This window comes from Marivita lacus (assembly GCF_014637725.1).
In the GTDB taxonomy this organism is placed as follows: Bacteria; Pseudomonadota; Alphaproteobacteria; order Rhodobacterales; family Rhodobacteraceae; genus Marivita; species Marivita lacus.
Genome location: NZ_BMFC01000007.1, coordinates 56203 through 113873 on the forward strand (window position 1 = coordinate 56203; position 57671 = coordinate 113873).

General features: G+C 59.9%; 52 protein-coding genes (2 of these 52 only partly in view). 36 read left to right on the top strand and 16 right to left on the bottom strand.

All coding sequences use genetic code 11. The features are described 5' to 3' along the window. Window positions 1-161, bottom strand: partial view of a cytochrome b gene (locus IEV82_RS13865; RefSeq protein ID WP_188482634.1) — the 5' end (the start) only. Its footprint begins 391 nt before the window's first position; only the first 161 of its 552 coding nucleotides appear in the window; the start codon lies at window positions 159-161; its stop codon lies beyond the left edge, outside the window. A 152-nt stretch (window positions 162-313) separates the two neighbouring features. Between IEV82_RS13865 and IEV82_RS13870 the strand changes: the two genes are divergently transcribed. The 5 genes from IEV82_RS13870 to IEV82_RS13890 all read left to right on the top strand — a co-directional run bounded on the left by IEV82_RS13870 (window position 314) and on the right by IEV82_RS13890 (window position 5498). Then, a complete protein-coding gene (locus tag IEV82_RS13870; protein WP_188482635.1) occupies window positions 314-1006 on the top strand; it encodes a CDP-alcohol phosphatidyltransferase family protein in 693 nt (230 codons plus the stop codon). Beyond that, on the top strand, window positions 1003-2634 hold the full coding sequence (locus tag IEV82_RS13875) for a sulfatase-like hydrolase/transferase (RefSeq protein WP_188482636.1): 1632 nt from the start codon (window positions 1003-1005) through the stop codon (window positions 2632-2634). The genes IEV82_RS13870 and IEV82_RS13875 overlap by 4 nt, the downstream gene beginning before the upstream one ends. Before the next feature lie 3 nt (window positions 2635-2637). After that, window positions 2638-3570 carry a lysylphosphatidylglycerol synthase transmembrane domain-containing protein gene (locus IEV82_RS13880; RefSeq protein ID WP_188482637.1) on the top strand — a complete coding sequence of 311 codons (933 nt, stop codon included), beginning with the start codon at window positions 2638-2640 and terminating at the stop codon, window positions 3568-3570. A gap of 253 nt (window positions 3571-3823) precedes the next feature. Beyond that, window positions 3824-4729: a glycosyltransferase family 4 protein gene (locus IEV82_RS13885; protein WP_308420439.1), complete on the top strand. Its 906-nt coding sequence runs from the start codon at window positions 3824-3826 to the stop codon at window positions 4727-4729. Next, the gene (locus IEV82_RS13890; protein ID WP_188482639.1) at window positions 4719-5498 is read left to right on the top strand and encodes an inositol monophosphatase family protein; all 780 of its coding nucleotides are present in this window, start codon (window positions 4719-4721) and stop codon (window positions 5496-5498) included. Before IEV82_RS13885 ends, IEV82_RS13890 begins: the two co-directional genes overlap by 11 nt. Here the strand turns inward: IEV82_RS13890 and IEV82_RS13895 are convergent. Further along, complete coding sequence (locus IEV82_RS13895) at window positions 5495-6220, bottom strand: FkbM family methyltransferase (protein WP_188482640.1); 726 nt, start codon at window positions 6218-6220, stop codon at window positions 5495-5497. The two genes, IEV82_RS13890 and IEV82_RS13895, sit on opposite strands and share 4 nt — an antisense overlap. 298 nt (window positions 6221-6518) lie before the next feature. On the opposite strand from IEV82_RS13895, the gene ribA reads away from it, so the two are divergent. The 8 genes from ribA (at window position 6519) to IEV82_RS13935 (ending at window position 16369) form a co-directional block, all read left to right on the top strand. After that, on the top strand, window positions 6519-7511 hold the full coding sequence (gene ribA, locus IEV82_RS13900; protein WP_229747803.1) for a GTP cyclohydrolase II: 993 nt from the start codon (window positions 6519-6521) through the stop codon (window positions 7509-7511). Then, window positions 7508-8464: a zinc-dependent alcohol dehydrogenase gene (locus tag IEV82_RS13905; protein WP_188482641.1), complete on the top strand. Its 957-nt coding sequence runs from the start codon at window positions 7508-7510 to the stop codon at window positions 8462-8464. Before ribA ends, IEV82_RS13905 begins: the two co-directional genes overlap by 4 nt. A gap of 39 nt (window positions 8465-8503) precedes the next feature. Next, entirely contained in the window at window positions 8504-8869 is a 366-nt protein-coding gene (locus IEV82_RS13910) for a 6-pyruvoyl trahydropterin synthase family protein (protein WP_373285230.1), read from the top strand. A gap of 3 nt (window positions 8870-8872) precedes the next feature. Further along, window positions 8873-9661, top strand: a complete 789-nt coding sequence (locus IEV82_RS13915; protein WP_188482643.1) for a class I SAM-dependent methyltransferase — start codon at window positions 8873-8875, stop codon at window positions 9659-9661. Then, window positions 9648-10472 (top strand): RibD family protein, encoded by an 825-nt coding sequence (locus IEV82_RS13920; RefSeq protein WP_188482644.1) that lies wholly within the window; start codon window positions 9648-9650, stop codon window positions 10470-10472. Before IEV82_RS13915 ends, IEV82_RS13920 begins: the two co-directional genes overlap by 14 nt. A 325-nt stretch (window positions 10473-10797) precedes the next feature. Continuing rightward, a complete protein-coding gene (locus IEV82_RS13925) occupies window positions 10798-11967 on the top strand; it encodes an efflux RND transporter periplasmic adaptor subunit (protein WP_188482645.1) in 1170 nt (389 codons plus the stop codon). An 8-nt stretch (window positions 11968-11975) separates the two neighbouring features. Then, a complete protein-coding gene (locus tag IEV82_RS13930; RefSeq protein WP_188482646.1) occupies window positions 11976-15095 on the top strand; it encodes an efflux RND transporter permease subunit in 3120 nt (1039 codons plus the stop codon). 263 nt (window positions 15096-15358) lie between these two features. Continuing rightward, window positions 15359-16369 (top strand): IS30 family transposase, encoded by a 1011-nt coding sequence (locus tag IEV82_RS13935; RefSeq protein ID WP_188482647.1) that lies wholly within the window; start codon window positions 15359-15361, stop codon window positions 16367-16369. 143 nt (window positions 16370-16512) lie between these two features. Here the strand turns inward: IEV82_RS13935 and IEV82_RS13940 are convergent, their stop codons facing one another. Beyond that, window positions 16513-17556: a succinylglutamate desuccinylase/aspartoacylase family protein gene (locus IEV82_RS13940; RefSeq protein ID WP_188482648.1), complete on the bottom strand. Its 1044-nt coding sequence runs from the start codon at window positions 17554-17556 to the stop codon at window positions 16513-16515. Between the two features lie 328 nt (window positions 17557-17884). Further along, a protein-coding gene (locus tag IEV82_RS13945) for an IS3 family transposase (protein ID WP_188482649.1) occupies window positions 17885-19014 on the bottom strand; the annotation gives its coding sequence in 2 pieces (ribosomal slippage) (window positions 17885-18753 and window positions 18753-19014; 1131 coding nt in all). 144 nt (window positions 19015-19158) lie between these two features. On the opposite strand from IEV82_RS13945, the gene IEV82_RS13950 reads away from it, so the two are divergent. Continuing rightward, window positions 19159-20199: a sodium:calcium antiporter gene (locus tag IEV82_RS13950; RefSeq protein WP_188482650.1), complete on the top strand. Its 1041-nt coding sequence runs from the start codon at window positions 19159-19161 to the stop codon at window positions 20197-20199. 48 nt (window positions 20200-20247) lie between these two features. Here IEV82_RS13950 and IEV82_RS13955 read toward each other — a convergent pair whose 3' ends face one another. Then, the gene (locus IEV82_RS13955) at window positions 20248-21495 is read right to left on the bottom strand and encodes an ATP-grasp domain-containing protein (RefSeq protein WP_229747804.1); all 1248 of its coding nucleotides are present in this window, start codon (window positions 21493-21495) and stop codon (window positions 20248-20250) included. A 190-nt stretch (window positions 21496-21685) separates the two neighbouring features. Beyond that, a complete protein-coding gene (locus IEV82_RS13960; RefSeq protein ID WP_188482651.1) occupies window positions 21686-22096 on the bottom strand; it encodes a hypothetical protein in 411 nt (136 codons plus the stop codon). Between the two features lie 252 nt (window positions 22097-22348). Between IEV82_RS13960 and IEV82_RS13965 the strand changes: the two genes are divergently transcribed. From IEV82_RS13965 to IEV82_RS14005, 9 genes are all read left to right on the top strand, one after another. After that, window positions 22349-23119 (top strand): putative zinc-binding metallopeptidase, encoded by a 771-nt coding sequence (locus IEV82_RS13965; protein ID WP_229747805.1) that lies wholly within the window; start codon window positions 22349-22351, stop codon window positions 23117-23119. Window positions 23120-23565: 446 nt separating this feature from the next. Next, a complete protein-coding gene (locus tag IEV82_RS13970) occupies window positions 23566-25140 on the top strand; it encodes an ABC transporter substrate-binding protein (RefSeq protein ID WP_188482653.1) in 1575 nt (524 codons plus the stop codon). Window positions 25141-25159: 19 nt separating this feature from the next. Beyond that, the gene (locus tag IEV82_RS13975) at window positions 25160-26134 is read left to right on the top strand and encodes an ABC transporter permease (protein WP_188482654.1); all 975 of its coding nucleotides are present in this window, start codon (window positions 25160-25162) and stop codon (window positions 26132-26134) included. Next, entirely contained in the window at window positions 26134-27039 is a 906-nt protein-coding gene (locus tag IEV82_RS13980; RefSeq protein WP_188482760.1) for an ABC transporter permease, read from the top strand. The genes IEV82_RS13975 and IEV82_RS13980 overlap by 1 nt, the downstream gene beginning before the upstream one ends. Window positions 27040-27062: 23 nt before the next feature. Next, on the top strand, window positions 27063-28778 hold the full coding sequence (locus IEV82_RS13985; protein WP_229747806.1) for a dipeptide ABC transporter ATP-binding protein: 1716 nt from the start codon (window positions 27063-27065) through the stop codon (window positions 28776-28778). A gap of 52 nt (window positions 28779-28830) precedes the next feature. Beyond that, a complete protein-coding gene (locus IEV82_RS13990; RefSeq protein WP_188482656.1) occupies window positions 28831-29385 on the top strand; it encodes a TetR/AcrR family transcriptional regulator in 555 nt (184 codons plus the stop codon). A gap of 519 nt (window positions 29386-29904) precedes the next feature. Next, window positions 29905-33402 carry a S8 family serine peptidase gene (locus IEV82_RS13995; RefSeq protein WP_188482657.1) on the top strand — a complete coding sequence of 1166 codons (3498 nt, stop codon included), beginning with the start codon at window positions 29905-29907 and terminating at the stop codon, window positions 33400-33402. Between the two features lie 107 nt (window positions 33403-33509). Continuing rightward, entirely contained in the window at window positions 33510-33857 is a 348-nt protein-coding gene (locus IEV82_RS14000; protein WP_188482658.1) for a hypothetical protein, read from the top strand. A 234-nt stretch (window positions 33858-34091) separates the two neighbouring features. Further along, window positions 34092-35099 (top strand): LLM class flavin-dependent oxidoreductase, encoded by a 1008-nt coding sequence (locus tag IEV82_RS14005; protein WP_188482659.1) that lies wholly within the window; start codon window positions 34092-34094, stop codon window positions 35097-35099. Between the two features lie 160 nt (window positions 35100-35259). Here IEV82_RS14005 and IEV82_RS14010 read toward each other — a convergent pair whose 3' ends face one another. Continuing rightward, the gene (locus IEV82_RS14010) at window positions 35260-35973 is read right to left on the bottom strand and encodes a FadR/GntR family transcriptional regulator (protein WP_188482660.1); all 714 of its coding nucleotides are present in this window, start codon (window positions 35971-35973) and stop codon (window positions 35260-35262) included. Between the two features lie 205 nt (window positions 35974-36178). On the opposite strand from IEV82_RS14010, the gene IEV82_RS14015 reads away from it, so the two are divergent. Genes IEV82_RS14015 through IEV82_RS14035 form a run of 5 tightly spaced genes read left to right on the top strand, consistent with a single transcriptional unit; the run spans window position 36179 to window position 40821 of the window. After that, window positions 36179-37000 carry a fumarylacetoacetate hydrolase family protein gene (locus tag IEV82_RS14015; RefSeq protein WP_229747807.1) on the top strand — a complete coding sequence of 274 codons (822 nt, stop codon included), beginning with the start codon at window positions 36179-36181 and terminating at the stop codon, window positions 36998-37000. A 60-nt stretch (window positions 37001-37060) separates the two neighbouring features. Continuing rightward, the gene (locus tag IEV82_RS14020; RefSeq protein WP_188482662.1) at window positions 37061-38089 is read left to right on the top strand and encodes an ABC transporter substrate-binding protein; all 1029 of its coding nucleotides are present in this window, start codon (window positions 37061-37063) and stop codon (window positions 38087-38089) included. Then, window positions 38086-38895 (top strand): ABC transporter ATP-binding protein, encoded by an 810-nt coding sequence (locus IEV82_RS14025; protein ID WP_188482663.1) that lies wholly within the window; start codon window positions 38086-38088, stop codon window positions 38893-38895. The genes IEV82_RS14020 and IEV82_RS14025 overlap by 4 nt, the downstream gene beginning before the upstream one ends. Next, complete coding sequence (locus tag IEV82_RS14030; RefSeq protein WP_188482664.1) at window positions 38892-39758, top strand: ABC transporter permease; 867 nt, start codon at window positions 38892-38894, stop codon at window positions 39756-39758. Before IEV82_RS14025 ends, IEV82_RS14030 begins: the two co-directional genes overlap by 4 nt. Further along, the gene (locus IEV82_RS14035) at window positions 39751-40821 is read left to right on the top strand and encodes an Ldh family oxidoreductase (protein WP_188482665.1); all 1071 of its coding nucleotides are present in this window, start codon (window positions 39751-39753) and stop codon (window positions 40819-40821) included. The genes IEV82_RS14030 and IEV82_RS14035 overlap by 8 nt, the downstream gene beginning before the upstream one ends. A gap of 85 nt (window positions 40822-40906) precedes the next feature. Here the strand turns inward: IEV82_RS14035 and IEV82_RS14040 are convergent, their stop codons facing one another. From IEV82_RS14040 to IEV82_RS14070, 7 genes are all read right to left on the bottom strand, one after another. Further along, window positions 40907-41899: a M14 family metallopeptidase gene (locus IEV82_RS14040; RefSeq protein ID WP_188482666.1), complete on the bottom strand. Its 993-nt coding sequence runs from the start codon at window positions 41897-41899 to the stop codon at window positions 40907-40909. Further along, entirely contained in the window at window positions 41896-42774 is an 879-nt protein-coding gene (locus IEV82_RS14045) for an N-formylglutamate amidohydrolase (RefSeq protein ID WP_188482667.1), read from the bottom strand. Before IEV82_RS14045 ends, IEV82_RS14040 begins: the two co-directional genes overlap by 4 nt. Further along, window positions 42771-43769 carry an ABC transporter ATP-binding protein gene (locus IEV82_RS14050; RefSeq protein ID WP_188482668.1) on the bottom strand — a complete coding sequence of 333 codons (999 nt, stop codon included), beginning with the start codon at window positions 43767-43769 and terminating at the stop codon, window positions 42771-42773. Before IEV82_RS14050 ends, IEV82_RS14045 begins: the two co-directional genes overlap by 4 nt. Next, a complete protein-coding gene (locus IEV82_RS14055; protein WP_188482669.1) occupies window positions 43766-44746 on the bottom strand; it encodes an ABC transporter ATP-binding protein in 981 nt (326 codons plus the stop codon). Before IEV82_RS14055 ends, IEV82_RS14050 begins: the two co-directional genes overlap by 4 nt. Continuing rightward, window positions 44743-45789 (bottom strand): ABC transporter permease, encoded by a 1047-nt coding sequence (locus IEV82_RS14060; protein ID WP_229747808.1) that lies wholly within the window; start codon window positions 45787-45789, stop codon window positions 44743-44745. Before IEV82_RS14060 ends, IEV82_RS14055 begins: the two co-directional genes overlap by 4 nt. Next, window positions 45786-46763: an ABC transporter permease gene (locus IEV82_RS14065; RefSeq protein WP_188482670.1), complete on the bottom strand. Its 978-nt coding sequence runs from the start codon at window positions 46761-46763 to the stop codon at window positions 45786-45788. Before IEV82_RS14065 ends, IEV82_RS14060 begins: the two co-directional genes overlap by 4 nt. A 71-nt stretch (window positions 46764-46834) precedes the next feature. Then, window positions 46835-48454, bottom strand: a complete 1620-nt coding sequence (locus IEV82_RS14070) for an ABC transporter substrate-binding protein (protein ID WP_188482671.1) — start codon at window positions 48452-48454, stop codon at window positions 46835-46837. Between the two features lie 185 nt (window positions 48455-48639). Here IEV82_RS14070 and IEV82_RS14075 point away from each other — a divergent pair, with 185 nt between their 5' ends. Then, complete coding sequence (locus IEV82_RS14075; protein ID WP_188482672.1) at window positions 48640-49563, top strand: LysR substrate-binding domain-containing protein; 924 nt, start codon at window positions 48640-48642, stop codon at window positions 49561-49563. 395 nt (window positions 49564-49958) lie between these two features. Further along, window positions 49959-51062: a S1C family serine protease gene (locus IEV82_RS14080; protein ID WP_188482673.1), complete on the top strand. Its 1104-nt coding sequence runs from the start codon at window positions 49959-49961 to the stop codon at window positions 51060-51062. A gap of 67 nt (window positions 51063-51129) precedes the next feature. Here IEV82_RS14080 and IEV82_RS14085 read toward each other — a convergent pair whose 3' ends face one another. Then, a complete protein-coding gene (locus IEV82_RS14085) occupies window positions 51130-51750 on the bottom strand; it encodes an exopolysaccharide biosynthesis protein (protein WP_188482674.1) in 621 nt (206 codons plus the stop codon). Between the two features lie 257 nt (window positions 51751-52007). On the opposite strand from IEV82_RS14085, the gene IEV82_RS14090 reads away from it, so the two are divergent. Further along, window positions 52008-52505, top strand: a complete 498-nt coding sequence (locus IEV82_RS14090; protein WP_188482675.1) for a GAF domain-containing protein — start codon at window positions 52008-52010, stop codon at window positions 52503-52505. A 129-nt stretch (window positions 52506-52634) separates the two neighbouring features. Here IEV82_RS14090 and IEV82_RS14095 read toward each other — a convergent pair whose 3' ends face one another. Then, complete coding sequence (locus IEV82_RS14095; protein WP_188482676.1) at window positions 52635-53861, bottom strand: PAS domain-containing protein; 1227 nt, start codon at window positions 53859-53861, stop codon at window positions 52635-52637. A 277-nt stretch (window positions 53862-54138) separates the two neighbouring features. Here IEV82_RS14095 and IEV82_RS14100 point away from each other — a divergent pair, with 277 nt between their 5' ends. The 5 genes in view from IEV82_RS14100 to IEV82_RS14120 are tightly spaced (at most 14 nt apart) and all read left to right on the top strand, a layout consistent with a single transcriptional unit that may run on beyond the window. Next, a complete protein-coding gene (locus IEV82_RS14100) occupies window positions 54139-54498 on the top strand; it encodes an STAS domain-containing protein (RefSeq protein ID WP_188482677.1) in 360 nt (119 codons plus the stop codon). Beyond that, window positions 54495-54866 (top strand): response regulator, encoded by a 372-nt coding sequence (locus IEV82_RS14105; RefSeq protein WP_188482678.1) that lies wholly within the window; start codon window positions 54495-54497, stop codon window positions 54864-54866. Before IEV82_RS14100 ends, IEV82_RS14105 begins: the two co-directional genes overlap by 4 nt. A 1-nt stretch (window position 54867) precedes the next feature. After that, on the top strand, window positions 54868-56997 hold the full coding sequence (locus IEV82_RS14110) for a chemotaxis protein CheA (protein WP_188482679.1): 2130 nt from the start codon (window positions 54868-54870) through the stop codon (window positions 56995-56997). Window positions 56998-57011: 14 nt separating this feature from the next. Beyond that, window positions 57012-57473, top strand: a complete 462-nt coding sequence (locus IEV82_RS14115) for a chemotaxis protein CheW (protein WP_188482680.1) — start codon at window positions 57012-57014, stop codon at window positions 57471-57473. Further along, window positions 57470-57671, top strand: partial view of a CheR family methyltransferase gene (locus tag IEV82_RS14120; RefSeq protein ID WP_188482681.1) — the 5' portion only. It continues 722 nt past the right edge of the window; the window shows 202 of its 924 coding nt (coding positions 1-202); it begins with the start codon at window positions 57470-57472; the stop codon falls past the right edge of the window. Before IEV82_RS14115 ends, IEV82_RS14120 begins: the two co-directional genes overlap by 4 nt.

Below are 57671 nucleotides of genomic sequence, written 5' to 3' on the forward strand. Positions count from 1 at the left end.
AGAACGCCAACATTCTTGTGGTAGATGAACAGCCAATTCTGAAAGCTGCGATCAAGGCCGGGCTGCACCATGATCAACCCAGCCGGGATGGTGAGAAGGATCAGCACAGCCATCAGCCAATGCAATCCACGCGCCGGTCCCGTATATCTTGACTGCGTCATCCCATCCGCCTTTGCTTCCTTAAAGCGAACTAGGTCCAGACCTTTGCACTTCAAGAAGGTCCTCAATGGCTTGACTGGCGCTATTGCACGCTACAATCATCCGAATGCGCAAGATGCAGCCCAGCAGTTTCACTTCAGATCACGCCCCGCTCATGTCGTGGACACGAGGGGCCGTTGGTCAATTCGTGCTTGCTGCGGTGTGTTTGGGTCTTCTGACAGGCGCGCTGACAGGGGCATTGTTCGGCCCGGTATATGCCGCGATCGCTCTGGCTGCGATGAGCGTGGGCGGTGCACTGGCCACCGCACTCATGCGACGCGGCTATCCGCATTATGATCTCGGTCCCTGCAATCTCGTTACGCTTATCAGATTGGCCCTTACATCCACTCTTGTGGCAGCGCTCGTCGTGCCGATTTCCGGATGGATTGTGCTTGGCATAGCGCTGTGTGCCTTGGCTCTGGATGGAATAGACGGATGGTTGGCACGTCTTGGCGGCCATGTTTCGGATTTTGGCGCACGCTTCGACATGGAAGTCGATGCAGCGCTGGGATTGGTCCTCGCACTGCTGGCATGGGCGTCTGAAGCTGTGGGTGCGGTTGTGCTGCTGCTCGGTCTGCCTCGGTATGTCTTCGTGGCTGCCTCTGCAATCTGGCCATGGCTTGCAAATCCACTGCCCGAAAGGTTGGGACGCAAGATTGTGTGCGTGATCCAGATCATGGCCTTGGTGATCCTGCAGGCCCCGGTTGTCGATGGTCCGTTGGCATCCGCGATCCTCATGACCGCGTCGGTCGCGCTTGTCTGGTCGTTTGGGCGGGATGTACGCTGGCTGTGGCGGGCGCGTCCATGACCGGCCTGATCTGGCGGCCCCTCGTTGCGGCCGCAATCCTTTATCTTGTGTTGATCCAGCCAAATCACCCAGACGCGATGACCTGGGGCGCCTTGCTTGCCTTCCCTTTGGAGTGGCCTGCAATTCTACTGGGTCTGATGGCATTCGGAGCAAGCCGCGCGGGGCAAGTGGTGCGCGGTGTACTGGTTACGGTCTTGGTTCTGATCGCTGTGCTCAAGGCTGCCGATTTCGCGATGTTCTCGGCCTTGTCCCGGGGATTCAACCCGGTGTCAGACCTCGCGCTGGTTGAGGCCGGTGCACGGCTGTTGACGGGTACGGTCGGACCGGTCCTCGCTGTTGTTGCACTGGTTGCTGCGGTGGTGGTGATCTGCGCTGTCTCTGCATTGCTTTGGTGGTCAACGGGTGTTTGGGCCGCCATGGGATCAAGAAAACTGCTCTTCAAAGGCCTGACCGGTAGTGCTGCGCTGCTGTCAGCTGGCGTTGCGGCCGCTGAAATTGGAGACACGCTCGGACGGTGGAGCCTGCCTGCCGATATTCCCGGCTCTGCGTTTTCCGCGCGGGTCGGCATCGAACGCATTGAGATGGTACGCTCGACGCTGATCGACCTGAGGGAATTTTCAAAGGCCGCTGCAAATGATCCGTTTGTCGGGATCGATGGCATGCTGAATGCAATTGACCGGGACGTCATCGTCGTTTTCGTCGAGAGCTATGGCCGCACAAGTCTCGACACGCCTCTCTTTTCAGACCTTCATCGCGAAACGCTCGAACGTGGCCAGGAGGATCTTGCTTCGCGTGGGCTTTCCATGGCGTCGGGGTTTCTGGCCTCGCCAACCAGAGGCGGGCAAAGCTGGCTGGCACATGCGACCCTTGCCAACGGCCTCTGGGTCAACGACCAGTCCCGCTATGGCGCAGTGCTGGCGTCAAACCGCAAGACGCTGTTCCACTTTGCGGCGGACGCGGGCTTTCACACGGCTGCGGTGATGCCTCAAATCACGCTCGATTGGCCCGAGAGCGTGGTCATGGGCTTTAAGACCATTCTTGCAGCTTCGGACCTCGGATATGGAGGGCTGAGTTTCAATTGGGTGACAATGCCCGACCAGTTCACGTTTGCCGCCATGGATCGCCTTTTGCGCACCGAACGTGTTGATGACAGGCCGTTCTTCATACAGGTGGCCACCGGATCGTCGCATGCCCCTTGGGTGCCCGTGCCGGACCTTGTTGCGTGGGACGACATTGGCGAAGGCAGTATTTTTGATCCAATGGCATTGGCGGGAGAGCCGCCGGACGTCGTGTGGCGTGATCGGGACCGGGTGCGGGCGCAGTACCGCCTGGCCATCGACTATGCCTTGCGCGTCGTTCTGTCCTACGCTGCGCTCCATGCTGAAAATCCTCCCTTGCTGATCGTGATGGGTGATCATCAGGCCGCCGGGTTTGTTGCCCTCGACGAACGGTCGGATGTGCCGATCCATGTCATCGGCCCCGACGATCTGGTCAACCGAGCAGCCAAGGATTGGGGGCTGACCAAAGGTCTTATTCCGTCAACCAATGCACCTGTGGTTCCCATGAACCAGATGCGGGATCGTATTCTGCAGAGTTTCACCGATCCTGCGCAGGACGGGAGAGGCTAGCGCATGGTACGGGTCCTGAGAGTTGGCCTTCAGTTCGCTGTCGCCATTGGGCTGCTGGTCCTGCTTTGGCGTGTGGCGGATGGACAAAGCGCGGTTGACCATCTTGTCACTGCAGAGCTCGCTTGGCTTTTGGCGGCTTTGGTTGCGTTGACTGGACAGCTCGTGCTGTCCGCGCTTCGCTGGCAATTGACCGCAGCGCAACTGGGCCTCGTTCTGACCAGACAGCAGGCTGTCCGGGAATATTATCTCTCTCAGGTCGTGAACCAGCTTCTCCCCGGAGGTGTGCTCGGCGATGTTGGCAGGGCAGTTCGCGCACGCGCGCAGGCGGGATTGGTCATTTCCGGCCAAGCCGTGCTTTTCGAGCGACTGGTCGGGCAGGTTGCACTTGTCCTGCTCTTTGGTGCCGCGGTTCTTGGCACATGGGCCGTTCCTGGGGGATTCGACTTGCCAGCTTCGATCCAATTTCCGGTTTTTGTGACTCTGGCGGCGGCGATCCTGACCGGAATTGGCGCAGCAACCGCGAGTCCAAGCCTGCCAACGAAGACAAGCACAGCGCTTGCAGCATTCATGGCGAACTTCCGGCGGGCAGTGTGGGCCCGTGAAGTCCGGCACCGACAGGTCTTGCTCAGCATTGGCACCGTGGTTCTCAACATCGCGGCTTTTGCCTGTTGTGCGGCAGCCGTCGGCGTGATGCTCGCGCCGGCCACGGCCATGGTTTTGGTTCCGCTGATCCTGTTTACGATGCTGATCCCGATCACGGTCAGTGGCTGGGGCCTGCGTGAAGGCGCGACAGCAGTCCTTCTGCCACTTGCAGGTGCCACGGCGGCCGAGGGTTTCGCGGCAAGCGTTGCGTTTGGCCTTGTCGTTCTCTTGTCGGCGCTTCCGGGTGTTGTTGTTGCCGGTCTTGCGACCGTCGCCAAACCAGTGAGCCCTTAGCGTCAAGCGCCCTTGCTGCTGGACGCGGTGTAAACACAGCCCATATCCTTGATCGACGTAGATTTTTTCCAGACCATGGAGCACGAAGACCATGCCCCTCCGAACTGCCGCATTTGCTGTTCCAGGTGACCTGCAGACTTTGACAGGGGGATATATCTACGATTTGCGCTTGCTGACTGGGCTTCGCGGTCTTGGGTGGGACATCACACATATTCCGCTGGGCGCAAGCTTTCCCGACCCATCGAAGAAAGACATGCACCACGCAGCTCAACAGCTTGCCATGGTTCCGTCGACAGCACCGGTCATCATCGACGGGCTGGCCATGGGGGCGATGGACCATGACGTGTTGACTGGCATGACCGCGCCCATAATTGCCCTTGTCCATCATCCGCTGGCGCATGAAAGTGGTCTGCCTCGGGACAAGCGTGACAAACTGTTCCGAACAGAGCGCGACAATCTCGCACTTGCCTCTCATGTTCTGGTTCCAAGCCCGCACACGGCGGCTTTGCTTGGCTCGGATTACGATGTTCCCTCCGATCGTATCACGGTTGCACGTCCCGGCACGGATCGCCCGATTGGTCGCCTTGCCAAGACCCAACCACCGCTGATCTTGTCGGTGGGGATTCAAGTCCCGCGCAAGGGCCATGACGTGCTCTTGCGCGCATTGGCTCAAGTGGTCGACAGGCCGTGGCAGGCAGTGATTGCAGGATCTGCTCTGGATGCCGATCACGCGTCGCTTCTCGCGCGTCTGGTGGACGAGCTGGGCTTGTCGAACAGGGTCCGTCTTGCGGGCCGTGTTTCGGGCGAGGAATTGGCGCGACTCTATGGGCAGGCCAGCGTATTTGCCCTTGCCACGCGCTACGAAGGCTATGGCATCGTTTTCGATGAGGCGATGGCCTACGGCCTGCCCATCATCACCTGCGCAACAGGTGCTGTGCCAGAGACTGTCGCACAGGGAGCAGGTCTCCTGGTGCCGCCAGACGATCACGACGCCTTTGCCGATGCGCTGGCACAGGTGCTTGACGAGACCGAAATACGAGACCGGATGGTGGCCGCATCGCAAACTGCCGGTGTCGCGCTGCAAAATTGGGATGGCACTTCGCGCTTGGTGGCTGACGTGCTCGACCGCATTGCAAAGAATGCCCAAGATGACCGCTGAGGACGACATGGCGCTTGCCACAAGGCTTGCGCAGGAGGCTGGTGACATCCTGTTGGGATACTGGTCCGCCCGTGAAGCGCTGACCATCGCGACCAAACGCGCCGGCGATTTCGTGTCTGAAGCAGATCGTTCAGCCGAGCAGCATCTGCGGGATGGTTTTGCAAGCGCGCGCCCCGGTGACGGCTGGTTGGGAGAGGAAACCGGAGCCGCGCCGGGCTCTGGGCGCCGGTGGATCGTGGACCCGCTTGACGGGACAACGAACTTCCTGCGGGGGATCGGGCATTGGGCCGTGTCCGTTGCGCTGGAGGTGGATGGAGACCTGGTTCTGGGCGTTGTGCATGATCCGGTCAAAGGTGAGACATTCGCGGCGAGCAAAGGCACTGGAACCAAACTGAACGGACAGCCTGTCGTAGTGGCCCAAACAGCGGACCTGTCCGCAGCGCTGTTCGGCACAGGCATCCCGTTCGGCACCATGGCGTATATTGGCGACCATGCTGGCGATATCAGCAGATTGATGCCGAAATGCGCCGGTGTGCGCCGCATGGGCGCGGCAGCGCTCGATCTTGCCTATGTCGCCTCTGGCCGTCTGGATGGGTTTTGGGAACGACGGTTGCAGCTTTGGGATATTGCAGCTGGTCTGGTGCTCTTGCGCGAAGCAGGCGCGGTCGTGGAAGGTTGGGATGCCGAGGAACGCCCGGAGGACACAGGTACCGTTGTCACCGCCACGAGAGCTTTGTTCCCGCAGTTTGCCAGTACACTGCGCGGTTAGGGCAGGCGGGCGAAAAGATCGCCTGATGGCGCGTCAGCCGGAAGGGAGGCCAGCCAGTTGCGCAATCCATCCCCGTCGCGCCAATCGGACCAGAGGAAGCCAGAACGCTCACCGATCACGGGATTGAACTGGTAAGGACCGAGCTCTTCGATGCGGGTGATCACGGCCTCCGTGAGATGCACGAACTCGGGAAGATATTCGACCGAGAGCATCGGTACAGCTTGTGACAGACCAGAAAGCACGTCGAGTTCAAAGCCTTCGACATCTATTTTGACATAAGTGGGCAGGCCGTGCGTCGCGATGAGGCTGTCAAGCGTGAGCATCTTCACCGTTTCCGTCTTGTCCCAGCGCACATGAGCAAAACCAGGCGCAGCATGGGCATCCGCGACAAAGGTCGATTGCAGCGACGACACGGTTGGGTGGCGCGAGGAAACCGCCATCTCTGCCATTGTCTCGGCCCCACCTGCGGCCGCCTCTATCAAAATCACGTCTTTGGGCAACGTCAGTCGCAGATACCGCGCAAAGAGCGGCTGCGGCTCGAGCGCGATCACCCGTGCTCCGACGCGCCGCATCGCCCGCGTTCGAGAACCAACATGAGCACCCACGTCGAACACCAAGTCTCCGGGTTGCAGGATTTGCGCGTAAAAGCGCCGCCACGCCCCGATTGTCAAAGGGTTGTGATAAATCAACAGAGATCTCGCGAGGCCGAGCCAGCGCTGCATACCTTCAGCCTTTCCGAAATGTCCCGCACAAAGGTAGCGCGCCCACACGTTCGTCCAGTCACAGGCCTTGCCTGTGCCGTAACAGCCCTAAGTTAAGATGCCTGAACGAAATTACAGGTCACAAATGCCGTCAAGCCCGCTTGTCTCATCCGGGGCCGCCATCAGGCGGTCTGACCCACCCAAACAAAACACGTTACGCCTTCCGCTCGAACCGCGCGGGATCGAAATCCTGCTGCGCATGCAAGGTGACCTTCGATTGGGACTTCCAGTCATCCTCGAAGACGGCGAGAGCCATCTATTGGTCGCTCTTGTCGAAAGCCTGACCGACGAGCGTTACATTGCGATGACACAAATCGGTCATCCCGAGTTGGTTTTGACCCGGCGTCGCGCCAATGCTTTGGGCATCCAACAGCCAAATCAGGGCGATACGTTGCGTTTTCGGGTTCCGTCAGACCGAGATCTGAACTGGATTGCAATGGTCGCTGGTCAGTCCGGGCTGGATGATGCGAACCAGTGCAGCGGGCTGCCCATCCCGACTGTCGGCAAACCGATACATCAAATCGCGATTTGGCTTGCCAAGACCGTTCAAGCCATACCAGCGATCGTGTGCGTGCCATTGAACGACCACGACATGAGCGACATCTCGGCTCTTGGCCTGACCACGATGCCTTTGGATCTGGCCACTATAGCTCTGCAAGAGGCAGGTACGCAGTCCCAAGTGAGTTCGGCGCACTTGCCCTTGGACGCTGCATTGGCTGGACACGTGCATGTCTTTCGGCCCGACAATGGAGGTCCTGAACATTATGCGATCGTGATCGGACAACCCGACATGTCTTGTCCTGTCACCGTCAGGCTGCATTCCGCCTGTTTTACCGGTGATGTGCTGGGCAGCCTCAAATGCGACTGCGGCCCGCAACTGCGCGCGGCGATGGCGACCATGGCGTCTGGTGGTGGCGGAGTTCTGGTCTACCTCAATCAGGAAGGGCGCGGGATCGGCCTTGCCAACAAGATGCGCGCCTATGCGCTTCAGGATGCCGGTCTCGATACGGTCGAAGCGAACCACTGGCTGGGCTTCGAAGACGATCAAAGGGATTTTCGGATCGGCGGACAAATTCTTCAAAATATGGGGATCTCCCGCGTTCGGCTGATCACCAACAATCCGGCCAAATTGGCAAGTCTCGCTGCGCACGGAATTGACGTGACAGAGCGCGTTCCGCTGAAAGTCGGTCAGACCGCACAGAATGCTCATTACCTGTCGACCAAGGTCCTGAAGTCAGGGCATCTGCTGTGAAAAGCGCTCTGGCACTCTGGAGTGTGGACGTCGGCACTGTCGAGATACGTCCCGGCAGTCTGGGCGACGGCCTGCTGGTCGAGACACTGTTTTCCGGCATCAGCCGGGGCACCGAGCGTCTGGTGTTCGAGGGGCGTGTCCCCGCCTCCGAGTATGAACGCATGCGCGGACCGGCCATGGAGGGGGCTTTCCCCTTTCCGGTGAAATATGGCTACAATGTCGTCGGACGTATCGCCGAGGGTCCGAAGACGGGACATCTGGTCTTTGCGCTGCATCCCCACCAGACGCACTTTCGTTTACCTGAGGCTGCCTTGGTTCCATTGCCGCAGAGCCTCCCGCCTGACCGCGCCGTGCTGGCTGCAAACATGGAAACGGCGCTCACACTTCTTTGGGACAGTGGGGCCGCCGCAGGAGACCGGATCGCGGTGATTGGCGCTGGTGTCGTCGGCGCGCTTGTGGCCTACCTTGCGGCGCAGCTGCCGGGGGCGGAGGTCACGCTGGTCGACCTGAATGCAGAGCGATCCGCACTTGCCGAGACACTGGGATGTCAATTTTCCTTGCCAGGGAATGCGCCGAAGGAGTGCGATGTCGTGTTCCACCTGTCGGCCAGTGCTGCGGGCCTTGACACGGCAATCGACTGCGCAGGCATGGAGGCTACCGTCGTCGAGGGAAGCTGGTATGGTGATGCAAAGATATCGGTTGCGCTCGGGGGCGCGTTCCACAGTCGGCGCCTGCGGATCTGCAGCTCGCAGGTCGGGCACATTCCCCCTCTACGCGCCCCGCGCTGGAGCTACGGCCGCCGGATGGCCAAGGCTCTGGAGTTGCTCGCCGATCCCGTTCTCGACACGCTTATTTCAGGCGAAACATCGTTCAACGAGTTGCCTGACCACTACGCCAGAATCCTGTCCGACCCTGCCACGCTCTGCCACCGCATTCGCTATGACGCACCCTGAGGAGGTTCCATGTTTGCTGTAGAAGTCCGAGACCACATCATGATCGGCCATTCGCTGCCATCGCCCGTATTCGGCCCCGCACAGGGCATGCACGGCGCGACGTTTACGGTAGATGCGGCCTTTTTCACCGACGATATCGACGAACATGGTCTGGTCGTGGATATCGGGCTTGCAACCGAGGCCCTTGCCGAAACTCTGGCGCCGCTGCGCTACAAGAACCTGGACGAGGTGCCGGAATTCGCGGGCAAGTTCACGACCACGGAATTCTTGTGCGGCCACATTTTCAAGACCTTGGCGGAGCAAGTCCGCACAGGCAAGCTCGCCGACCAGGGGCGCGTCAAGAGGCTTCGCATCATGCTTCACGAGAGCCATATCGCCCGCGCCTGGTATGAGGCAGATGTCTGAGCCATGGGATTTTCTGCCGAATGGTTGTCCCTGCGCGAACCCGCTGACCGCGCAGCGCGCGATGGGCCGCTCGCACAGCAGGCTGCCAAGGCGGCAGGTCCAAACCCTCTTGTGGTCGATTTCGGGTGCGGGACAGGCGCAACATGGCGCGCGCTTGCACCCTATCTTCCAACTGGCGCTCGGTGGCGCTTCGTTGACAACGAACCCGCCTTGCTGGCCGAAGCGGGCCGTGTTGCCGGGGAAAATGCTGAACTTGTTGAGGCTGATCTCGGCGAGATGGACGCATTGCCTTTGGCTGGAGCGTCCCTTGTCACAGCTTCCGCTTTGCTCGATCTCATGCCAGAGGCTTGGGTGGCGGATTTGGCGCGGCGGTTGGACGTCCCGTTCTATGCGACCCTCAACTATGACGGGCGTATGTCGTGGGCTCCGGCACACGATGACGATGCCGCAGTGACCGCAGCTTTCAATCAGCATCAGCAAGGCGACAAGGGCATGGGACCAGCGCTTGGACCAAATTCGGCCGATCGGACAATTGCACTTTTCGAGGCGGCTGGTTTCATGGTCCTGAGCGCAGACAGCACTTGGTTGCTTGGGCCCGACAAGGCGCCGTTGCAGCGCGAACTGACAAATGGGATCGCGCAGGCCGCCAACGAGGCAGGCGCTCGAGAAGCCGCTTCCTGGGGCCGTCACCGTCATGCCATCGCGGATCGCACCACCTGCCATATTGGGCATATCGACATTCTGGCGTTACCAACCGGGAATTTGCAGGAGAGCACTCATGTCCTTCGTTGACGTCACGCCAAGGGTTTGGCAGCGCTTGCTGGACGTCAGGAACGGACTGGCCTGCCCGTGCTGCGGGCGCTGGACCCCTGGCGAGCAAGCAGCCCTCGAACTCTACGGTCCACTGGCACGTCGTGACATTGGGCCGGTGACCATAGGCCAGATCGGCCAGTCACTGGACGGTCGCGTGGCAACCACCTCCGGCGACGCGCGGGATGTGTCGGGACCGGACGGGTTGGCGCATCTGCACAGGATCCGCGCACTTGTCGATGGCGTCATAATTGGCGTTCGAACGGCGCTTCACGACTCACCAAGGCTGACGGTTAGGCTATGTGACGGACAAAACCCTGCACGCGTGGTGATCGATCCGCAGGGGCGGCTGCCCGATGATGCGCCCGTCTTTGCCGATGATGGCACACGAAAGTTCGTGATCCAGGGTGTCGACAGGACCCGGCCCGCGGGTGTCAACGTCATTCGGCTTGATGTACGCGACAACCAGTTCGATCCCCGACAGATCGTTGTCGCGTTGCGCCACGAGGGTTTGCAGAACCTTCTTATCGAAGGGGGCTCGATCACGATTTCCCGCTTCCTCGAGGCCGGGCTTCTTACCCGACTACAGGTGGCCGTAGCCCCGCTTCTCATTGGTGCAGGGCCCCAAGGTCTGACAATGTCTTCGCCAAGCGAGAAGCTCTCGGATGCGATCCGTCCGGATATGCGCGTGTTTTCGATTGGCTCGGATGTCGTTTTTGACTGTGGTCTCACGGCCGAGGCTGCTGCGGCCAAAGAGCCGATGCACGCAATTCAGGTGGGCGCTGTGCGTTGAACGACAGTGTGCAGGCTGCGTGCTTTGGGAGTTTTTAACTCGGTGTGCGTAGGTTGTTGCAGGACTGCAACAAGAACCAAGCGGACGCACCTGCGCTGTTCCAGTCACCAAAGCCTTTTTTGACATGGTGCTCCCAGGATCATTGCGGGCCTAAAAATTGGAATGCTTCGCACAGCATGCTTCCATAAAAAGCTTTTCCAAACTTTACACAGCGCTAGGTCCTTTCAGGCGTGGGAGCGATGCGAATTTTCACCGCATTCTCATCAAGATGCCGTAAAGACCGACACAGGAGCAGCTTTGGTTTCGACCGAGATGGGATTTTGGAATGTCATTGTTCAAGCAAATCGTGATCACGGCACTTGTGCTCGCAACGGGGTTCTGGGGTCTCGTGACCTATGTTCCCGCGTTGCTCCCCATCCTCGACCGTTACGGATTGCTTGAGCCGTTCGGGATTACGGTGCCCGAGCAGCAAGCGGCTGCGCAAAGCGGTGGCGGCAGGCCGGGAGGCGGTTCTCGAGGAGCCGCCAAGGTCATCGCTGTTGAAGTCCAGAGTGCCAACCTCTTTGACGAGATCGTCACAATCGGCGATGGGCGCGCAAGACGCAGCACCATGGTCTTGCCGGAAGTTTCGGGGCGTCTTGCGTCGATCAATGTCCAATCCGGTGGCTATGTCGAAGCCGGCAGCGTGATTGCATCGCTCGAAGATCAGATCCAGCGGATCGAAGTCGAGCGGGCGGAGTTCCTTCTGCAGGATGCACAATCGGTTGCGGATCGGGTGACTGCGCTTGGCAGCACGGTCGCTGCGATTCAACGCAGCAATGCAGAGCTCGCACTTCAAACCGCCGAGCTGGATCTCAAGGAAGCACAATTCGAACTGGAGCGACGCCAGATCATCGCGCCCTTTTCTGGCTGGGTCGGCATCATCACACATAATGTCGGCGACCAGGTTTCGCCCGCAACCGAATTGACCCAGATCGATGACCGGTCGGAAATCATCGTCGATTTTCGGGTGCCGGAGCGGTTTGTTGGCCAGATCACAGACGGCGATGCGATCAGGGCAACCCCGTTGGCACGCCCGCAGGATGAGTTGCTCGGCAAGATCACCGCGCTGGACAGCCGTGTCGATCCTGACAGCCGCACGTTGCGCGTACAGGCTTCGCTCGCCAACACCGATGACACACTGCGCGCTGGAATGGCCTTCCGCATCACTGTGGATTTCACCGGCGAGGCTTTCCCTTCGGTTGATCCATTGGCCATCCAGTGGGGCAGCGATGGGCCGTTCGTGTGGGTGGTTGCTGATGGAAAAGCCCAGAGGACATCGGTCATGATCATGCAGCGCAACAGCGACTCCGTTCTGGTCTCGGGTGGGCTCGCCGTGGGTGACCTGATCGTCACCGAAGGTGTGCAGAACCTAAGACCGGGGGCAGAGGTCGAACTTCAGGTTGGAGCCACAGCAAACCCGACGCAGGCTGCCTTGCCTGTCTCGCGCGGATAGGAGGCCACATGGCCGTCACATCTCAGTCTGTCCAGTCGTCCACCACGGCTCTGTTTGTGCGCAGACCGATCCTTGCTTTTGTCCTGTCAGCGCTGATCGTCCTTGCGGGCGTGGCAGGCTTGTTCGGCGCGGAAATCCGGGAACTTCCCGACGTCGACCGGCCCGTTATCACCGTCACGACCGATTTCTCGGGCGCATCCCCCGAAACCATCGATCGCGAGATCACCGCCCAGATCGAAGGGGCCGCCGGTCGGGTGGCAGGCGTCAAAGCGATTTCGTCGAATTCCCGATTTGGCAGAAGCCGTGTCACGATTGAATTCGGTGACGATGCCGATCTGGATGTCGCGGCCACCGACATGCGCGACGCCATCGGTCGCATTCAGAATTCACTGCCAGACGGTGCTGAAGACCCACGTATCGTGAAGGCCGACGCAAACGCGGACGCCGTGATGCGAATTGCCGTTACGTCAGATCGGCGCTCCGCACAGGAGCTGACGCAGTATGTGGAAGAGACCATTGAGGACCGCCTGATTTCGGTTCCCGGCGTGGCTGATTTGCAGATCTACGGCGACCGGGAATCCGTCTACCGCATCGATATCGACCAGATGCAGCTCGCCAGCCGGGGCCTCAGTCTTTCCGACATACGAAATACCCTCAGAAACGTCGCCTTTGACGCACCCGCCGGTTCGCTCAGCTCCAGCAGTCAAAGCATCGTGGTGCGGACAACTGCAACAGTGACCTCCGCCGCCGAATTCGAAGCACTGTCGATCCGCGATGGTGTGACGGTTGGGGATGTGGCAACCGTTACCTTGGGCCCGGCCCCCGGCGAAAGCGTCCTGCGTGCCAATGGCCAGACCGGTCTTGGGTTGGGGATCGTGCGGCAGGCGCAGAGCAACACGCTGGAAATATCGCAGTCCGTGCGGGCGGTTGTGGATGACCTTCAAACCATCCTGCCAGCAGATGTCCAGGTCTTCGTGACGAGCGACGACGCAGTCTTCATCAACGGGTCGATCCGCGAAGTACTCAACACGCTGGGCATCGCCATCGCAATCGTGATCGGCATCATTTTCCTGTTCCTCAGGGATGTCCGCGCAACGATCATTCCGGCCGTCACATTGCCCGTTGCATTGATCGGGACCCTGGCGGCGATCTATCTGGTCGGGTTTTCCATCAACATCCTGACATTGCTGGCGCTGGTTCTTGCGACGGGAATGGTTGTCGACGATGCCATCGTGGTGCTGGAAAACATCGTGCGCCGCCGCTCCGAGGGGATGGGGGCGCGGGCCGCGGCAGTTCTCGGCACGCAGCAGGTTTTCTTTGCTGTCGTCACGACAACGGCAACCCTGGCGGCCGTGTTCATCCCGCTCTCCTTCCTGCCCGGTCAGACCGGTGGCTTGTTCCGAGAGTTCGGATTCACACTGGCGATATCGGTCCTTCTGTCCTCGGTCGTTGCCCTGAGCCTCTGTCCGGTTCTGGCCAGCAAATTGCTGAAGGGACAAACAGGCAAAGAGGCTCCCCGGGGGCCAATGATCTGGCTTGGCGAACGTCTGACGGCAATCTATGCATTCACCTTGCGCTTTTGTCTTGCTGTCCCACTGCTGATCATCGTGTTGTCTGCGGGTTTCGCGACGGTTGCAGCGCTCAGTTTTGGCAATATCCGACAGGAACTGACCCCGTCCGAGGATCGATCCATCGCGCTCTTGCGTGTCTCCACCCCACAGGGCGTGTCTTTGGACTACACCGCCCGCAAAATGCGCGAGATCGAAGACCTGATCGAGCCTCTTCGCCAGTCCGGAGAGGTCACCAACGTGTTTTCAATCGCGGGAACCGGTTCTGACAACCGAGGCTTCATGGTCATGACCTTGGCAGAATGGCAGGATCGTGACCGCAGTCAGCAAGAGATCGTCGGGCAGATCAACGGGTTGCTTGGCCAGGTGATCGGTGTGCGCGCCTTCGCGATACAACCGAATTCTCTGGGCATCCGCGGCGCAGGACGGGGCCTGACGGTCGCATTGACCGGGAATAATTATGACAGGCTCGCCTCCTCGGCAGACCAGATCATCGAACGCATGGAGCAGAACCCGGCCTTTGGTCGCGTTTCGCTTGGTTACGAAACCACACAGCCGCAGCTTTTCATCGAGGTGGATCGGGACCGGGCGTCCGACCTTGGCGTCAACATCGACGGATTGGGCGAAGCGCTGCAAGCCGTTCTCGATGGGCGCACTGTTGGAACAGTCTTCATTGATGATCGCAGTTTCGAGATCAAGATGATCTCGACGGTGGACCCTGTGAACGATCCCGGTGACCTTGAGCGGATCTTCGTGCAAGCTGGCAATGGCGAAATGGTTCCGATCTCAAGCTTTGTGCGCTTGCAGGAACGCGCGGTTGCACCCGAACTGACCCGAGAGACGCAGATGCGGGCAGTCGAGATTTCTGCCAGCCTGACGCCCGCGCTTTCGCTGGGCGACGCATTTCAGGAACTTCAGAAAATTGCCTCGGACATTTTGCCCGAGGAGCAGCGTATCGTGCCGCTCGCCGAGGCGGCGACATTGTCTGAAACCTCATCCGGACTTCTGATCACCTTTGGCTTTGCCATCATGGTCGTGTTCCTGGTCTTGTCCGCGCAATTCGAAAGCTTTGTGTCAGCCCTGATCATCATGGCAACCGTGCCTCTCGGGATGGCCTGCGCGATTTTCGCCCTGATACTGACGGGCGGCAGTCTGAATGTCTACAGCCAGATCGGCTTGGTGCTCTTGGTCGGGATCATGGCCAAGAACGGTATCCTGATCGTTGAATTCGCGAACCAATTGCGGGACGAGGGGAAATCCGTGCGCGACGCCATCTACGAAGCCTCCACCATCCGCCTGCGACCAGTTATGATGACAATGACGTCGACCGTGCTTGGCGGGCTCCCATTGATTTATTCTTCGGGGGCGGGTGCAGAGGCCCGTGAGGCGCTTGGCTGGATCATCGTCGGTGGGCTCGGGATGGCGACACTATCGACGCTCTACCTCACGCCTGTGGCCTACCTGGTGCTCGCCCGACTGTCCCGCCCAAAGGCCGAAGAAGAGGCTCTTCTGGTCAAGGAACTGCAATCGGCATCAAACCCTGTACAGCCAGCAGAATAAAGGCTCGCATTCTCTCGTATGCTCGACCACCGACATCGCCGAGAACGCGTTCGGCGTAGACCAGTGACGCGTTAAGGTGACCCATTGTCTCGGGGAGACTTGATTCACAAGGGGTCGTAGCTGTGATCCATCGCGATGATCGCTGAGAATTACGTGCAGAAAACACATAACCATCATTATCAGATAAACTTGTGTACGCGGGTGGATTCACAAACGAAGTGCAAATTCTGTATCAAAACAGAGAGTTGCACGGAGTATGAAGAATGGGAACCCACTATTGTCACCTGAAACTGGAAGAACGCCGCAAACTCGCAAAGTGGCTCGAAGCCAAGATGCCGGTTTCGGAGATTGCAGATCGGTTGGGTCGCGACCCCTCCACGATCTACAGAGATATCAAGCGGAACCGCTATACTGACACCGAACTACCTGAGCTGAACGGCTACTATGCGCTGAACGCTCAGGACATGTACGAGAAGCGTCGGGCCATCCATCGCAAGATGATCGTACACCCCGAGTTAAAGGCTGCCATTGAAGATCGCCTCAAGGCCGGTTGGTCACCAGAACAGATCGCAGGCCGTATGCGGCTTGAACGCCATCCGATCTGTGTGAGTCACGAGACGATCTATCGGTTTGCCTATTCCAAGGATGGTCGCGAAGAACAGTTCTACCGTCACCTTCCGAAGCACCGTCGTCGACGCAGGCCCCGCGGCTATCGTAGGCATAACCGCACCCACATATTCGACGTTCAAAGCCTGTCCCACAGGCCTGAACGCATCTCAGAGCGCTTGGAGTTCGGCCACTGGGAATGCGATTTGATGATGTTTCGCAAGGAGCATGGAAAGGTCAACGTGACCTCCTTGGTCGAGCGCGTCAGCCGTTTTACCGTGGTGATGCGCAATGAAGATCGTCAGTCAAAACCGATCATGGAGTCGCTGATCCAAGGACTGGCTCCCCTGCCCGCCGACGCGCGCCAATCCATCACATTTGATCGCGGTACTGAATTCTCGGCCTGGCAGCGTCTCAAGGACGGGATCGGTGCCGATGCGTGGTTCTGTGATCCGCAAGCACCGTATCAAAAGGGCACCGTGGAAAACACGAACAACAGGTTGAGAAAGTACCTGCCCCGCTCGACCGAACCGACGGCGCTGACAAATCGATATTTGAAGTCGATTTGCCACCGCCTCAACACAACGCCGCGCAAATGCCTCGGCTTTCGAACACCGGCAGAAGTCTTCGAGAGCAAGATGATGGAAATTCAGAACCAACTGGAATAAAACGAGATATCCAGAACTGCACTTCACCGTGAGTTCACAGCGATTTCCTATTGTGACAGCAGCGATCGAATGAAACGTCGAGAAAACCCCTAACACGAAAAGCTGGGTGCTTCGAAAAGGTCCCTACCCCGAGGTTATCGAACTCAGATGATCTCGTCTTCATCGAACATGGGATCGCCTGCCAATTGAGACGAATGATCGCCCATTGCGTCCTCGGTCTTGTCGACAGAAAGGATTTGCGCAAGGTGGAACACCGCATCGCCTTCATTGACGATCGGCATGACCGCTCGACCGACTATGATCCCGTCGAACGGCGCGACGATTTCACTTTCGTGCTCGCCGAAGGGGTCGGAGACCATACCCAGAATCTCGCCTCTGCGCACTGCGTCACCACCCGCCTTCAAGCCTCGGAACAGGCCGCCCATCGGAGCCCGCAACCACTTGCTTGAGGGGCAAAACTGCGTTCGCGCAGTTGCAGATGCGACGCCTCGGCCGGATATCATCCCGACCGACTTGAGAACCCGGAGGATACCGACCTGCCCGACCCGGACGGAAACCTCGTCGAAACGCAGACCTTCCCCGGCTTCGTACAGCAGAACGCTGGTGCCATGGTCCTTTGCGGCCTGCCTCAGAGACCCATGGCGAATGGGGGATTCCATGATGATCGGCGCCCCGAACGCATCTGCCAATTCGCGCATTTTCGCATCTTTGGGCGAGACGCGCACTTGCGGATAATTGAAGCGATGGATCGCCGCGGAGTGCAAATCAATTCCGATTTCCGCACGCGAGACGATCTCGGTCAGGAACAGGTTTGCAAGGCGCGCGGCCAAAGAGCCGCCTTCGCTCCCCGGGAAGGAACGATTGAGGTCCCGGCGGTCGGGAAGGTAGCGGGATTTATTGATGAACCCGAATGAATTCACGATGGGCACCACGATCAGCGTGCCGCGTAGACCGCGTATCGCAGCAGACTTGAGAAGGCGTCGGACGATCTCGATCCCGATGACTTCATCGCCGTGAACACCCGCACTGACAAAGACAGTGGGGCCGTCGGCCTTGCCGTGGATCACATGCGCCGACATTGTTACCGGCGTGTGATCCGACAATGAACTGACGGGCAGATCCACGGTCCGCCGCGTGTTGGGTGCAATCAACTCACCACCGATCTCGAAATTGGCACGCTTTGACATCCGCCCTCGCCTCTCGTCTAGTTTTCTGGTTTCGCATGCTTTGCGGGAAACTCGACCATCTTCGCAGCGATGTCGAGACCGGTTGCCTTTTCGACAGCTTGCAACTCGTGGGAGGGAGTCTCCTCCACCTTGCTGCGCACGGCTCGTACGATGCGGATTGTCTGTTGGACGTTACTCAGAACTGATCCAGCAGCCATCGGAGTTGTCAGGGAGATTTGCCCCATGCGGAACTTTGCCGATGACCGGAATCGTCGTTGGACATTTGGAACCCGAAACCGGCAGAAGACCCGGTAATCCCCCCGTTTTTACGGGGGCTTGGTCGTAGAATTTACGCGACCATTTTCAGTTTTTGGGCGGGCGTCATTCCGCCGTTGCCCATGTTTGGGCGTTCGTTGTTGTAAGACCAGAGCCATTCGGTGGCAATCTGCTGTACCTCCTCGATGCTTTCGAAGATGTAGAGGTTCAGCCATTCATGCCGGACCGTCCGGTTGTAGCGTTCGACATATGCGTTCTGCTGCGGTTTGCCGGGCTGAATGTAGGTCAGGGCTATGCCCTGGTTTTCAGCCCATTCCATAAGGGTGCCGCTGACGTATTCCGGGCCATTGTCGACTCGAATTGTTCCCGGGGCACCACGCCATTCGATAATCTGGTTCAGGGCTCGAACTACCCGTTCCGCAGGCAATGAAAAGTCGATCTCAATGCCCAGTCCCTCGCGGTTGAAGTCGTCCAGAACGTTCAGCAGGCGGAATTGCCGTCCATCCCCCAGCCTGTCGGCCATAAAGTCCATCGACCAGACCTCATTCGGGGGCCGAAGCGTAAAGCAATCGATCCGGGGGATCGATTGTAGCGAAGGCGGCACGACCAGTTCATCGGGCTTTTCCCGCTTCAGACGCTTGCGCGGCTTGATCCGCAGGTTCAGCTCCAGCTCACGGTATATCCGGTAGACGCGCTTGTGATTCCAGCCATGGCCTTGGACGTTGCGCAGATACAAAAAGCACAGGCCGAAGCCCCAAGTCTTCTTCGCCGTCGTCAGCCCGAGGAGCAAATCAGCGATCTGCTCATTCTCGTCATCCAGCTTCGGGCTGTACCGGTAGCATGTCTCACTGACATCGAATGCCCGGCATGCCAGCGCAATGCTGACGCCCTTCATCGCCACCGCTTTCACGGCCAACTCTCGGCGTTGAGCTGGCCGGATCATTTTTTTCCGAGCGCTTCCTTCAGCAGGTCGTTCTGCATGCTGACGTCAGCGAACATGCGCTTCAGCCGCCGATTCTCCTCGGCAATAGCCTTCATCTCGCTGATCAGGCTGGCATCCATGCCGCCATACTTCGCGCGCCACTTGTAGACCGTGGCGCTGCTCATGCCGTGTTCCCGGCACAGCTCGGAAACGGGCGCGCCATTCTCCATCTGCCGCAAGATACCCATGATTTGGGCTTCTGTGAAACGTGTCTTCTTCATCGGAATCTCCTCAGTCATCCTGCCGAGAAAATTCTACTTCCGCATCCCTCTAAGATCGGGGGGGATTACCACCCCTCGCTGAACTTGTTGCTGCCCGGCGGCGTTCGTCTCTCGAAGTCGAGGCTGAACAGACGGGAGTGAACAATGTGGAACGACCTCTCAACGACGATCCTTGTCGGGGCCTTCCTCGCGGCAAGCGTTGTCATCTTCTTCTCCGGTCTGAGAATGACGGGCCTCGCCGACCGGCTGGCAGACCGCACCGGACTTGGCGAGGCGATCATCGGGACAATTCTGCTGGGCGCTGCCACCTCGTTCAGTGGCATCATTGTCTCGATTACGGCCGCGCTCGATGGCCGGGCATCGCTTGCTTTGTCGAACAGCGTGGGCGGCATCGCGGCTCAAACGCTGTTCCTGACCTTCGCCGACATGTTCTATCGCAAGATCAATCTCGAACACGCCGCCGCCGATCTCGGGAATGTCTTTCAGGGCATCGTGCTGATGGTTTTGCTCACACTGCCGTTCCTCGCATTTTCCGCGCCTGAGGTCACGATTTGGTTGGTCCATCCAATTTCTTTTGCCATCCCGCTCGTGTTCGCGGGTGGATTGATTGGCGCACGGGCCGTCAAGAAAGAGCCGATGTGGGAACCGATCGACACCGACGAAACGAAACCCGACCAGCCGGAAGAGGAAGAAGCCGAGAGCCGCACGCAGAGCACAGGGCGTCTATTTTTGATGTTCGGAGGCCTCATGCTTCTCATGGGCATCGCAGGATTCGGGATCGCGAAAATTGCCGCAGAACTCGCTGACAGGACGGGTATTTCGGACACGATGGTGGGCACACTTGGCACCGCACTTGTGACATCCATGCCAGAACTGGTGACAACGATTGCAGCCGTACGCCGTGGCGCATTGCAGCTCGCAGTTGGGGGTATCATCGGCGGCAACACCTTCGATACTTTGTTCCTGACAGCCTCTGACATCGCTTACCGCGATGGCTCGCTCTATCATGCGGTAGGCAGCACGGACTATTACTGGATCTCTACGGCGATGCTGATGACCGGTATCATGATCGGCGGCATGATCCTCAGACAAAGGCAGGGTCCCGCCCGGATCGGCATGGAAAGCATCCTCCTGATGGCGATCTACGCCGGAGCAGTTGTTGTACAGTTCCTTTCTGGAACCTGAGGATCTGAGGATGCAGGTTCACGTCGATCCGGGGCGGTCGAAAACCCGCTACACGTAAAAGTCCAACTCTTCCTGTGCTTTGAGCAGATCGCGCATCTTGATCGGATCGTCGCCAAAGAAAAACACCAAGCCCCAATGCGTACCGAAGGCAGACCGATCCGGCACCGTTTCCTGCGTGGGTGACAGCAGCTCGTGGAAGTCAAAATACGGGTGTTCCGCAGTTTCCTTCGGCATCTCGAGAGTGCTGACGACACGACGGCGCGGGTAGACGCCAAAGCAGCCGGCATAGCCCTTTGCGTCTTCGACCTCGCGCGGGAAAAAGGCATCCACCTCTTCCTTGGTGCTCTTGGGATCAAACACCAGGATATTGGCCTGGTAGGCGTTGAAGCCGTAAGCACGTTCGATCAATTCAAAAGCCTTGAAACCCGGCGGGCGATAGGCAACCTCACCAAAGTACATCTCGCCGTCGGACGTCACGAAATATTCCGGGTGGATCTGACCGAACTTGATGTCGAAGGTCTTGATCAGTTTCTCGATCTGCTTGGTGATCGCATCGCGCCAGCTTTCCAGTTCCCGTGTCGCAGGCACGAACACGGAATAGCCAAGCGTGACATATTCCGAGATGTTGAGGAACTTGATCTCGCCGTCGTGGACCCAGGCTTCAACCGCGAACTCCCAGCCATCAAGATGGCTTTCCATCAACAGCGGATATTCCTCGTCCGGGATCTTGTCGATGTCTTCGATATCCCGGATCATGCGGTGTCCGAGGCATCCAGCCTTGTCGAACGCCTTGACATGGATCGGATCGTCGGGGTCGCCATCGAGCTTCAGCAGCGTCTGGTTCACGCGCTTCATGAAACGGACGATATCGTCTTTCTCGTAGGCTTCCTCAAAGATACCGACACGGATCCCGCCCAACTGGGCGCGACGTTTCATCAAGGCCTTATCGCGAAACAGCACGGATTGCCCGTACATGCGGGGCTGATCCATGAGAACCGAGTTGATGGCACCGGCCCATTCGACCGTTTCTTCGAAAAGCGGAATGGCCACATCGACGCCTTCCTCCTTGAGCCTTTGGGCAATTTCGATCGAGCGATCGTTTAGTCGCGCAAAATCCCACTGGATGAAGGGGATCTTGTTTGCTTCGCAAAAGTCAGCGGCCCAGTCGGGGGCGACCACGATATAGCGACGGTCAAATGCCTGGGCGGCCTTGATGGCGTTGACGCTCCAGCCGAGCAAGGCGACATAGCCCTTGTTCGGGTCTTTGGGCGTTTCTGTTCCCTTGACCGAATCCAAAGTCGGATCGGTCCAGTTCGAGACGTCTCTGGCGAGAGGGGCTTCTGATGATTTCGAGATAGCGCGGTCTCCTTTGTCATATACGCAACATGCCGAGGATCCAGTCAGACACCCACATGTTCTATCATTTAGTTAACGTATCTCATTATTTAGTTAGTCTATCTAATTATATAGAGGTATGCTCAATACTTCAAACACACCTATGGGCAGTCGTAAGCGTTCCCAGCTTCATCATGATGAATGCAAAAATCGCGTACTTGTTCATATTTTTCCGAAAATAGGCTTGGCATGATGATTTTTCAGCTTCATATGTTTGACCGCGACGTATAGAAGGCAGTTCCCTGATTGGTTCGATCATAAAACTAAAATTGGTCAGATTCAGGATGTGAAGGGCCGCTGCCAGACGAGGTGAGGTATTCACTTGAAGAACGGCGCTGATTGGATCCTGAGACCCATGATAGACCCTGCCATGTGTCATCGGATGACAGCGATTCGTAGCCGATTTGACGACTTCAGCCCGTTCAGGAGTTGCCAAGCCCTCACCAATGAGGTGTAACGTCGCTCCAAAGGCTTGCGAGAACGCAGCCTGCAACTTGCTCATGCGATCTCCAGCACGATGGATTGATCGGCACAAAAAGATTTTGGGAGCCTTTCCGGCATGTACGTTTTTTCCAATCCGGTTGGGGCCGGTTCGCTTTGGTTTCACAATCTGGCCACGGCAGATGGAACACCGGTCGGCTATGATCCCCAAGCGCGGGCGTTCATTCCGACTTTGCAGTTCTGCGCCAACCGGGAGCTCCTGGGGTGCAACTGGATTGCACCAGAGCCAGGAGCGCTATGCCGATCCTGTGCAATGACAACGATTTCACCGGACACCTCCATTCCCAACGCTCTGTCCAACTGGGCGCAGACCGAGGCTGCGAAGCGGTGGGCACTCGACAATCTGGGTCGCTGGCACTGGTTCCGCCCCGAGGACCCGGGAACGCCTCCAGTCTTTCACATGCTCGCCGACGGACCGACGCCTGTCGCCATGGGACATGTAAACGGCGTGGTCACCATCAGCGTGGCCGAAGCGGATCCGGTCCTCAGCACAACGCGTCGTGAGGCGCTTGAGGAACCTTACCGAACCATGATCGGTCACATGCGCCACGAAATCGCGCATATGCTCTGGTGGCGCCTCAGTCTGCGGACCGATTTCCTCGAGGCATTTCGGGCCGTGTTCGGCGATGAACGCGAGGATTATTCAGCCGCGCTGCAACGTCACTACAGCAATGGCCCACCCGAGGACTGGAACCAGAATTACCTGACAACCTATGCGTCGGCGCACCCGCACGAAGACTGGGCGGAGACGGCCGCGCATCTGTTGCACCTGACCGATATCACCGACAGCGCCGTATCGGCAGGCTTCTCGTTGGCGGCCTTGCCCTATCCGGACTGGGATCCCTACTCGGAACCTGACGCCATATCCTTGATCCAGGTCGCGATTTCAGTTGTTACCGGGGTCAACCACATCAATCGCTCCATGGGACTGGCGGACGTCTATCCATTCATGATTTCCCATGCAGCCCAGAAAAAACTGGCCTTTGTGCATGAATGGCTGCGCAGAGGGGCACAAGGCAGGTAGACGGTTTTTTCCCTAATAGGTGACCAAATCCGGTTCTGTCAGACCCCCTCTTCGGGCCATTATGTGAGGTGCACACAATGCCCGAGGAGGGGAGATGGAGTGCTGCGAATACCGCTGACTGCCTGATCTCTGCTCGGTTTCGGTGAATGTTTTTCACAGGCTAGACGTGTTTTTAGCCGTGTTGGCATCCCAGCCAGACGGCCATTGGGATGATTGCCATTGAATGGCTCCAGAGCCCCTGCGTCTCCGTGCATCTACACTTTGGGTTTCCCAGGTCGACCAGCCGGGGAAACCGCACCCGACACCTGTGCTGCTGCGTCCTGTTCGAGCCCGTTTTGCGAAGGACAAAAGCAATGCGACCAGCAGATCTGGAATGATCGTTCCGAATATGCCTAACTGTGGTCAGGATGCCCGCCAGACGAGGCACGCACACAGAGAGGTCACCCATGGTCAGAATGACATTTTCCACGGCCGCAATGGCGCTTGGCACAACCCTGCTTTGCGCCCTGCCCGTTGCCGCTGAAACCTTCCGTTGGGCCGGTACAACCGATCCGCAGACAATGGATCCGCATGCGGTCAACGCCGCGCCGGTCCTGTCCTTTCTCAACAATGTCTACGAAGGCCTCGTACGGCGTGGCCCCGAGATGGGTATCGAGCCGTCCCTCGCAACATCCTGGGAGGCGCTGCCGGATGGCGCGGGCTGGCGCTTTACCCTGCGTGAAGGTGTGACTTTCCATGACGGAGCGGCATTTAACGCAGACGACGTTATCTTTTCCTATGAGCGCGCAATCTCAGAGCCGTCGGACGTCAAATCCTGGTTTGCCTCGATCACCGAGGTGGTCCGCGTCGATGATTTCACAGTGGATTTCCTGACATCCGCGCCAAACCCGCTTTTCCCCGGCTCGATTGCCAACTTCATGATCCTCGATGCGGATTGGGCCACGACAAACAGCGCCGATCTGCCTGCACGCGATGCCGAAAACCATGCGACGCGGAATGCCAATGGCACCGGTCCCTTTGTGCTGTCCTCGCGCGATCCGGGGATCGAGACCCGTCTGACCCCGCATGCAGGTTGGTGGGACAGCGCGCAGCACAACGTGACCGAGGCCGTCTTTACGCCGATCGGCAACCCGGCCACCGGCCTCGCGGCACTTCTGTCCGGCGAGATCGATTTCATCTCGCCGATCCCGTTGCAGGACGTCGAACAGGTCGAAAGCCGCGACGGGTTCAAGGTGCTCGCGGGTCTTGAGACAAGGGTGATCATGCTCGGTTTCGGGCATGACCATGACACGCTCAAATATTCGGATGAGACCAATGACACCAACCCGTTCCTCGATCCGCGCGTGCGCCTTGCCGTGGCTCAAGCCATCGAGGTGGATACGATCGACCGGGTGATCATGCGCGGTGCCGCTGAACCGGCCAGCCAGCTTTTGCCTGCGGGCCTGTCTGGCTTTTCGGACGAACATGCAGACCGTCCGGATTTTGATGCGGAAGCCGCAAAGGCCCTTCTGGCTGAAGCGGGATATGCGGATGGGTTTTCCTTTGGCCTGATGTGCACCAATGACCGCTACATCAACGACGAGGCTGTGTGCCGGGCAGTTGCCTCCATGCTGGCCCGCATCGGGGTAACGGCGAATGTCAACGCCATGCCTGTGCGTGGCTATTGGGACGAACTGCGTGCTGACAATTTCGACATGTATCTGCTGGGCTGGTCGCCGGGCACGTTTGACGCCGAGCACCCGATCCGCTTTCTTGCGCATACGCCGACAGAGCGGCTGGGCACATGGAACTTCGGTGGCTATTCTAGCGCCAGGATCGACGAACTGCTTGAGCCCATCCAGCAGGAAATCGACGAGGCCGCACGTCAGGCCATGATCGATGAAGTGGCAGGCATCCTGCAACAGGATGTCGCCTATGTGCCGCTTTACACCGAGCCACTGATCTGGGCGATGAAGGACAGCATCGACGTGGTGCAGCGCCCCGACAACTTCTTCATGCTGCGCTGGGTTTCGGTGAACTGAGGCGACAGGAGGCAAGGTGATGGTCGGGTATGTCTTGAAGCGGCTGGTTCAGTCCGTCTTCGTGATGCTGGCCGTCGCCTTCCTTGCCTTTTCCCTGTTCACCTTTGTCGGCGACCCGATCAGCCAGATGACTGGGGTCGAGACATCGCTGGAAGATCAGGCCCGGCTCAGCAAGGAACTGGGCCTGAACGATCCGTTCTTCGTGCAGTTCATCCGCTTTATCGGTGACATGCTGCGCGGTGATTTTGGCTATTCCTTTCGTACGCGTGAACCTATCGGAGAGATGCTGCTCACCCGCCTGCCCGCCACGCTGGAGCTGGGCACTGTCGCTCTCGTGATCTCGCTGATCGCGGGCATTCCTGCCGGCATCTACACGGCGCTGCGTCCACGTGGCTTGGTCAGCCAAACGATCCTGATCAGCACTCTGATCGGGGTGTCGATCCCGACCTTCGTCATCGGCATCCTGCTCATCTTCCTCTTTGGCGTGCAATTGGGCTGGCTGCCCACTTTCGGGCGCAGCGGCACAGTCGAGATCGGCTGGTGGCGCTCATCGCTCTTTACCGCGGAGGGCTGGCGCTCACTCGTGCTGCCTGCGCTGACGCTGGGCCTGTTCCAACTCACGCTGACGATGCGGCTGGTGCGTGCGCAGATGATGGAGGTGATGCGCACGGACCACATCCGCTTTGCCATCGCGCGGGGCGTGCCGTGGCAGAGCATCCGTTACCGCCATGCATTATCCAACACGATGATCCCGGTCATCACCATCATCGGGCTGCAATTCGGCGGCGTGATCGCCTTTTCCATCGTCACCGAAAGCGTTTTTCAATGGCCCGGCATGGGTTTGCTGTTTCTGGAATCGATCCGCTTTGTCGATATTCCGGTGATGAGCGTCTACCTCGTGGTCATCGCCTTCTTCTTTGTCCTGATCAACCTGCTGGTCGATCTGCTCTACGTGGTGATCGACCCCCGCCTCCGCGTGAGGGAGAGCGCATGATGCTCGCCCGCCTAAAGCGTTCCGAAGGGATATGGCTGTTCTCGCGAAGCCCAGCCGCACTCCTTGCTGCCATCGTGACTTTGGTGATCGTTCTCGGTGCCTTGCTCGCACCATGGATTGCGCCCACGAACCCCTATGATCTTGCCTCGTTCTCGCTGATCGACGGTTTGCTGCCGCCCGTCTGGGAGGCAGGTGGAGACGCGCGCTTCGTGCTGGGCACCGACGATCAGGGCCGCGATATGTTGTCGTCGATCCTCTATGGTGCCCGGCTATCCCTGTCGATTGCGGCGATGGCCATGGCGGTGGCTTTGGTGCTGGGTGTCGGGCTGGGACTGGCCGCAGGCTATTTCGGCGGGCGGTTCGATGCGATCGTCATGCGGATCGCAGATGTGCAGCTTGCGCTGCCTGCCATCCTGACCGCTCTTTTGATCGACGGTATTTCGCGCGGGATACTGCCCCGCGATCTGCATGACGATCTGCGCATCGCTGTGATCACTCTGGCCATCGCGCTGTCGCTTTGGGTCAATTTCGCCCGAACCGCGCGGGCCTCGGTCTTTGTCGAACGCAACAAGGATTACGTGCAGGCGGCAATCATGATGGGCCAACATCCGCTGCGCATCATGCTGCGGCATATCCTGCCCAATATCGTTGGCCCCCTGCTGGTGATTGCCACGGTGGACCTTGCCTCGGCGATCCTGCTGGAGGCGACCTTGTCCTTTCTTGGCGTAGGCCTGCCTGCGGATTCACCCTCGCTCGGCACATTGATCCGCATCGGGATGCAGTACCTGCTTTCGGGCGAGTGGTGGATCCTCTGGATACCGACGCTGTTCCTCGTGGTGCTTGTCGTGGCCATCAACCTGCTGGGTGATTTCCTGCGCAACCTTTTCAACCCGAGCCTGCGCTGATGTTGAAGGTCGAGGGTCTTTGCGTGCAGTTTAAGCACCGGGGTGGCGCATCGCTTGCGGTCGAGAATGTGTCGCTCGATGTCGCACAGGGCGAAATTCACGGGCTTGTGGGTGAATCCGGTGCTGGCAAATCCACCATCGGAGCCGCCATCATGGGCCTGTTGCCCGCCGCCGGAGAGATTGCCGCGGGCACGCTGATGCTGGGTGACACCGACCTGCGGCGCCTGAGCCCGGTCGAAGCGCATCGCCTGCGCGGCAAGCGGATCTCCATGATCTTTCAGGATCCGCAAACCAGTCTCAACCCGCTGATGACCATCGAGGCGCAGTTGATCGAAACGATCCTTGCGCATGAGGACATCTCCACGGATGCAGCGCGCAGGCGGGCAATTGATCTACTGGAAGAGATCGGCATTGCAAATGCCGAAACGCGCATCCGGGCCTACCCGCATCAATTCTCGGGCGGGATGCGGCAGCGGGTGGTGATCGCGCTGGCGCTCTGTACCAATCCCGAACTGATCATCGCGGATGAACCGACAACCGCGCTTGATGTTGCGGTCCAGGCGCAGGTGCTGGATTTGATCCGGCGCTTGGCCAGAACGCGCGGTGTGGGGTTTATCCTCATAACCCACGACATCGGTGTGATTGCACAGGTGTCGGACCGCGTTACGGTGCTGCGCGGTGGCAAGGTGATGGAGCAAGGCGAAACCGCCCGCGTGCTCGGTCAGCCCGAACACGCCTATACCACCGCGCTGATGGCTGCCGTACCCCCTCTGGGGCGACGGCTCGACCGGTTTCGCCTGCCGCGTGTCGCGGGTGAGGCGGAGATTGCCACACAGGTGGACCTGGCCCGCGAGGCCGAGGATTGGCTGATGGCTGGCACGGGCACAGGACCTGGACCCGCGCTTGATATATCCGGGATCACGGTGCGGTTCCGCGGCGAGCGGCGTGGCCTCTTCGGTGCGCGCGAGGATTTCACGGCGCTTGAAGATGTCTCGCTGTCGGTGCGCCCCGGCACGGTCATGGGGCTGGTGGGGGAAAGCGGATCCGGAAAATCAACGCTGGCCAAGGTCATCGCAGCGCTTGTGCAGCCTGTCAAAGGCGACATGCGTCTGGATGGTGCGCGCCTGCCGCCAATGCGGTCACGGGCGCGCTCTGATCCGTCGCGGCGGATGGTCCAGATGGTGTTCCAGGATCCCTATTCCAGCCTCAATTCCCGCCACCGCGTGATCGACATCCTGTCCGAGCCGCTCTGGCTCTACGGTCTTGAACGCGACGCCGCGCGGCGTGACCGTCTGGCGCGGGCGATGCTGGGCTTGGTCGGGCTGATGCCCGAGGCGGCAGACCGCTACCCGCACCAGTTCTCGGGCGGTCAGCGGCAGCGTATCGCCGTGGCGCGCGCGCTTCTGTCCCGCCCCGGACTGCTGCTTTGTGACGAGCCGACAAGCGCGCTGGATGTGTCGATCCAGGCGCAGATCCTGAACCTGCTCAAGGACATGCAGGCGCGGTTCGGCCTGACCACCTTGTTCATCAGCCACAACCTTGCCGTGGTGCGCCAGATGTCGGACGATATCGCGGTGCTCAAGGATGGCCGGCTGGTAGAAACCGGCCTGTCGGAGGCCTTCTTTGCCGCGCCGACCGCGTCCTACTCGCGTGATCTGCTGGCCCAGACACCAACCGTGCGCTTTGACGGTGAGACATCCCCCGCGACGCGGGCAAAACACTCGATCCGACGCGAATGAGACCATGAGCGCCCAAACCCCATCACCCCGACCACGCGGCAGGCCAAGGAATGTGGCGCCGGAACAGGCGCTGGAGGCCGCGATGCGTGTGTTCTGGGCAGAGGGCTACGACGCCGCGTCCATTGACCAGCTTTGCCGCGAGACGCACATGCCGCGGTCCAGCCTGTACCAAATGTATGGGGACAAGGAGGGGTTGTTTCTGGCCGTCATTGCCCATTACGTGAAAACGCACCTTGCGCCCCTTACCGATGCCTTGGGTCCATGCGGGACGCTCAAAGCCGATCTCTCCAATTTCTTCAACGAAGTTGTGGCACTCGCCACGCGCGACAGCCGCACCCCCGGCTGCCTGATTTCCTGCGTGCTGGCCGAGGTTGCAGGCGCGAATGACGTTTTTCGGCAGGAGCTAGACCGCCGCTTCTCGGCGCTGGAAAACAAGATTGCGCAGCGCCTCGCTCATGAGGACGCCGCACAGCCGAACTCTGAAACTCAGGCACTGGCCGGCATGCTGGCAGCTGTCGCGCGCGGCATCATGCTGCGCGCACGCTCGGGGGCCCGACGTGCGGACCTGCACGCGGTTGCGGTGATTGCTGTCAAACGCGCCGTATAAGCGTCGATTGGACATCGATCCCAAAACCGGGCAGCAATTATACCGGTTTTCCGATCCCGCGGGAAATCCGGACGTTCAAAATCATGAAGCGGAAAATTCAAAAAACGCATCCGGATTGGGCGCACACGGGCAATCCGCACGTCACGGGTCGACGTGATCTCCCAAAATGTCCTCGTTTTTCGTTAGGGTCAGCGACGTTGGCATGCCAAGCCAGACCTCTCACTGCTTTACGCGCGCTCACACACACGAGACCCAGGCAAGACCTCTGACGCGGGGTCTTGCCTGATACGAATACGCGGCGCGTCCTTGGCCCCGGCAAAGATGGAGCCGGTCAAAGCTGTGCATGGCGCGGCAGCTCCGAAAGACTGCAGGATCGTTGACCGATACGCAGCCCACGCATAACACTTTTAATACTACGTCTCGACGTCGATTCTTTGAACCCCAAGTGTGTCACAGCGCATGCCAAAGCGAAAATTCCGCACCCGCACCGCATGATATAACGAATTTCAGGAAAGCCCCATGTTGATCTCCGAAGAGATTATTGCGCGCTATTATGTTGGCTATTACAACAGAGCCCCCGATCCCGAAGGCTTCGCATTCTGGGTCTCGAATTTCGAAGCTGGCGTCTCGACGCTCCAGATCGCCAATTTCTTTGCCGACCAGGACGAGACCCGCGCACTTTATCCCTATTTCGCGGACCCGGACAGCGGGACACCGGCGCAGTTCATCACATCCGTCTATCAAAACCTGTTCAATCGCGAACCGGACGCAGAGGGTCTGGAGTTCTGGGTCACCGCGCTGACCAGCGGTGGTGTGGATACCGGACAGATGATTGAAGCGATCATCGAAGGGGCGAGAACCAATCCCGATTTGGCCGTGGTCCAGAACAAGGTGGCAAGCGCGCTTTATTGGGAGGATCAGGCCAATAACCTGCCTGATTTTTCCTACGACGCAGGCGCCGCGCAATCGGCGAATTCCGCGCTGTCCGTGGTGACATCCGATCCCGCATCCATCCTTACGTCGCAAACGCAGTCAAACCTGTATTTTGCGACCTTGAACGAAGACAAGGGCGATCCCGGTGCGGGTCTGACCACTGACGGCTCCACGGATGACAAGCTCGGCATTGCGGGACCGGAGGCGAGTTCTTCGGGAGATTTGTCCATCTCCACGTTCGAGGCTGGCGTTGTGCTGAACCTTTCAGCCTTCCAAAGCGATGCGCGCTTTGCCGGCATTGACGGGTCGGGACAGACGGTTGTCGTGATCGATACCGGGATCGACCTCAACCATCCTGCATTCGGGCCCGACACGGATGGCAACGGGATTTCCGATCGCATCATCTTCAGCCGCGATTTTACGGATGAACGGGATGGCACCGCGAACGATGAAGAAGGGCATGGCACCAACGTCGCGTCCATTGTTGCCTCCTCTGCGTCTGCATTCCCCGGCGTCGCACCCGGTGCCAATATCGTCGCCCTGCAAGCGCTCGACAGAACCGGTTTTGGCACCAGCCTGTGGATCGAGGAAGCCTTGCAGTGGGTCGTGCAACATGCCGAAGCCCTGAACATTGTCGCGGTAAACATGTCGCTGGGGGATTCCTCCAATGGCAACTTTATCCAAACCGACCCGATCTATGGCGACGAGTTGAGTGCGCTGGCCAACCAGCTCGGCGTGACAACCATTGTCGCTGCCGGCAACGCCTATGCGGAGTTTCAGGTTGAAGGGGCCAGCTCGCTGTCTCGCGATCCCAACACGATCGCAATAGGCGCGATCGGAGGGACGTCCGCCACACTCGACGACGTGACGTTCTTTTCGCAGCGCTCGTCTGTGATACCGACGATTTTTGCACCCGGTGCGGAGATCAACGGTGCAGCTCCCGGCGGTGGGACCGCGGCGTCGTCCGGCACCAGCCAGGCCGCGCCGCATGTGGCAGGCATGGTGGCACTGGCCCAACAACTTGCCCAGCAAGAACTTGGCAGATCCTTGAGCCCAAGCGAGATCGCAAGCCTGCTGATCCAAACCGGTGATCGGTTTGTTGATGATGAAACCCCCGACGACCGCGTTATCAACACGAACAATACCTATGTGCGCGCCGACATGTTCGATTTGGGAGAGGCGATCCTGGCACTTTCCGGTGCAGCTCCCGGCGGCGGCGGCGGGTCCACACCACCACCCGCCGGCAATGACATTCCCGGCACGATTTCCACGGACGCGACCGTGGTGGTCGGCACGCCGGTGAGCAGCCAAATCGATTTCGCCAGTGATGAAGATTACTTCGCAGTCACTTTGACCCCCGGCGATTATGAAATTTCGCTCAAAGGGGCCGCCTCGGGTGGTGGGACCTTGAGCGATCCATACCTCACGCTTCTGAACGGATCGGGTACCTTCATTGCACAAAACGACGATGGCGGCACCGGGTTGGACTCTCTGATCGAATTTACAGTCAGCACCGGTGGCACCTATTTTATCAACGCAAGCGCGTTCGGCTCTGCAACGGGGACTTACTCGCTCGAGGTGGTGCAGACAGGACAGGGCAATACCGGCGAGATCGGTGATACGTTCAGCACCGCAGGGCGTCTCAATGTCGGCTCCAGTGTGACAAGCGCGCTTGAATTTGGCGCTGACCGCGACTGGTTCGCAATCGATCTGATCGCAGGTCAAACCTACACCTTCGATCTGATCGGGGATACCCTGTCCGACCCATATCTCTACCTTTACAACAACAGCGGTGCGGTTGTGGCGGCTGATGATGATGGGGGTGAGGGGTTCAACTCCAGTCTGACATTCACCGCGGCCCGAACCGGTACGTTCTATCTGTCGGCGGAAGCGTTTCTCTCGAGCCAAACCGGCACATATACCCTGTTGGCCTCCGGGCAGAACGCAAACCGCGATGACTTCTCTGCCAACCCGGACACATCCGGCTTTATCGATGCAGTTGCAGGGCAGGTCGTTGGATCGCTTGAAATCGCGGGCGACCGGGACTGGTTCCGGGTCGATCTCGAGGCAGGCAGCGCCTATGATTTCGGGCTTGAGGGCAGTGGTTCGGGGACGTCTTTGCGCGATCCCTATCTCTATCTCTATGACAGCCAGGGCAATCTTGTGGCCTCGAATGATGACGGTGGTGACGGTCTGAATTCGCTGCTCAGCTATTCTGCAATCAGCACCCAAACCTATTATCTGGAGGCGGCCGCCTTTGGCGATGCGAGTTCCGGAGACTACGCACTGAGCGCTGTCCGCACCAGTGGCAGTGGAAACACGGGCGTGGATGTCCCGGGCAATCCAACGAGCACGGTCAATATCGCTCCGGGACAAACCATCATCGGCACAATCGATGCACCTGGGGACACGGACTGGTACGGGGTCAACGTCGTTGCGGGTCAGACCTACCAATTCGGCCTGACACCGAGCGGCGCCAATCCGATTGCAGACCCTTACCTGACCTTGTGGGATGGGCAGGGCAATTTCATCACGCTGAACGACGATTTTGACGGGTTGAACTCCGTCATCGAATTTACCGCATTCCAGACAGGGCGGGTCTTTATCGCAGCGGAAGTCTTTGATTTGTCGGCGGATACAGGGACCTATGCGCTCAGCCTGACAACGCCCTTCAGCGCGCCGCTGGACGTGGCGGGCGATCCGTCGACCACAGCCACATTGTCCGAAGGCCAGATCATCCAAGGCATCACTGATGAGCCGGGTGACCTTGACTGGTACGCCGTCGACCTAACTGCAGGGGTCTTCTATCAGTTCGCTCTCGTGCGTGGCGAAACCAACCCGATCGATGACCCGTTCCTCGTGCTTTATGATGCAAATGGAGAGGTGCTGGCTTTCGATGACGATTCAGCCGGGGATCGTGAAGCGCTGATCCAGTTCACCGCAATCACCTCTGATCGGGCCTATATCTCGGCGGAAGCTTACGATCTGGACACCGACAGCGGCACCTACATCATTGCGATGGACAGCTCCGCCGCCACGATCACCGGTGTGTCGGCATTTGGAGACTTTGAACATTTCGGCTAAGATGCCGGGTCTGGGCAGGGTGCCCTTTTCCATGGCACTGCCCTGCTGTGACATTTGAAATCGAGGTGCCGCCCGTCCTGCTGCGGCACCGCAATGCGGAGCTGCCAGTGACACAGAGCCCAAAATCAGCCGCCGACACGGGGGAAGTGCGCGCCGCAGGCGCGTCCTTGCGCTGGACCCGGGTGGCTGGGACGGTCGAGTATGAACTGAGTTATGACGCGCCAAGCGCCTGTTACAGCCCCGGCGAGCTGCAGCACGCGATCACTGTCTCGAATGGGCTTACAACACTCGCAATCGAGGCAGATGTCGCGTTCAGGGATGGCATCTGCGCACAAACGATCACGAGCCTGGTGTTTCAAGGCGCCGCACGTGACATCCATGGCCCATTTGCAGTTTTTGCCACTGTGAGCGACGGGCGGAGCGGTCGGCAAATCACATTGACGGCGGCGGACTGAGGTTATCTCCTCATTGTGGCGTGCGGAACTATCGTTTCACATATGGCCAGATCGGCTGATGTGCAGAGGTCAGCGGTGGGCCACGCCGCATATAGCGAGACAGCAAGTCGCTTGTCGATTGCGATACTGATCTTCCCGCCGAAGGGGGCCCGCTATGTGAAGTGATGGCCGCGAAACAGAACCACCTTGGCCTGACCGTCCGGAATGATTACCTGTTGGTCAACGGAGGCTCCCATGCAGAAATTCTCGCTTCTCGACCTGTCGCCCATTCCTGAAGGCAAGACTGCCGCCGATGCTCTGGCCGCGACCGTCGAGCTCGCTCGAGCTGCGGAACGCTTCGGGTATCACCGCTACTGGTTGGCCGAGCATCACAATATGCCCGGCATTGCGAGTGCCGCCACCGCCCTGGTGATCGGGCATGTCGCTGCGGCCACATCGCGGATGCGGATCGGTGCCGGGGGCATCATGCTGCCCAACCATGCGCCGCTCGTGATCGCCGAACAGTTCGGAACCCTCGCCACGCTCTATCCGGGTCGGATCGATCTGGGATTGGGCCGGGCTCCCGGCACCGACATGGCCACGGCCAGGGCGCTGCGTCGGCACATGTCACCCGAGGACAGCTTCCCGCAGGACGTGCAGGAACTGATCAGTTATTTCGAGGACAGCGCCGACACCGCACCCGTGCGTGCCATTCCCGGAACCGGCACCCATGTGCCAGTCTGGATTCTGGGCTCAAGCCTTTATGGCGCGCAACTGGCCGCCTGGCTCGGCTTGCCCTATGCCTTTGCGTCGCATTTTGCACCGGCCATGCTCGAGCAGGCACTCGCGATCTATCGCAGCACGTTCCAGCCCTCCGACCGTCTGGAAAAACCCTATGTGATGATGGCGGCCGGGGTCTGCGCAGCCACCACCGATGCAGAGGCGACGTTCCTGCGCTCCTCGCAGCTCCTAGCCTTCGCACGGCTCAGAACCGGCAGACCGGGCAAGCTGCCGCGTCCCACCCGAGACCTGCACCAAGAGATACCGGCACCGGTCATGGCCCAGGTGGAGCAAGCCCTGTCCTGCTCCGCCACAGGCTCGGCCGCAACGCTCCGGGACGGGCTGCGCGCGCTCATTGACACCTATCAGCCGGACGAGCTGATCGTGACCGGCATGATCCACGACCACAGCGCGCGCATCCGCTCCTTCGAAATCGCGGCCCAGGTTCTGGGCGATCTGTCGGAAGGTGCCGTGGCGGCCTGAGGCAGGAAAGCCGAAAACCGCGCTTCAAGATGTGGTCACGCTGCGCAATTTCAGCAATCGCGGAACGAAGCCTGTCTGCTGTTTGGCCAGCTTCACAGAAATTACTGGGCGGGCTGGCAATTTTTGTTCGCGTCTGCAGGGTTGCATCATGTACTTGAGCTTACCCATGTCCGGCATCGGTCGTAAACTGGCGCGCAAGCTCGGGGGTTGGGCTGTTGGGCAAGATCCGGGAATAGACCGATTGCAGATGCGCGTGCATTGCAGATGCGGCCAAATCCCCCTCACCCGACCCGATGGCGGAAACTATGTCATCATGTTCAAAAAAGCTCGAATAGTCTTCGGCCGGTTTGCGCGTCACGCGCGGCTGCCCCCAGAGGATCGACCGGCGGACCGAGTTCAGGGTCTCGAAGAAATACAAGAACAATTGGTTGCGGGTCGCGCGTGCAATGGCGTGATGCAGGTTGTTGTCCCACGCCTCATAGGATCGCCAGTCTTCAGCCTCTCTGCACCTTTGCGCACAGAGCCGCATCTGGTCCCGATCTGACCGCGTGGCGTGCAGCGCAGCAAGTCGGCAGAGCTGCGGTTCGATGGTGAAGCGCACTTCCACCACCTGCTCGGGTTTGATCTGATCGCCGAGATAGGTCACGTCGCGCAGGTTCAACACGGGACGCGACCCGACGAAGGTCCCCCGCCCGACATGTCGCCAAATGCGCCCCTGCGCTTCAAGCTCTGCCAGTGCCTTGCGCAGTTGGTTGCGGGTTGTGCCCAAGGCCTTGCACAGCTCGCGTTCCGGCGGAACACGGTCGTTGTGCCGAAATCCTGCGGTATCGATCAGATCGCGTAGCCTTTGCGCCAAGTCGGTCGTCGAAGTCATGTTCCACCCAATTCGCTGATTGGTTGATTGCCCCAACCCTAAGTCGACGACACATACTTGCAAAGGGAAGACATGTCCGTGAGTCGTGCATCCGAGACCGTGCGAAGTTCACAGGACACAAATAGGGGAGGAGCGCCACGTGCGATTGGCGACCATTTCAGCAGATGGCAAAGAAATTTGCGTCGCATGTTTGTCGGACGGCCGCATGCTGGACATCTCGCAAGCTGCAGTGTCGATGCAGGCCCTGATCGAGGGCGGGACACCCGCGCTCGACGCGGTGCGCAGGCTCGTGGCAGAGGCCGAGGACGGCCAGCATCAGGACAAGGTGATCGGTGGCTGTGCCGCGCTTTTGGCGCCGATCCCGCAGCCGCGGAAAAACATCTTTTGCGTCGGACGCAACTATGCCGAACACATCGCGGAAGGCGACCGCGCGCAGAACCAGAAAACCGGTGTGTCTGACCATCCGGTCTTTTTCACCAAGCCTCCGACGTCGGTTGTGGCACCGGACGGCGATGTCCTGCTTTTTCCCGATGTATCGACATCGATCGACTACGAGGTGGAGCTGACGGTGGTGATCGGCAAGGCCGGTCGCAATATCGCCAAGGCCGATGCCATGTCTCATGTGTTCGGCTACACGATCCTGAACGATATCACCGCTCGCGACATCCAGCGCCGCCACGGCGGACAGTATTTCAAGGGCAAGGGTCTGGACGGGTCCTGCCCCATCGGGCCGGTCATCGTGACGGCCGATGACTTCACCGATCCGCATGCGCTGTCAATTGGCCTGAAGGTGAACGGCGAACAGCGCCAGGATGGCGCCACGAAAGACATGATCTTCGACATTCCAACGCTGATCGCGTCCTTGTCGGAAGGGCTGACGCTCGAGCCCGGCGACATGATCGCGACGGGAACCCCGTCAGGCGTGGGCTATGCGATGGACCCGCCGCAGTTCCTGAAAGATGGCGACACGGTGGTGTGTGAAATTTCCGGGATCGGGACGCTCAGCAACACTGTGCGCTCCGTATAAAGGACCCGCCGCCTTCTGGCGCGGCGAAAAGGGTCAGACACGATTGGGAGGAGAACCATCATGATCAACAGAAGAACCTTTACCGCCTCACTGCTCTCGGCTGTTCCGGCTGCGGGCCTCTTGGGTACATCGGCATTCGCGCAAAGCTTGCGGGACATCACGTTTGTTCAGCCAAGCCCGTCTGCGATCAACTCGTTTCCTGTCTTCGTGGCAATCGGCGAAGGATATTTTGCCGAAGAAGGTCTGAACGTCACGGTCGAGGCCATCAACGGTTCCGGCGCGGTGCTGCAGGCCTTGTCCGCAGGGCAAGCCCATTTTGGCCGTCCCGGTCCCGGCCCCGTGATCGCGGCCAAGACACGTGGCGTGGATGCCGTGATGATCTATAATGTGGCCGCGCGCAGCAACTTCGGCATCGCGGTTCAGCAGGACAGCGACATCCAGGGGATCGAGGGCCTGCGTGGCAAGGTGATCGGCACCGGCACGGCGGATGGCGCAGAGGTGGGCTTTGCCCGCAACGTGATGGCGGGGTCAGGTTTGACGGAAGGTGAGGATTATACCTTCCTGACAGTGGGTGACGGCGGTCCGGCAACCGCGGCGTTCCTCAACGGCGAAATCTCAGCTTATTCCGCGTCAACGGCGGACACTGCCATTTTGAACCAGCGCGGCATGGCCGTGCGGGACATCACGCCTGCGGAATTCGGCCGTTTCTTCGGCAATGGTGTCGCGACGATGGCCGACACCATCGCGAATGATCGCGCACTGGTTGAGGCATGGAGCCGGGCCTTCACACGCGGTCATGCCTTTGCGCTGGACGACGCCAACCGGGACGCGGTGCTCAAGCACCTCGCCGACGGCAATCCGCAGGAAGGCGAAGACAAGGAATTCCAGTCTGCACTCTTCGATGCTGTCCGCTCCAAGACCATTCCGTCCGATGACTCCCCGCATCTGGGCTGGTTTCCGGCCGAGGTCTGGCAGGAATGGCAGGATTCGCTTGTTGCAGGCGGCGACATTGCCGCCCCGCTCGAGGATCTTGGCGCGGTCTGGACCAACGAGTTTGCCCAGATCGGAAGCGAGGCTGCAGGCGGATGAGCACTGCCTTGGCACAAGACTATTCCGGCGCGCCTCTAGGCGCGCCGGTCTACGAATTGACACAGGTCAGCAAGACCTACGCGCGCAACAGTGTGGTTGCGCTGGAAGACGTCAGCCTCACCCTGCGCAAAGGCAGCTTTACCTCGGTCATCGGGTCCAGCGGCTGCGGGAAGTCGACATTGCTCAAGATCATGGCCGGGCTGATACCGCCAAGCAAGGGACGGGTGATCCTGCAGAACCAACCCGTGAAAGGACCGCGTCGCGACATCGGCATGATGTTCCAGCAGGCCACGCTGTTTCCTTGGAAGACGGCCGTGGAAAACATCGTGCTGCCGATCGAGATCCGGGACGGCAAGGCTGCTGCCAAAAAGGCCATGGACAAGGCGCATGAGCTGCTCGACATCGTCGGCCTCAAGGGTTTTGAGAACGTCTATCCCAACGAATTGTCGGGCGGCATGGCACAGCGCGCCTCGATCTGCCGGATGCTCATCACCGAACCGGCAGTTCTGCTGCTGGACGAGCCATTCAGCGCCCTTGATGAGCTGTCGCGCGACATGATGAACATGGAGCTTCAGCGGATCTGCCGCGAACAGGACGCAACGGCGTTCCTCGTCACCCATTCCATTCAGGAAGCCGTCATCCTTTCGGACGAAATCGTGGTGATGAAACCACGCCCGGGCCGCATTGCCGAGATCGTGACTGTCGATCTTCCACGACCCCGGACGCTCGACATGATGACAACGCCGAAATTCGGCGAAATCGTCGACTACATTCGGGGCATGCTGGACAAGGGAGAAGACATGTGACCGAGTATCAGACCAATGCGCCAACCGACACCGAGACAGTGCAGGACACCGTGTGGGAACAGGAAGTGTCGTTTATCGACTCTGTCCCGCGCTGGATCGCGATGACCTTCGTATTTGTTGTCTTTGTCGGAACATGGCAACTGGTGACAAGCTTCGGCCTCGTGTCACCGATCATTCTGCCAACTCCGATGGAAACCCTGAAGGACATGATCTTCGTCGGAAAAAACCTTGCGACAGGTGGCTACATGCTCGCAGCACTTTGGATCACGATCCAGGAAGTGATCTATGGCTTTGCCCTTGCCATTGCGATTGGCTTCTCGCTTGGCGTTCTGGTCGGAGAGACCGCGTTCGGCGAAAAGGCGGTGATGCCATACCTCGTGGCCATCGACACAATGCCGAAAGTGGCATTTGCGCCCTTGTTTGTTGCGTGGCTGGGCTTCGGGATTGAATCCAAAGTGGCCTTGGCCGCGTTCATTGCGACCTTCCCGATCGTGGTCGGCACTGCCGCCGGCCTGCACGCGGCGGACGAAAATGCCCGCATGCTGTTCAAGACCATGGGGGCCAGCCGGATGCAGACGCTCATCAAGATGAAGCTGCCCACAGGCCTGCCGCAGATCTTCACCGGTCTCAAGATCGGCGCGGTGGGCGTGATGGCGGGTGCGATCACCGGCGAATTCCTTGGCGGTGGCAAGGGCTTTGGCGAACTGATCCGCGTTGCGGCCTCGCAGCTCAACACGCCGCGTGTGTTCTCGTTGATCCTGTATCTCAGCGTCGTCGGGCTGGTGTTGTACCTGCTTGTACAATGGACACAGCGCCGGGTCGTGTTCTGGCAGAAGGAAAGCGTCGGGTCTTACGATGGCTGACAGCCCTGCAGTGGCGGTCGATGCCTTGCGCGATTTTGTCGCCCATGCATTGACCACCTGCGGGGTGCCGGAACCGGACGCCGGCAAGGTTGCAGGCCTCATGGTCGATGCCGATATCTACGGCTATGACACGCATGGCGTGTTCCGCCTGAGACAATACCTTGCACGGCTCAGGGACGGCGGTTGCAACCCAACCGCACGCTTTTCCATTGCACATGAAACCGTCGCCTCGGCAGTGATCGACGGCGACAACGGTTTGGGACATCTGGCCATGGCTGCCGCGCGGGATCTGGCCATCAAGAAGGCACGGACCACCGGGATCGGCTGGGTCGGCGTCCGGCGCGGCAATCACGCCGGGCCGCTTGCGCTTTATGTGCGTCCGCAGGCCGAAGCCGGATTGCTTGGAATGGCCGCCTCTGTAGGCAGCGCGAACCACGTCCCGCCCTATGGTGGCACGGACCTGCTGATCGGCACCAATCCCATCGCCTTTTCGGCACCCGCCACTGGGCCCGATCCCTTCGTCTTTGACATGGCCACCACGGTCGCGGCAATGGGCAAGATCAAGACGCTGTTGCAACAGGGCAAGGACATGCCCGAAGGCTGGATGGTCGGGCGCGACGGCACGCCGCTGACCGATCCGGCACAGAGTTCTGATGGTTTTCTGCTGCCCATCGGCGGACCAAAGGGGTTCGGCCTCTCGGTCGCCATCGGGCTGATGGCCGGCGTTCTGAACGGTGCTGCGTTTGGGTCGAAGGTGGTGGATTTCACCAAGGACACTACATCGCCCACCAACACGGGGCAGTTTGTAGTGGCCCTCGATCCTGCCGCCTTTGGCATCGGTGACGGCTTCGCCGAGGAGGCTGCGCGTGTCTTCTCTGAAATGCGCGCCTCAGCGCCGCTGCCCGGTCATGACAGGGTGCGCCTTCCCGGCGATGGCAAGAGCGCTGCTGCGGAGGCGCGCCGCGAAAACGGACTGACCCTCAACCCCGCCTTGCGCCGCGATTTGAACGCGCTCGCTGCCGATTGCGGTCTGGATGCGCCCTTCCCCGAAGACGAGCATTAATCATGTCGGGATGTGAGGGCAGCGGCGATACGCTCAGCCCCCGCAATCTTTTTAGGCTTGGTCTCTGACCGTTCCACCACCTATGTCAGCACTCGACCGGCTCTGCCAGCCGCACGGCAGTCTTGCCGCGCCATAGTCTGCGCGAGGGCATGATAAGAACTGTCTCGGGATGCGGCGCACGGATCTCGGTTGGGCCGTCATGTCCGATCAGCGTGCCCTCGGGCAAGCGTTCCAGCCCGGACCAATCTTCGGCAAAGCGGAAATCGTCGGTTTCGATCGTGACGGCGCGCGAGACCTGGAAGAACTGCATCGGTTCGGGGGCGGGACGATCGGCCAGCCAATCTTCGGCGAAATCCGCAACCACAGACCCGGTCGCGCGCAGGAAACGGATGGCGGTTTCGATCGCCACACCCTCGGCGGGAGCTTCCCAATGCTGGCCGGCTTCGACGAGCATGGCGTTGCGCGGCGACGCCGGATCGGAAAACCCGCCGTAATCCCGCATCCGCATGCCTTCGGCATGGCCATGGTCATTGATGACCAGGTCAGGGTAACCAACGCTGCGCGCCAGATCGCGTCCCTTGGGTCGAAGCCCCGCGATGGTCAGTGCATTGGCCTTGTTCTGCATCGAATGGATGTCGAGCAGCAGATCAACGGTGTCGAGCCACGGCCGCACCTCGCGTGCGCGACGGAGTTCCTCGGTCAGTTTGCGGTCAGGGTCGTCCAGCGTGGCGGGCGACCAGAGGCGGTTGAAATCCTCGTCGATCCAGCGCGATGCATCAGGCACATCCGGGTCGAACGCCTCGTGCGCCGCGACATTCATGAACGCGAGCGACAGCTTGCCTCGGTTGGGTCGCGTCTCACGCCGCATCATCCAGTCCAATGCCAAAGAGCCGCATGGCTCATTGCCATGCACGATGGCGGTGATCGCGACATGGGGTCCGGGCTGACCGCTGTCGAATGTCCAGATGTAAGGAATTGCACCCGTGCCCGCTGCATAGGGTGTTATGTCCGGTGGGGTCAGTTCGACGAGAAACGGGTTGGGCAGGCCGGTGGCCGATCCACTGCGCGGTTGAGTCATTCTGCGGGGTTCCTCTGCAACCGGGTTTCAACATATTGGGCAAGATGAGCGGCAAGGTCCGTGAAGCTGGCCTTGAGTTCGGCATATCCCGCGTTCGGCTCTCGCGTGGTTTCATCCATGTAAAGCTTGCGGTTGACCTCGATCTGTATCGAGTTGCGGTGCAAGGCGGGCGCGCCATTGGCACGGATCAACTCCATCCCCTTGTAAGGGTCGTTGATGGCAACCGAATAGCCGCGTTCAGTCAGAAAGGCGCGCACAGTTTCGGTAAACTCTGGCTCGCAGGCTGTACCGTCCAGATCCCCGAGGACGAAATCAGGCCGCGGCGTACCGCGAGCCTGCGTCGACATCGCCGAGGCGACTTCCTGCATCGAATGACAGTTGACATGCCAGACCCTACCCCAACGGGTATGGGCCTGATCAAGAAGCGCGCGCAGTCGCGACACATATGGGCTGTGGTAGCGCGCGACACGGGCTGCCACCTCGTCCGCCGTCAGGTGGCGGGCATACATCGGCCCTCCATCGGGCGGCACTCTGGTCCAGCAGAGGCCGATGCCAAGGCTGCTTTTCACAGTCGGGTTCAAGGGCACGGGGTACGCACCCTCGATCTGAGCCGGGTCCATATCGTCGGCGGCGCGGTTCGCATCGACATAGGAGCGGGGGAAATGCGCCTCGAGCAGCACCGCGCCCAGGTCGGTGGCCCCTGCCCAGAGATCCGCCACATGCGTATCCTCGGCATTGCGCAGAATTATTGGGTCTGCGGCGTGGTCGAAATCGACCGGGTAGTCCGTGCCGGAATGAGGGCTGTCGAAGACGAGCGGCAGGCGCTGGCCTTCTGCTCCCTTGACGCTGAGAACACCGGGGATGGTTTCGGTCATTCGGTTCCTCCATCGTGCAGGTGGCAGGCGGTGCTATGATCGCCTTCGGTGATCCTGCGCGGCACGTCGCGTCGGCAACGAGGGCCAGCCATGGGACAGCGCGGGTGAAAATGGCAGCCCGGCGGTGGATTGAGTGGCGATGGGATTTCGCCCTTGACCGTCCTGAAAACCTGACGACCCGCGCCAAGACGCGGCACCTGGTCCAGAAGCGCCTGCGTGTAGGGATGACGAGGGCCATCAAACAAGGCCTCGGTCGGGGCAACCTCGACGATCCGGCCGAGGTACATCACGACCACCCGGTCGGCGATATGTTCCACAACGCCAAGATCATGGCTGATGAAAAGATAGGTCAGGTCGAGGTCGCGCCGCAGATCCTGGAACAGGTTGATCACTTGCGCCTGGATCGACACGTCCAGAGCCGCGATGCTCTCGTCACAGATCAGGAACTCGGGTTTGACGGCTAGGGCACGCGCGATGCCGATGCGTTGCCTTTGTCCACCCGACATCTGGTGCGGGTAGCGCTGCGCGAAGGCGCGGTCGAGCCCGACCTTTTCGAGGAGCTGATCGACATAGTCCGCGACGCTCTGCCGATTGGTCAGACCGTGATAGACAGCCGCCTCACCGATGATGTCGGCAACTTTCATGCGCGGATTGAGAGAGGACATCGGGTCCTGGAAGATCATCTGGATCCGCAACCGCTTTTCGCGCGCCCGGGCACTGCGGGCATCGGTGATATCGATCCCCTCGAAACGGATTTCCCCGTCACTGACCGGCAAGAGCCCGGCCACCATGCGCCCCAATGTGGATTTTCCGCAGCCACTTTCCCCGACCAGGCCCACGACCTCACCACGAGCCACGGTGAAACTGGCAGTATCGACCGCGTTCACGCATGTTTCGCGAAGATCAGCTCCCAAACGCCGGGCAAGCCGTTCGACACCGTCCAGCTTCTTTTCGAACCGGCGTGATACGCCGTTCAGTTCAAGCATCGCGGTCATGCGGCGCCCTCCGTCTCGACGATCGGATGAAAGCAGCGCAGACCGCGTTTCGGTCCGATATCGGTGATGGCCGGGGCTTTTGCACGACAGGTCTCGTCGACCCGGTGACAGCGCGGGGCGAAGGCGCACCCGACAGGCAATCGCGCCATGTTCGGTGCCATGCCGGGGATCTGTGTCAGCCGCTCACCCCGCCGTCCGTGGCCGGGGATCGACCCCAAGAGCCCCTCGGTATAGGGGTGACCGGGTGCGGTCAGGACGTCATCCGTCGGCCCGGATTCGACAATGCGGCCCGCGTACATGACTGAAACCTTGTCCGCCAGCCCCGCAACAACGGCCAGATCATGGGTGATCCAGATCAGCGCCGTGCCGGTTTCGCGAGCCAGCTCCTGGACCTCTGCAAGGATCTGGCTCTGGATCGTCACGTCCAGCGCAGTGGTCGGCTCATCGGCGACGATCAGGTCAGGACCGTTCAGAAGAGCGATCGCGATGGCGACACGCTGGCGCATGCCACCGGAGAACTGATGTGGATAGGCCGCCAGCCTGTCGGCGGGCGAAGGGATGCCTACGCGCGCCAGAACCCTGATCGCGCGGTCTTTCGCGGCAGCGTGGCTGACTCGGTGATGCGCACGGACTGCCTCGACCATCTGGGTTTCGATCCGCAGAACCGGGTTCAGTGTCATCATCGGGTCCTGAAAGATCATCGCGATCCTGTTGCCACGCAGGCTGCGCATCTCGCGGTTCGACAATGTCGCGAGATCCTGACCTTTGAAGTTGATCTGGCCGCCGACCACCCGGCCCGGAGCATCCACAAGTCGCAGAATGGAAAAGCCGGTGACTGACTTGCCAGAGCCGCTTTCACCGACAAGGCCCAGCACTTCGCCCGCGTCCAGCGAAAAACTGACGCCGTCCACCGCCTTGACGACGCCTGCATCGGTGAAGAAATGGGTCTGCAGATCGCGCACATCGAGAACACTCATCGTGTCAGCCTCGGGTTCAGAGTGTCGCGCAGCCGGTCGCCAACCATGTTGATGGAGGCCACGATCGCCAGGAGTGCGACGCCAGGATACATGCTCATCCAGTATTGGCCCGACAGCATGTAGCCATACCCATTTGCGATCAGCAGCCCCAGCGACGGCTGGGTGATGGGCACGCCGACGCCAAGAAAGGACAACGAGCTTTCCAGCACGATGGTGTTGGCAACCTGCACGGTCGAAATCACGATCAGCGGTGGGATGCAGTTGGGCAGCAGGTGTCCAAAGACGATCCGCCAATCAGGCAGGCCCAGACCACGCGCGGCATCTATATATTCCTTCCGCGTCTCCGACAGGGCGGTTCCGCGCACCGTACGGGCGTAATAGGCCCATTGCACGATGATCAGCGCAATCACGATCTTGTCGAGGCCGCGCCCGAAGGCTGCCATCAGCATCAGCGCAACAAGGATCGAAGGGAAGGAGAGCTGGAAATCGACGATCCGCATCAGGATCGTCTCGATCCTGCCTCCGGCCCAGGCGGAATAGATGCCGACGACCACTCCGATCGCCATGGCCGCAAGCGTCGCGGCGATGGACACCGAGAGCGAAACACGCAAGCCGTAGAGAATTCCCGACAGGATATCGCGGCCCTGCTCGTCGGTGCCGAGGTGAAAGGTCATGGAACCGTCGAACGTGGTCGATCCCGGCGGCAGGCGGCCGTCCATGATATCAAGCTGGCGCAGGTCATACGGGTTCTGCGGTGAAAGTTCCGTAGCGAAGATCGCCAGCACCACCAGCAGCAGCAAGCTGGCGGTCGCGACATAGGCCGAGGGGCCGGAAAAGAACTTGCGGTATTTGCCCTTGAGCAGCGCTGCCGCAAGCACAATCAGCCCGACGAGCAGGATGATCCGCGACACCAACGGCGGCAGGCCGACACCCGACAGCAGCATGCTCAGTGATGCCGCAACTGCCACGCCGGCCATGCGACTGGTGATGCGCCAGCGTTTGCCCAGATCGACAGGAGGTGGCGTGGTCTCTACCGCGCTCATGTTGCCTCCCCCCTCACTCGAACTCGGGGGTCGAGCAACGTGTAGATCACGTCGACCGTAAAGTTGATGATGATGAAAATGATGACCGTCAGCATCAGGTAGGCCACGATCACCGGTCGGTCGAGCGTCGTAATGCTGTCGATCAGCAGCTTGCCCATGCCGGGCCACGCAAAGACGGTTTCGGTCACAACGGCGAACGCGATCATCGAGCCCAACTCGAGGCCAAGAACCGTGATGATCGGAATCATGATGTTCTTGAGAACATGCACCACGAGGATGCGGGTTTCCGAGAGGCCTTTGGCGCGGGCGAATTTCACGTAGTCCTGCATCAAGGCCTCTTGGGTTCCAGCGCGCGCGAGACGCGTTACAAGCGAGGCCTTGTAGAGCGCGAGTGTGAGCGCGGGCAGGATCATGTATTGCAGACCGTCGGCCGAAAAGATCGACAAGCGCATGCCCAATACCTCGACAGTTTCGCCGCGCCCGGTCGAGGGCAGCCAGCGCAGTTCGACTGCAAAAATGAGGATCAGCAGCATGCCAACCCAGAAATTCGGCAGCGAGAAGCCGAAGATCGAGCCGGTCATGATCGCCCTGCCCTGCCACCGGTCCGCCTTGTAGCCCGCATAGACCCCAAGCGGGACACCGATCATCACAGAGAAGATCAGCCCCAAAAGCGCCAGTTCCAAAGTCGCTGGCATGTAGGACAGGATCAGTTGAACAGCAGGTTCGCCATGCACGAAACTGCGTCCAAGATCGCCCTGCAAGGCGTTGCCGATGAATTTGAGGAACTGGATATGCACCGGCTGGTCAAAGCCGAAACGGGCCATGGTTTCCTCGACCTCCAGCGGCGTGGCATCGGGCGAGATCAGGATGTCGACAGGATTGCCGATCATGTAGACGCCAAAGAAGACGACGATCATCATGGCGATCAAAACAAAGACCGACTGCGCAAGGCGGCGGAGCAGAAAGACCAGCATCGTCTATGCGTCCCGAGGTCGGAGGAGAGGGGATGCCCCGCGGCGCCGGCCGCAGGGCAAGATGGCAAGCCTTATTCGACCGGGCGGATCAAGTAAGGCAGCGTATACTGGTCAGCACGCGGTGTGTAATCGAGGCCAGCACGCATCGCCCAAGGTGTCACCTCGTAGTGCAGCGGGATGATGGCATAGTCATCCATGGCCATTCGCGATGCCTTGCGCAGCAATTCCTGCCGAGCGGTGTCATCGACGGTGCGGAGCGCTTCGACGAGGACCGCGTCCATTTCGGGGTTGGAATACTGCCCCCGGTTGGTCCCGCCAAGGCCGAGGTCAGGATTGCGGGTGGCCAGCAACGCACGCAGCGGCGAGGACATCTCGCCCGTACCCGCACCCCAACCCGCCAGGTAGGCCGAGAATTCGAACGCATTGCGGCGCGAGAAGAAGGTAGAGGCCGTCGAGGCGTCGATCTCGGTCTCGATGCCGATGCGCGCCCACATTTGCGCCACGGCCTGGGCCACCTGCGCGTCGTTGATGTAGCGATCATTCGGTGTCCCGATTGTGATGCCGAAGCCCTCGGGATAGCCCGCCTCGGTCAGAAGCGCCGTTGCGCGCTCTGCGTCAAAGCTGCGTGGCGGAAGATCGCCCTCGTCGTGGGCACCGAACATGCCCGGCGGAAGCAATTCACCTGCGGACACGGCCACTCCACCCATGATGCGCTCGACGATGGCATCGCGGTTGACCGCGATGGTCAGTGCTTCGCGCACCCGGATGTCCTTCAGCGGATTGGCACCATCGGTGCCGGTGATCATCGGCGATGGCTCTTGCTCATGATCGAGATGGATGTAAATCACCCGGTTCGAGATGCCCTGCACCACACGCATCGTGTCATCGGCGCGCAGGCGTTCAAGATCCTGCAGCGGCGGGTTTTCGATCAAATCGACATCACCGGCGATCAAGGCAGCCACCCGCGGGCCTTCAGAGGTCAGCGGCAGCATCGTCACCTTCTCCCAAGGCGCGGCCTCACCCCAGTAGTCGGGATTGCGCACCAGTTCGATGCCCTCGCCCCTGCGGAAGCTTTCCAACAGGAAGGGTCCGGTTCCGATGGCGATCGATCCGTCATTGAAGGCCTGCGTGGCCGGATAATTCAGATCGCCGCACCCTTCCGGGCTGAACTCGATGGCAGCGCCATCAACGCCATTGGCCCGTGCCGAGATAATGCCGAAGGTCGAGAACTCGGTTGGCATCAGCGGATAGGGTTCGGCACTGTGTACGATCAGGGTGTGAGGATCGATCACCTCGAGATCGGTGATCCCCCCGGTATATGTGGTGAACAGCGACGGTGAATCGGGCACTCCGGGAATGCGGCAAACGGTGTAGACCACGTCATAGGCATCGAAGGGCGAACCGTCCGAAAACGTCACGTCATCCCGCAGATTGAACTGCCACCGCGTGTCTCCGACCGGTTCCCAGCTTTCGGCCAACAAGGGTGTAAGTTGCTGCGCCTCATCGGTGCCAACCAGCGATTCAAACACGTTTCGGCGCAACTGGTTGTTCGGACCCACATTGTGGAAATGCGGATCGGCCGAAGACGGTTCGGATGCAAAGCCGATCCTAAGATCCTGTGCAGCAAGCGGCAATGCCGGCAGCGCGGCAAGCGCCGCAACGGTCAGGCCGCGGAAAACTGGGCTGGACATGTCAGGTGGTCTCCTCTGTTGGCGGGCCAGGTTTGGCGCCGATGGCGGCAGCAGGCATCTTTTGCTGTCGTGATGAGCGTTACCGTATCCGAAACCCGGAAAACGGAAATTGGAAACTGCATGTCTTTGTGTTATGCATGCATAACGGTTTCGCATGGAAACTCGGTCAGGGAGGCTGGTTGCCAATGCGAACACGCGCATCGATCCGCGAATACGAAGTTCTACGAGCTGTCATCACCTCTGGCACCGTGACATCGGCTGCGCACCGGCTTGGCATCTCGCAACCCGCTGTCAGCCGCCTTCTGGCTCAACTGGAATCGAATGTCGGCGTCATGCTGTTCGAGCGGCGTGGCGGACGATTGCGCCCGACCGCAGAGGCGGTGCAGTTGAATGGCAGGCTCGACCGATTGTTTGACGCGCTGGCCTATCTCGACGGGACCGATCCGTCTGATCCGGTCAGTCAGCCACTAAGGCTTGCTGCGCCGCCGACGCTCGGCCACCGATTTCTTGCCAGCGCCATGGCGACGTTCATGAAACAGAACCCGAGCCAGATGATCTCGCTCGAGACCTGCACCTCAAACGGTCTGGTCAGTCGACTGGTTGACGACACCATAGATCTTGGCTTTACTCTGGCCGAGTTGACGCATTCTGCGATGGAACTGATCCCGTTTCACAGAACTTTTGCGGTCTGTGTCATGGCCTCGGACCACCCGCTGGCGCGTCACAAGGTCATCACTCCAGAGATCTTGCATGGAGAGGATCAAATCGCATTGATGCGCCGCCACATGGTTCGCACGAGGCTTGATCAGGTCTTTGCACGCGCCGGTGTCAGGCCCCGGATCGTGGCCGAAGTGGCAACTGGCGTCAGCGCGATCACTTTGGCCCGACATGGCGTCGGTGTGGCGGTGATCTGCCCCTTTCCGCTTTTGCGTCACCACGAACCCGATCTCGCGATCCGTCCCTTTGCACCCGAGTTTGTCTATCGCGCATCCTTCGCGGTCTCGACCGTTCGCCCGCTGTCGAAACCCGCACGCGCGTTCATGCGTCATGTGCAACTCGTCGTGAAGTCCGAACGCATTCTGACGACCGAGAGTTGGGCCGCGCAGTAGAGGTATTTTGACCAACACCTTTTTGGCGGGCAGTCTTTTGGGCCACTTCAGGGCTTCTGGTGTTCGTTCCGACCGGGAGAGGTCAACGGAGCTGTCGCCAGCAATAATGCAACTACCAGTTGGCCAAGCTGCGAGGGTGCATCAGAGACATTCTCTCTGCGGTGCTTTCGGATGCAGGAGCAAGGAGTCCAATGCATCAATGTCCGTATCGGAACAGGAACGAGACATCGTCTGGAGGGTTCCGCCTCAGGCGCAATCGGCTGTGCCAGCCGTGGCCAAGGTTTTTGGAGGCCCACTTCGGTGGGCGTGAAGGGTTGAGACCATGTTGAAAAAAAAGCCACGACTACCTTTTTTGAAACCATCGCGGTCAAAAGGAAGAAAGTAGAGACATCCGGATGTTCAGATTTGCAGATCGCTGGCGCGGCTTTTTCGTTGGGTTTCTTGCAGCAAGCCTCGGCGCTTTCTTGATCCTCGAAGCCCCGTGGCGCGCGCCTGAGCCGCGCCAAATTGCTCCCCGAGGCGAACTTGCCCCTCAAGAGGAAACCACAATTGCCCTGTTCGAGGCGACACGCGGATCGGTGGTGTCGATCACGACCGAAGCGCGCGTCCTCAATCCTTGGTCGCGCCGTGCGGTTGATGTGCCGCGTGGCACGGGCTCGGGGTTTGTCTGGGATGATCGGGGCCATATCGTCACCAACAATCACGTCATCAAGGGCGCTTCTGGCGCGCGGGTCCGGCTGGCGGATGGGCGCGAACTGAGCGCTCAACTGATTGGAACCGCACCAGAGCACGATCTTGCCGTCCTTCGCATCGATGCCGGTTTCGACACGCCACCGGCCATGCCGGTCGGAGAAAGCGGCACTCTGCGCGTCGGGCAATCCGTGTTGGCCATCGGCAATCCCTTCGGCCTCGACTGGACGCTGACGACGGGGATCGTCTCGGCCCTCGATCGCGAGATCCCGACCCAGGATGGCGGAACAATCGCGGGCTTGGTCCAGACCGATGCCGCGATCAATCCCGGCAATTCCGGAGGACCGCTGATCGACAGCGCGGGCCGACTGATCGGGGTAAACACGGCGATCTTCAGCCCGTCCGGATCAAGTGCGGGGATCGGCTTTGCCGTACCGGTGGATATTGTGAACAGGGTGGTCCCTCAACTGATCGCAGGTGGCCGTTATCGTCCGCCGTATCTTGGCATCAGACATTCCGACCGGATCAATAGCCTTGCCGCGATGCAGGGTCTGGAAGGCGTTGTCGTGCTTGATGTCGAGCCGGGATCTCCCGCCTCAGCAGCGGGTCTGCGCGCAGCGCGTCAGGAAGCTTCGGGTCGGCTGGTTCCGGGCGACATCATCATTGGTATCGATGAACGGGACGTTGCAACTTCGGCAGACTTGCACGATGCGCTCGAATCCCACGCGCCCGGCGCGAACATCACGATCCGCGTACTCCGAGACGGCAAGCCGATGGAGTTGGGAGCTGCGCTGGCCGAGCCCCAGTAGCCATCGTCTGCTGCACGGACGGACGGATGCGTACACGTCTTCGGTTGGACATGGACGCGCGCACCAGTCAATCAATCATCGCCTCTGCGCCCACCACGAGAGAGATCAGGATCGTCGCGGTCAGGAGCACCGACGCCGCTCCAAGGCCAAGGCCGATGGTCGCGACAAGCCCATCCCGCTCGACAAGCCCGACGCCGAACACGAACAGCGAAATGGCCGGGAACCAGCCGCTCAACGGCACGGGCAGGAAGAGCGCAAAGGCAATCACGAAAAGCATCAGGCCCAGAAGTCGCTCGTTGCGCCGCGCAAAAAGCAGCGTGTAGCGCGGTATCAGAATGCGTTCCAATCTCCGTGTGACGGGTCTCAGGCGCAGTATCGTCCGCCGCAGTTTGACCGGATCAAGCCGCGATCTGGCCAGCGGTCCGGGCAGCCTGACATGAGTGTAGCCCAGCATCATCTGACCTGTCGTCAGCAATAGAGGGAGAGCGGTGATGAGGGACGATCCCGGTGGCAGTGGAAGCAGCGTGAACAGTGAGAAAACGACGATCGCCCACCCGAAGGATGTCTCGCCGAGCGCCGACAACAGATTGCCAAGGGTCAGGGTGCCAGCAAGATGCTGACTGCGCGATAAGCGCAGGATCGGGAGCGACAGGGAGGGTCGCCGTCGTTGTCCGTTCTCTGGCGGCATGAAATCCCTTTCGCATCGCTGCATCGCATATCAGGTCGCGAGCCGACCAATGCAATCGTGGACAGACTGTCCCATGAGAAAAACGCGGAGAGGTTCCTTCCAGATCCCCCTGGCACGTGGTCCGCAAAGACTCACCGCTCCTGCACAGCAAAACGCACCCCGAGAAAGCGCATTGCACAAACTTGCAAACCTCTCGCATTGTAAACGACCACCGGCAGGATATGGTCTGGCCAACAAAATTGAGCAGTGAGGCTCCTGTGACCTTCCCCGTCAGTCCTTTTGAAAACGAGCGTCTTTCGATCCTTTACGAGACTGGGCTCCTTGACGGGGAACCCAACCCGCATCTCGAAGACCTCTGTGCTCATGCAAGAGCCAAGTTCGGTGTGGAGATGGCGCTGGTCACTCTGCTCGAAGAGGATGTGCAATGTGTGCGCTCCGGCCTCGGTGACAGTTCGCTAACAACGCCCCGCGAAGTAACATTTTGCAATTATACCATCCTGGAAAACCAGCTCTTCGTGGTGCCCGACGCCCGAAAGGATAGCCGCTTCAGCGCGTATCCAGCTGTGACTGGTGACCCACATATCCGGTTTTATGCGGGCGCACCGCTGGTCTACAACGAGAATATTCGTCTGGGTTCCTTCTGTCTCATGGACACGTCGCCAAGGGACGTGACCCTGGCAGGGCGGCAGGCGTTGCAAGATTACGCGGCGCGTGCGACCGATGAATTGGTTCGCACGATCTCTACCTCGGCGTGATCTTCGGGCAGACGATGTCTGCTCGCGATTCTTTTTTCGCAAATATGAAGCTGACTTCCGATCAACCCTTACAGAGCGTTTGTGAAATCAAGATGATCTTTGAGTCTGTCAAAGACGCGCGTGCCGGGTTCACGCGCGTCTTTTCTGGTGGCTCAGGGCATGTGACGTGGTCCATTGGACCTGCTGCCCCAAAGAGGTGATACCTACAAGGCGGCGGCCGATCTCGTCCTGGAACCCGTCAAGCTGGCTGCCGATCTCGTCCAGCGAGACGCCGGTGTGGCGAAGCGTGGCACCTTCGATCCGGCACAGCATGCGGATGGAATTGAGCGCGGTGACATGCTTGCGCATCTCTGCGAGGTGGCTGTCCACGGTCGCCGCTTGCCGCATCGTGCGGATCTGACACTCCTCAGCCTTCTCACCGTAATCCGCAGCCATGGCATTCAGACGCGCCTGTTCCGCAGATGCGTCGCCCTCGCCCAATGACTCATCTTTCGCAAAGGCTTCTGCCATTTCTGACAAAAGATCCGCAGAGTTGAGCAGGAACAGGTTTTCCGAAACAGACCGCGCGATGCCGCCAAAACCGATGGTTTCATCCAGTGCCCGTGTGTTGAGCCAGTCCACCATGTCATTTGCCAGAAGGGCGTAATTGTCAGAAATCGCGCTGACCGGCCGCCCGAGTTCGCCCAGTTGCGAGGCCGCGATACGAAGGTTCAGAGCGATCCGCAGTGCTTCGGCGAACATCGACTGCATTCCGTTGAGCGCAATCTCGATCTGATCGGCAGCTTCCGCCGCAGCAAGCGTTTCGGAGCGGGATGTCCCTGCACCACCAAGCTGTCGTTCCCTGTTCTGCACTTCCGTCGCAAGGGCGCGGGCCTGAAAGGAGTCGTAGCTTGGAAATCCATGCTCGGCGAGCCGCTGCACAAGGCTTTCTGCGCTTTCCGCTGGTGTTCGGCCCTTAGTCTCTGCTGTACGCAATTCGGCGTAGACCTCCTTGACCTTGTACAACATCTCGGAGGTCGGCTTGATCCGTACCGAAAGATACCCGCTCTCCTGTGGAACGATCACGGCGAAGACCCAGTAGAAGCGGCCATCCGACGAACTGTTGCAGACATAAGCTCCTGTCGGCTGGCCTGCCTTGATCCGTTCCCAAAACAGATGAAAGACCCCCTTGGGCATTTCCGGATGACGGATCAGCTTGTGCGGCGCGTTGATCAGCCGCTCCCAAGGGTAGCCAGAGACACGCTGGAAGACGGAGTTGCCTGCCTCTATGACGCCGCGCCCGTCAGTGCGGGAAAAGAAAATCTCTTCAATTCCAAACGGTACTTCCACTTCCTGGACCTGAGCAGCGTCGAGCATCGCGGAGCCTCCTGATTCTGGCTTATTTTATTTTTCACAAATATTGTTCTATCGCGCGATTCGGCGTCTGTCGATACTGATGGCATGCGGTGATGTTGCGAAAAAAGCACAATCATAAGTCCGCAAGGATGTGAAGTTCTGCATAAAAACCAAGGCTTCGAACGCTTTCGCCCCTGTTTCCCGGAACTTGACAGCTGATCCTTCCAACGCAGAAGATTGCCTTGCGAAAAAGTAAACCACTGTTATTTTCGCAAATGTGAAAAGCAAGGGGCTGCCGATGACCATACTCGTCCAGACATCCAGCGCGCCGGAGACCCCCGGGGCCGCCACCAATCCGCCACCTGAATTCCGCTCGAAAAGATGCGCGCATTATGACCTGCCCGAAACGGCCGACCAGGATGACCTTGTGCACCTGCAGGCGTTCCTTGCCGACAATATAGGCGCGGCCGTGGTGATCTCGGCCACTCAGATGCGGCGCGCCGATACAATCCTCCTTCAGCTGCTTCTGGCAGCACGGAATGACTGGGAGCAGCGCAATATCTCCTTCAGCGTGGTGGATCTTCCCAAGGCGGTCGCTGCCGTTCTGCCCGTTCTGGGACTGCGGCCCGACATGATCGGCCTGAAGGACATGCAATGAGCATCATGGTTCTGGCGATCGACGATTCGCGCACAATCCGCAGCATGGTGCGTCAGGCACTCGCTGCGGCGGGGTTTTCCTGCGAACTGGCAGAAGACGGGGTCGAAGGTGTGCGTCGGTTCGAAGAGCTGCGCCCCGACGTGGTCATCACCGACATCAACATGCCCCACATGGACGGTTTTGGCGTCATCGAGGCGATCCGGAAGGATGTCGCCAATCGCAGGATTCCGATCCTTGTTCTGACCACGGAAACGGCCACCGAATTCAAGACGCGTGCCCGTGATGCCGGTGCCACCGGATGGATCGGAAAGCCCTTCGACGATCAGGCGCTGGTTCAAGTCATTCGCCGCGTCACGGGAGCGTCGTGAGATGGCGAGCAACGAATCCTTCCGAAACCTGTTCTTCGAGGAGGCCGAGGATCTTCTGGCATCACTGTCGGATGATCTGGTCCGGTTGAACGCCGGGACCTCGGACAACGAGATCGTTCATTCGATCTTTCGCGCTGTTCACTCCATCAAGGGCAGCGCCGGTGCCTTCGCGCTCGACGAGCTGGTCGGATTTGCGCATCGCTACGAGACCGTTCTGGACGAAGTGCGCAGCGACCGGCTTGAATTGACGCCCGATCTCTTCCGGGTCGTCCAGAGATCGGCTGACCATCTTGCTGTCCTCGTCGAGGCGGCCCGCACCGAACAATGCACTGACAGGGTGGTCACGGACGCAGCACTCGCCGCTCTTGATGCGTGTCTTGGGTCAAATGCGGCGGACACGGCAGCTTCTTCGACGGAAGAGTCCGACGCACCAGAGCAGGCACCGATCCTTGATGCGCCTTTGTTCGACTTCCCGGCGCTGTCCCTCGACATCGGCGACCTGATGTCGGCCAGCCCGCAAAGCTATGACATCTGCTTCCGCCCCCATCCTGCGCTTTATGAAAACAGTCACGAACCGGCTTTTCTGATTTCGCATCTCGCAGAGCTTGGGACGCTCGAGGCCGAGGTGGACCTGTCAGCACTGCCGCATTGGAGCGCGCCCGAGATCGTTCAGCCCGCGCTTTCATGGAACCTGCGCCTCGCAACCGAAGCCGGACGTGAGGCCATCGAGGAGGTTTTCGAGTTCGTCGATGGCCTCTGTGATCTCACCATTGATGCCAAGGACGATGACATGCCCGAGCAGAATACGCAGGACGGCGCTGCCAGCATGAGCATGGCAGACACCACCACGGCTCTTCTGGACGCGGCCCCGCCCCTCCTACAAGCCGATATCGACATGACCGAAGCCGCCGCTGCCAGCAAGATGCCGGATGCACCGCGTCCAACGCTGCGGGTCGATCTCGACAGGATCGAGCGGCTGTTCAACGCCGTGGGCGAGCTGATCATCAACCAGTCGATGATCGCCCAGCGGGTCGACGACCTGCAGCTTACCCACGACGCGGACATGACCGTTCATGTCGAGAGCTACCGGCTGCTTGCGCGCGACATCCAGGAGGCCGTAATGGCGATCCGTGCGCAGCCAGTGAAGCCGCTGTTCCAGCGCATGTCCCGCATCGTGCGCGAAGCGGCTGATGGCACCGACAAACAGGCGCAGCTGGTGATGATCGGTGAAGGCACCGAGGTCGACAAGACCGTGATTGAGCGCCTTGCCGACCCTCTCACTCACATGATCCGCAATTCAGTGGACCACGGCCTTGAAACGCCCGAAATGCGCAGCGCCAACGGCAAGGATCCGGTGGGTACGATCTGGCTGTCAGCAGCGCATCGTTCGGGCAGCGTGGTCATCACCATCCGCGATGACGGCGCCGGGCTTGATCGCGACAAGGTTCTGGGCGTCGCTGTCAAGAAAGGCCTGGTACCGGCAGACGCCGACCTGTCGGAGACCGAGATCGACAACCTCATCTTCCTGCCGGGGTTTTCGACGGCCTCTGCAACTTCGCTGCTCTCCGGACGCGGTGTCGGACTGGACGTGGTGCGCACGGCGGTCCAGTCGCTTGGCGGTAGGGTCAACATCGTCTCGCGCCCCGGCAAGGGAACCGAGTTTACCATAGCGCTACCCCTGACCCTTGCCGTGCTGGACGGGATGCTGATCTCGGTCGGCAACATCAGCATGCTTGTTCCGATTTCTGCCGTGCTCGAGACGATCCGCCCAATGGCTGGCGAAGTGCAGCCTGTTGGACCGAATGAGCAGCTTCTCTCGATCCGCGGTCGCTTTGTTCCGGTCATCGACCTTGCGGCAAATCTTGGCATCGCCCGCGCCATCGACGCGGACGCCCCAATGCTGCTCCTGCTTGTCGAGACCGAGGCACGCGGGACCTGCGCCTTGCTCGTGGACCGGGTCCACGACCAGCGACAGGTCGTGATCAAGGGGCTCGAAAGCAACTACGGCCACGTGCCGGGTGTTTCGGCTGCGACCGTTCTCGGCGACGGCCAGATCGCCCTCATCCTCGATCCCGACGCAATCGTCGAACAGACCCACGGGGCCGGCCAGCGCGCCGTGTCCCCCACTTGATGGAGACGCCCAAGATGCAGAACGCAGCAGACCACAGCGGCGAGGTCGAATTCGTGATCTTCACTTCGGGAGGACAAAGCTTTTCACTCGATATCCGCCATGTCCGCGAAATCCGTGGGCAAAGCGCGGTCACCCCGCTTCCGCATGCGCCTGAAGAGGTGCTTGGCGTAACGAACCTGCGGGGCGCCGTGATCCCGGTCTTTGACCTCGCGCGCTGTTTCGCGCTTGGCGTCACGGCCGATTCAGAGCGCAACGTCATCGTCATCGCGATGAACGGAACGCAGACCATCGGGCTTTTGGTGCAATCGGTGTCCGAGATCGTCTCGTTCCCGCGGGCCGACATCCAGGACGCCCCGGATATGCTGGGTGGGTCGGCCCAGAGCCACATCTCGGGTCTGGTGCCACTTCAGGAGGGCATGAGCCGCGTGATCGATCTGCCCTCGCTGATCCAGCGGCGTATGCCGGTGCCCGCATGATCGAAACCCGACCAACCCCGGTTGCAGGGCCAGCGCTCGACGCCACCGGCGCGATTCCGATGAGCCAGGCTGATTTCAACCGGATCGCCAACCGCGTTCAGGATGATTACGGCATCCAGCTGCCACTGGCGAAAAAGGACCTTGTCTATTCCCGGCTTCTGCGGCGGGTCCGTTCGCTTGGGTTTGCGGATTTCGGAG

Bases quoted from the DNA above. Each gene is read 5' to 3' on its own strand.
- IEV82_RS13870 (WP_188482635.1), top strand. From the start codon at position 314: ATGTCGTGGACACGAGGGGCCGTTGGTCAATTCGTGCTTGCTGCGGTG.
- IEV82_RS13875 (WP_188482636.1), top strand. From the start codon at position 1,003: ATGACCGGCCTGATCTGGCGGCCCCTCGTTGCGGCCGCAATCCTTTAT.
- IEV82_RS13880 (WP_188482637.1), top strand. From the start codon at position 2,638: ATGGTACGGGTCCTGAGAGTTGGCCTTCAGTTCGCTGTCGCCATTGGG.
- IEV82_RS13885 (WP_308420439.1), top strand. From the start codon at position 3,824: ATGCACCACGCAGCTCAACAGCTTGCCATGGTTCCGTCGACAGCACCG.
- IEV82_RS13890 (WP_188482639.1), top strand. From the start codon at position 4,719: ATGACCGCTGAGGACGACATGGCGCTTGCCACAAGGCTTGCGCAGGAG.
- IEV82_RS13895 (WP_188482640.1), bottom strand. From the start codon at position 6,220: ATGCAGCGCTGGCTCGGCCTCGCGAGATCTCTGTTGATTTATCACAAC.
- IEV82_RS13910 (WP_373285230.1), top strand. From the start codon at position 8,504: ATGATCGGCCATTCGCTGCCATCGCCCGTATTCGGCCCCGCACAGGGC.
- IEV82_RS13915 (WP_188482643.1), top strand. From the start codon at position 8,873: ATGGGATTTTCTGCCGAATGGTTGTCCCTGCGCGAACCCGCTGACCGC.
- IEV82_RS13920 (WP_188482644.1), top strand. From the start codon at position 9,648: ATGTCCTTCGTTGACGTCACGCCAAGGGTTTGGCAGCGCTTGCTGGAC.
- IEV82_RS13925 (WP_188482645.1), top strand. From the start codon at position 10,798: ATGTCATTGTTCAAGCAAATCGTGATCACGGCACTTGTGCTCGCAACG.
- IEV82_RS13930 (WP_188482646.1), top strand. From the start codon at position 11,976: ATGGCCGTCACATCTCAGTCTGTCCAGTCGTCCACCACGGCTCTGTTT.
- IEV82_RS13935 (WP_188482647.1), top strand. From the start codon at position 15,359: ATGGGAACCCACTATTGTCACCTGAAACTGGAAGAACGCCGCAAACTC.
- IEV82_RS13940 (WP_188482648.1), bottom strand. From the start codon at position 17,556: ATGTCAAAGCGTGCCAATTTCGAGATCGGTGGTGAGTTGATTGCACCC.
- IEV82_RS13950 (WP_188482650.1), top strand. From the start codon at position 19,159: ATGTGGAACGACCTCTCAACGACGATCCTTGTCGGGGCCTTCCTCGCG.
- IEV82_RS13960 (WP_188482651.1), bottom strand. From the start codon at position 22,096: ATGAGCAAGTTGCAGGCTGCGTTCTCGCAAGCCTTTGGAGCGACGTTA.
- IEV82_RS13965 (WP_229747805.1), top strand. From the start codon at position 22,349: ATGACAACGATTTCACCGGACACCTCCATTCCCAACGCTCTGTCCAAC.
- IEV82_RS13970 (WP_188482653.1), top strand. From the start codon at position 23,566: ATGGTCAGAATGACATTTTCCACGGCCGCAATGGCGCTTGGCACAACC.
- IEV82_RS13975 (WP_188482654.1), top strand. From the start codon at position 25,160: ATGGTCGGGTATGTCTTGAAGCGGCTGGTTCAGTCCGTCTTCGTGATG.
- IEV82_RS13980 (WP_188482760.1), top strand. From the start codon at position 26,134: ATGCTCGCCCGCCTAAAGCGTTCCGAAGGGATATGGCTGTTCTCGCGA.
- IEV82_RS13995 (WP_188482657.1), top strand. From the start codon at position 29,905: ATGTTGATCTCCGAAGAGATTATTGCGCGCTATTATGTTGGCTATTAC.
- IEV82_RS14005 (WP_188482659.1), top strand. From the start codon at position 34,092: ATGCAGAAATTCTCGCTTCTCGACCTGTCGCCCATTCCTGAAGGCAAG.
- IEV82_RS14010 (WP_188482660.1), bottom strand. From the start codon at position 35,973: ATGACTTCGACGACCGACTTGGCGCAAAGGCTACGCGATCTGATCGAT.
- IEV82_RS14015 (WP_229747807.1), top strand. From the start codon at position 36,179: ATGCTGGACATCTCGCAAGCTGCAGTGTCGATGCAGGCCCTGATCGAG.
- IEV82_RS14020 (WP_188482662.1), top strand. From the start codon at position 37,061: ATGATCAACAGAAGAACCTTTACCGCCTCACTGCTCTCGGCTGTTCCG.
- IEV82_RS14025 (WP_188482663.1), top strand. From the start codon at position 38,086: ATGAGCACTGCCTTGGCACAAGACTATTCCGGCGCGCCTCTAGGCGCG.
- IEV82_RS14035 (WP_188482665.1), top strand. From the start codon at position 39,751: ATGGCTGACAGCCCTGCAGTGGCGGTCGATGCCTTGCGCGATTTTGTC.
- IEV82_RS14040 (WP_188482666.1), bottom strand. From the start codon at position 41,899: ATGACTCAACCGCGCAGTGGATCGGCCACCGGCCTGCCCAACCCGTTT.
- IEV82_RS14045 (WP_188482667.1), bottom strand. From the start codon at position 42,774: ATGACCGAAACCATCCCCGGTGTTCTCAGCGTCAAGGGAGCAGAAGGC.
- IEV82_RS14050 (WP_188482668.1), bottom strand. From the start codon at position 43,769: ATGACCGCGATGCTTGAACTGAACGGCGTATCACGCCGGTTCGAAAAG.
- IEV82_RS14055 (WP_188482669.1), bottom strand. From the start codon at position 44,746: ATGAGTGTTCTCGATGTGCGCGATCTGCAGACCCATTTCTTCACCGAT.
- IEV82_RS14060 (WP_229747808.1), bottom strand. From the start codon at position 45,789: ATGAGCGCGGTAGAGACCACGCCACCTCCTGTCGATCTGGGCAAACGC.
- IEV82_RS14065 (WP_188482670.1), bottom strand. From the start codon at position 46,763: ATGCTGGTCTTTCTGCTCCGCCGCCTTGCGCAGTCGGTCTTTGTTTTG.
- IEV82_RS14070 (WP_188482671.1), bottom strand. From the start codon at position 48,454: ATGTCCAGCCCAGTTTTCCGCGGCCTGACCGTTGCGGCGCTTGCCGCG.
- IEV82_RS14075 (WP_188482672.1), top strand. From the start codon at position 48,640: ATGCGAACACGCGCATCGATCCGCGAATACGAAGTTCTACGAGCTGTC.
- IEV82_RS14080 (WP_188482673.1), top strand. From the start codon at position 49,959: ATGTTCAGATTTGCAGATCGCTGGCGCGGCTTTTTCGTTGGGTTTCTT.
- IEV82_RS14085 (WP_188482674.1), bottom strand. From the start codon at position 51,750: ATGCCGCCAGAGAACGGACAACGACGGCGACCCTCCCTGTCGCTCCCG.
- IEV82_RS14095 (WP_188482676.1), bottom strand. From the start codon at position 53,861: ATGCTCGACGCTGCTCAGGTCCAGGAAGTGGAAGTACCGTTTGGAATT.
- IEV82_RS14100 (WP_188482677.1), top strand. From the start codon at position 54,139: ATGACCATACTCGTCCAGACATCCAGCGCGCCGGAGACCCCCGGGGCC.
- IEV82_RS14105 (WP_188482678.1), top strand. From the start codon at position 54,495: ATGAGCATCATGGTTCTGGCGATCGACGATTCGCGCACAATCCGCAGC.
- IEV82_RS14110 (WP_188482679.1), top strand. From the start codon at position 54,868: ATGGCGAGCAACGAATCCTTCCGAAACCTGTTCTTCGAGGAGGCCGAG.
- IEV82_RS14115 (WP_188482680.1), top strand. From the start codon at position 57,012: ATGCAGAACGCAGCAGACCACAGCGGCGAGGTCGAATTCGTGATCTTC.